At 56.9% G+C, this 57,671-nt stretch carries 51 protein-coding genes and 1 pseudogene (2 of these 52 running past the window's edge); 27 read left to right on the top strand and 25 right to left on the bottom strand.

What is annotated here, in order from left to right; translation table 11 throughout:
* Together FHS21_RS15505 and FHS21_RS15500 are read left to right on the top strand one after the other, a co-directional pair.
* Positions 1-1,049 carry the 3' portion of a sensor histidine kinase gene (locus FHS21_RS15505; RefSeq protein WP_183662638.1) on the top strand. The gene continues 292 nt to the left of window position 1, outside the view, so the window shows 1,049 of its 1,341 coding nt (coding positions 293-1,341); the start codon falls outside the window, past its left edge; the stop codon is at positions 1,047-1,049.
* Between the two features lie 123 nt (positions 1,050-1,172).
* Complete coding sequence (locus FHS21_RS15500) at positions 1,173-1,889, top strand: CBS domain-containing protein (RefSeq protein ID WP_183662637.1); 717 nt, start codon at positions 1,173-1,175, stop codon at positions 1,887-1,889.
* 516 nt (positions 1,890-2,405) lie between these two features.
* Here the strand turns inward: FHS21_RS15500 and FHS21_RS15495 are convergent.
* Positions 2,406-3,047 (bottom strand): phosphoribosyltransferase, encoded by a 642-nt coding sequence (locus FHS21_RS15495; RefSeq protein ID WP_183662635.1) that lies wholly within the window; start codon positions 3,045-3,047, stop codon positions 2,406-2,408.
* A 149-nt stretch (positions 3,048-3,196) separates the two neighbouring features.
* On the opposite strand from FHS21_RS15495, the gene FHS21_RS15490 reads away from it, so the two are divergent.
* Positions 3,197-4,585: a Do family serine endopeptidase gene (locus FHS21_RS15490; RefSeq protein WP_183662633.1), complete on the top strand. Its 1,389-nt coding sequence runs from the start codon at positions 3,197-3,199 to the stop codon at positions 4,583-4,585.
* Between the two features lie 47 nt (positions 4,586-4,632).
* The gene (locus tag FHS21_RS15485; RefSeq protein ID WP_210283528.1) at positions 4,633-5,658 is read left to right on the top strand and encodes a hypothetical protein; all 1,026 of its coding nucleotides are present in this window, start codon (positions 4,633-4,635) and stop codon (positions 5,656-5,658) included.
* Between the two features lie 15 nt (positions 5,659-5,673).
* Here FHS21_RS15485 and FHS21_RS15480 read toward each other — a convergent pair whose 3' ends face one another.
* The 5 genes from FHS21_RS15480 to FHS21_RS15460 form a co-directional block, all read right to left on the bottom strand.
* Positions 5,674-6,117, bottom strand: coding sequence for a DUF2267 domain-containing protein (locus tag FHS21_RS15480; protein WP_183662629.1), 444 nt, complete (start codon positions 6,115-6,117; stop codon positions 5,674-5,676).
* Between the two features lie 138 nt (positions 6,118-6,255).
* Entirely contained in the window at positions 6,256-7,233 is a 978-nt protein-coding gene (locus FHS21_RS15475) for a ribose-phosphate diphosphokinase (RefSeq protein WP_183662627.1), read from the bottom strand.
* A 615-nt stretch (positions 7,234-7,848) separates the two neighbouring features.
* Positions 7,849-8,148, bottom strand: coding sequence for a c-type cytochrome (locus FHS21_RS15470; RefSeq protein WP_183662759.1), 300 nt, complete (start codon positions 8,146-8,148; stop codon positions 7,849-7,851).
* Between the two features lie 383 nt (positions 8,149-8,531).
* Positions 8,532-9,350, bottom strand: coding sequence for an ABC transporter ATP-binding protein (locus tag FHS21_RS15465; protein ID WP_183662625.1), 819 nt, complete (start codon positions 9,348-9,350; stop codon positions 8,532-8,534).
* Positions 9,351-10,019: 669 nt separating this feature from the next.
* A complete protein-coding gene (locus tag FHS21_RS15460; RefSeq protein ID WP_183662756.1) occupies positions 10,020-10,520 on the bottom strand; it encodes an NUDIX hydrolase in 501 nt (166 codons plus the stop codon).
* Positions 10,521-10,590: 70 nt separating this feature from the next.
* On the opposite strand from FHS21_RS15460, the gene FHS21_RS31365 reads away from it, so the two are divergent.
* The 4 genes from FHS21_RS31365 (at position 10,591) to FHS21_RS15440 (ending at position 13,705) form a co-directional block, all read left to right on the top strand.
* Complete coding sequence (locus tag FHS21_RS31365; protein ID WP_183662624.1) at positions 10,591-10,818, top strand: hypothetical protein; 228 nt, start codon at positions 10,591-10,593, stop codon at positions 10,816-10,818.
* Between the two features lie 168 nt (positions 10,819-10,986).
* On the top strand, positions 10,987-12,609 hold the full coding sequence (gene groL, locus FHS21_RS15450) for a chaperonin GroEL (protein WP_183662622.1): 1,623 nt from the start codon (positions 10,987-10,989) through the stop codon (positions 12,607-12,609).
* 203 nt (positions 12,610-12,812) lie between these two features.
* Entirely contained in the window at positions 12,813-13,202 is a 390-nt protein-coding gene (locus FHS21_RS15445) for a cold-shock protein (RefSeq protein WP_246411050.1), read from the top strand.
* A 56-nt stretch (positions 13,203-13,258) separates the two neighbouring features.
* Positions 13,259-13,705 (top strand): baeRF12 domain-containing protein, encoded by a 447-nt coding sequence (locus FHS21_RS15440; RefSeq protein WP_183662620.1) that lies wholly within the window; start codon positions 13,259-13,261, stop codon positions 13,703-13,705.
* A gap of 231 nt (positions 13,706-13,936) precedes the next feature.
* Here the strand turns inward: FHS21_RS15440 and FHS21_RS15435 are convergent, their stop codons facing one another.
* Positions 13,937-14,374, bottom strand: coding sequence for a universal stress protein (locus FHS21_RS15435; RefSeq protein WP_183662618.1), 438 nt, complete (start codon positions 14,372-14,374; stop codon positions 13,937-13,939).
* A 317-nt stretch (positions 14,375-14,691) separates the two neighbouring features.
* Here FHS21_RS15435 and FHS21_RS15430 point away from each other — a divergent pair.
* Positions 14,692-15,012, top strand: a pseudogene (locus tag FHS21_RS15430) (inositol monophosphatase family protein); the annotation flags it as partial.
* Between the two features lie 77 nt (positions 15,013-15,089).
* Here FHS21_RS15430 and FHS21_RS15425 read toward each other — a convergent pair.
* The 7 genes from FHS21_RS15425 to FHS21_RS15395 form a co-directional block, all read right to left on the bottom strand.
* A complete protein-coding gene (locus FHS21_RS15425; RefSeq protein WP_183662616.1) occupies positions 15,090-15,494 on the bottom strand; it encodes an EF-hand domain-containing protein in 405 nt (134 codons plus the stop codon).
* A 417-nt stretch (positions 15,495-15,911) separates the two neighbouring features.
* Complete coding sequence (locus tag FHS21_RS15420; RefSeq protein WP_183662614.1) at positions 15,912-16,196, bottom strand: hypothetical protein; 285 nt, start codon at positions 16,194-16,196, stop codon at positions 15,912-15,914.
* Positions 16,197-16,631: 435 nt separating this feature from the next.
* The gene (locus FHS21_RS15415; protein WP_183662612.1) at positions 16,632-17,795 is read right to left on the bottom strand and encodes an IS110 family RNA-guided transposase; all 1,164 of its coding nucleotides are present in this window, start codon (positions 17,793-17,795) and stop codon (positions 16,632-16,634) included.
* Positions 17,796-19,041: 1,246 nt separating this feature from the next.
* Complete coding sequence (gene tdh / locus FHS21_RS15410; protein WP_112531964.1) at positions 19,042-20,076, bottom strand: L-threonine 3-dehydrogenase; 1,035 nt, start codon at positions 20,074-20,076, stop codon at positions 19,042-19,044.
* Between the two features lie 9 nt (positions 20,077-20,085).
* Positions 20,086-21,276 carry a glycine C-acetyltransferase gene (locus FHS21_RS15405; RefSeq protein ID WP_183662610.1) on the bottom strand — a complete coding sequence of 397 codons (1,191 nt, stop codon included), beginning with the start codon at positions 21,274-21,276 and terminating at the stop codon, positions 20,086-20,088.
* Between the two features lie 83 nt (positions 21,277-21,359).
* Positions 21,360-23,174 (bottom strand): ABC transporter ATP-binding protein, encoded by a 1,815-nt coding sequence (locus tag FHS21_RS15400; protein WP_183662608.1) that lies wholly within the window; start codon positions 23,172-23,174, stop codon positions 21,360-21,362.
* 14 nt (positions 23,175-23,188) lie between these two features.
* A complete protein-coding gene (locus tag FHS21_RS15395) occupies positions 23,189-24,385 on the bottom strand; it encodes an aminotransferase class V-fold PLP-dependent enzyme (protein ID WP_376772122.1) in 1,197 nt (398 codons plus the stop codon).
* 135 nt (positions 24,386-24,520) lie between these two features.
* On the opposite strand from FHS21_RS15395, the gene FHS21_RS15390 reads away from it, so the two are divergent.
* On the top strand, positions 24,521-25,324 hold the full coding sequence (locus FHS21_RS15390) for an IclR family transcriptional regulator (protein ID WP_183662751.1): 804 nt from the start codon (positions 24,521-24,523) through the stop codon (positions 25,322-25,324).
* A gap of 1 nt (position 25,325) precedes the next feature.
* Here the strand turns inward: FHS21_RS15390 and FHS21_RS15385 are convergent, their stop codons facing one another.
* The 7 genes from FHS21_RS15385 to FHS21_RS15355 form a co-directional block, all read right to left on the bottom strand.
* A complete protein-coding gene (locus FHS21_RS15385; RefSeq protein ID WP_376772116.1) occupies positions 25,326-25,823 on the bottom strand; it encodes a RidA family protein in 498 nt (165 codons plus the stop codon).
* A 10-nt stretch (positions 25,824-25,833) separates the two neighbouring features.
* Positions 25,834-27,060, bottom strand: a complete 1,227-nt coding sequence (locus tag FHS21_RS15380; RefSeq protein WP_183662602.1) for an amidohydrolase/deacetylase family metallohydrolase — start codon at positions 27,058-27,060, stop codon at positions 25,834-25,836.
* A 2-nt stretch (positions 27,061-27,062) separates the two neighbouring features.
* On the bottom strand, positions 27,063-27,932 hold the full coding sequence (locus FHS21_RS15375; RefSeq protein ID WP_183662600.1) for an ABC transporter permease: 870 nt from the start codon (positions 27,930-27,932) through the stop codon (positions 27,063-27,065).
* On the bottom strand, positions 27,932-28,873 hold the full coding sequence (locus FHS21_RS15370) for an ABC transporter permease (RefSeq protein WP_183662598.1): 942 nt from the start codon (positions 28,871-28,873) through the stop codon (positions 27,932-27,934). The genes FHS21_RS15375 and FHS21_RS15370 overlap by 1 nt, the downstream gene beginning before the upstream one ends.
* A gap of 85 nt (positions 28,874-28,958) precedes the next feature.
* Complete coding sequence (locus FHS21_RS15365) at positions 28,959-30,488, bottom strand: ABC transporter substrate-binding protein (protein WP_183662596.1); 1,530 nt, start codon at positions 30,486-30,488, stop codon at positions 28,959-28,961.
* Positions 30,489-30,633: 145 nt separating this feature from the next.
* Positions 30,634-31,926 (bottom strand): L-rhamnose catabolism isomerase, encoded by a 1,293-nt coding sequence (gene rhaI / locus FHS21_RS15360; protein WP_112531956.1) that lies wholly within the window; start codon positions 31,924-31,926, stop codon positions 30,634-30,636.
* 16 nt (positions 31,927-31,942) lie between these two features.
* Entirely contained in the window at positions 31,943-34,039 is a 2,097-nt protein-coding gene (locus FHS21_RS15355) for a bifunctional rhamnulose-1-phosphate aldolase/short-chain dehydrogenase (protein WP_183662594.1), read from the bottom strand.
* A 221-nt stretch (positions 34,040-34,260) separates the two neighbouring features.
* Between FHS21_RS15355 and FHS21_RS15350 the strand changes: the two genes are divergently transcribed.
* From FHS21_RS15350 to FHS21_RS15320, 7 genes are all read left to right on the top strand, one after another.
* Entirely contained in the window at positions 34,261-35,070 is an 810-nt protein-coding gene (locus FHS21_RS15350; protein ID WP_112531954.1) for a DeoR/GlpR family DNA-binding transcription regulator, read from the top strand.
* A 50-nt stretch (positions 35,071-35,120) separates the two neighbouring features.
* Entirely contained in the window at positions 35,121-36,119 is a 999-nt protein-coding gene (gene rhaS / locus FHS21_RS15345) for a rhamnose ABC transporter substrate-binding protein (RefSeq protein WP_112531953.1), read from the top strand.
* A 66-nt stretch (positions 36,120-36,185) separates the two neighbouring features.
* A complete protein-coding gene (locus tag FHS21_RS15340; protein ID WP_183662592.1) occupies positions 36,186-37,706 on the top strand; it encodes a sugar ABC transporter ATP-binding protein in 1,521 nt (506 codons plus the stop codon).
* 9 nt (positions 37,707-37,715) lie between these two features.
* Complete coding sequence (locus FHS21_RS15335) at positions 37,716-38,717, top strand: ABC transporter permease (protein ID WP_210283527.1); 1,002 nt, start codon at positions 37,716-37,718, stop codon at positions 38,715-38,717.
* Positions 38,714-39,715: an ABC transporter permease gene (locus tag FHS21_RS15330; RefSeq protein ID WP_183662589.1), complete on the top strand. Its 1,002-nt coding sequence runs from the start codon at positions 38,714-38,716 to the stop codon at positions 39,713-39,715. Before FHS21_RS15335 ends, FHS21_RS15330 begins: the two co-directional genes overlap by 4 nt.
* A 5-nt stretch (positions 39,716-39,720) precedes the next feature.
* Positions 39,721-40,035 (top strand): L-rhamnose mutarotase, encoded by a 315-nt coding sequence (rhaM, locus tag FHS21_RS15325; RefSeq protein WP_376772121.1) that lies wholly within the window; start codon positions 39,721-39,723, stop codon positions 40,033-40,035.
* On the top strand, positions 40,032-41,399 hold the full coding sequence (locus tag FHS21_RS15320; protein WP_183662585.1) for an FGGY-family carbohydrate kinase: 1,368 nt from the start codon (positions 40,032-40,034) through the stop codon (positions 41,397-41,399). Before rhaM ends, FHS21_RS15320 begins: the two co-directional genes overlap by 4 nt.
* Positions 41,400-41,448: 49 nt before the next feature.
* Here the strand turns inward: FHS21_RS15320 and FHS21_RS15315 are convergent, their stop codons facing one another.
* Positions 41,449-42,774, bottom strand: a complete 1,326-nt coding sequence (locus FHS21_RS15315; RefSeq protein ID WP_183662583.1) for a dicarboxylate/amino acid:cation symporter — start codon at positions 42,772-42,774, stop codon at positions 41,449-41,451.
* Positions 42,775-43,021: 247 nt separating this feature from the next.
* On the opposite strand from FHS21_RS15315, the gene FHS21_RS15310 reads away from it, so the two are divergent.
* Positions 43,022-44,878 carry a sensor histidine kinase gene (locus FHS21_RS15310; RefSeq protein WP_183662581.1) on the top strand — a complete coding sequence of 619 codons (1,857 nt, stop codon included), beginning with the start codon at positions 43,022-43,024 and terminating at the stop codon, positions 44,876-44,878.
* Between the two features lie 270 nt (positions 44,879-45,148).
* Complete coding sequence (locus FHS21_RS15305; protein ID WP_183662579.1) at positions 45,149-46,504, top strand: sigma-54-dependent transcriptional regulator; 1,356 nt, start codon at positions 45,149-45,151, stop codon at positions 46,502-46,504.
* Here FHS21_RS15305 and FHS21_RS15300 read toward each other — a convergent pair.
* A complete protein-coding gene (locus FHS21_RS15300; protein WP_183662747.1) occupies positions 46,501-47,541 on the bottom strand; it encodes a LacI family DNA-binding transcriptional regulator in 1,041 nt (346 codons plus the stop codon). The two genes, FHS21_RS15305 and FHS21_RS15300, sit on opposite strands and share 4 nt — an antisense overlap.
* Positions 47,542-47,805: 264 nt before the next feature.
* Between FHS21_RS15300 and FHS21_RS15295 the strand changes: the two genes are divergently transcribed.
* The 7 genes from FHS21_RS15295 (at position 47,806) to FHS21_RS15265 (ending at position 55,373) form a co-directional block, all read left to right on the top strand.
* Positions 47,806-48,786: an ABC transporter substrate-binding protein gene (locus FHS21_RS15295; protein WP_112531946.1), complete on the top strand. Its 981-nt coding sequence runs from the start codon at positions 47,806-47,808 to the stop codon at positions 48,784-48,786.
* Between the two features lie 75 nt (positions 48,787-48,861).
* A complete protein-coding gene (locus FHS21_RS15290; protein ID WP_246411049.1) occupies positions 48,862-50,424 on the top strand; it encodes a sugar ABC transporter ATP-binding protein in 1,563 nt (520 codons plus the stop codon).
* Positions 50,421-51,416, top strand: coding sequence for an ABC transporter permease (locus FHS21_RS15285; protein ID WP_112531945.1), 996 nt, complete (start codon positions 50,421-50,423; stop codon positions 51,414-51,416). The genes FHS21_RS15290 and FHS21_RS15285 overlap by 4 nt, the downstream gene beginning before the upstream one ends.
* A complete protein-coding gene (locus tag FHS21_RS15280) occupies positions 51,413-52,390 on the top strand; it encodes an ABC transporter permease (protein ID WP_112531944.1) in 978 nt (325 codons plus the stop codon). Before FHS21_RS15285 ends, FHS21_RS15280 begins: the two co-directional genes overlap by 4 nt.
* Positions 52,390-53,406, top strand: coding sequence for an aldose epimerase family protein (locus FHS21_RS15275; RefSeq protein ID WP_183662577.1), 1,017 nt, complete (start codon positions 52,390-52,392; stop codon positions 53,404-53,406). The genes FHS21_RS15280 and FHS21_RS15275 overlap by 1 nt, the downstream gene beginning before the upstream one ends.
* Positions 53,407-53,461: 55 nt before the next feature.
* The gene (locus FHS21_RS15270; RefSeq protein ID WP_183662575.1) at positions 53,462-54,802 is read left to right on the top strand and encodes an NAD(P)H-dependent oxidoreductase; all 1,341 of its coding nucleotides are present in this window, start codon (positions 53,462-53,464) and stop codon (positions 54,800-54,802) included.
* A gap of 211 nt (positions 54,803-55,013) precedes the next feature.
* On the top strand, positions 55,014-55,373 hold the full coding sequence (locus tag FHS21_RS15265) for a hypothetical protein (RefSeq protein WP_183662573.1): 360 nt from the start codon (positions 55,014-55,016) through the stop codon (positions 55,371-55,373).
* Here FHS21_RS15265 and kynA read toward each other — a convergent pair.
* Positions 55,370-56,209 carry a tryptophan 2,3-dioxygenase gene (gene kynA / locus FHS21_RS15260; RefSeq protein WP_183662571.1) on the bottom strand — a complete coding sequence of 280 codons (840 nt, stop codon included), beginning with the start codon at positions 56,207-56,209 and terminating at the stop codon, positions 55,370-55,372. The two genes, FHS21_RS15265 and kynA, sit on opposite strands and share 4 nt — an antisense overlap.
* Positions 56,206-57,453, bottom strand: a complete 1,248-nt coding sequence (gene kynU, locus FHS21_RS15255) for a kynureninase (RefSeq protein ID WP_183662569.1) — start codon at positions 57,451-57,453, stop codon at positions 56,206-56,208. Before kynU ends, kynA begins: the two co-directional genes overlap by 4 nt.
* Positions 57,454-57,597: 144 nt before the next feature.
* On the opposite strand from kynU, the gene FHS21_RS15250 reads away from it, so the two are divergent.
* Positions 57,598-57,671, top strand: the 5' portion of a protein-coding gene (locus FHS21_RS15250; RefSeq protein ID WP_183662567.1) for an ABC transporter substrate-binding protein. It continues 901 nt past the right edge of the window; only the first 74 of its 975 coding nucleotides appear in the window; its start codon is at positions 57,598-57,600; its stop codon lies beyond the right edge, outside the window.

The raw sequence follows: 57,671 nt of genomic DNA, 5'->3' as shown, positions 1-57,671 counted from the left end.
ACTGCACGGATCAATGTACTCAACATTTTCTTCCAGTCGATTTGAAGACCCCAGATTTTTGGCTTCGAATTATCGAACCCGGCAAACCACTCACGCTTGCCGGCGGCGAAACAGTGGAAATCGCGCACCAACCTTTCATTTTGGAAATCGCAACCCTCGGCGATCCCGACAAACGGGTAAATGCGGTCCTGTGGAACGAAGTGACAGATCATATGATTGTGCCAATGGGTATCCTCGTCGTCTTTGTCCTTGGCGCGTCACTGTTGTCGATAACCACGGCGCTGCGTCCAGTGCGGCGGGCTGCAAAAGAAGCGGCAGCCATCGACGCCGCCGACCCTCAATCACGACTTGACACCGTGGGGATGCCCCTTGAGGTGGCGCAACTTGCCGGGGCGATTAACGAAGCATTTGCCCGCGTCCGCCATCTCATGCAAGGCCAAAAGCTGCTCACATCCGCCATAGCACATGAAGTTCGAACCCCCTTGGCGATCATCAAGCTGGAACTTGAGCGAATAGTTCATCCGCGCGCCCGAAAGGCCGAAAAAGACCTCGACGACCTGGTGCAGTTTGTGCAGCAGTTGTCGGCATTGGGAAATCTGGACGGAGTAGACCGAAAGCAATTTCAGTCGACAAACATCAACGAGCTTGCAGAGGAGCTAATCGAAAGTCTTGCGCCTTGGGTATATCAGACGCGTCATTCAATTGCTTTCGAGCAAAGCGGTCAATTGGTCGTACCTGCCATCGGAAGCTTGATACGGGACGCACTGCGGAATTTGATTGAGAATGCCGTCAAACATACCGAGGCGGGCACTTTGATTACAGTCCGAGTCGGCGAAAACGGCACCGTCGGCGTTCATGACAATGCTGGTCCCCCACGGTGGCCTGAGACACCCGTCAAGCGCGATGATGCAAACATGCGTGGCATTGGACTGGAAATCATCGATCGAATTGCAACGATACATGGATCCGCATTCCGGTTCGAAAAGACGCGCAACGGCAGCAACGCAGTCATCTCCTTTCCAATACCCGGCCGAAGTTCAGCCAACTGAGTATCGCAGCGATCATCAGTCGATCCGCCAATCAGTTTTTATCGACGCTTTGACTCCGATCAAACCCGGTCGCTTCGCAGGCTGCTATGTCTTCCTTCCTGCATAGAAATCGAGGAGATGATGATGCTCGTTCAAGATGTGATGTCCGCGCCCGTAGTAAGTGTCGGTCCATCGACATCGATCCGCGATGCGGCCCGGTTGATGCTGGTGCGTCGAATAAGCGGGCTACCTGTCGTGAAAACCGACGGATCGATTGTCGGAATTTTGAGCGAGGGTGATTTTCTGCGCCGAAAGGAACTCGGAACCGAACTCAAACGGCCCCGTTGGCTAGAATTCCTCGTCGGCCCTGGAAAGGCTGCAGACGAATACGTTCACACACATGGACGCAAGGTCGAAGAAATCATGTCAGAGAGCGTCGTTACAGCAGAGCCAACGACACCTCTCGAAAGCGTCATTGAAACGATGACCAAACGCAATATCAAGCGGCTCCCTGTTGTCGTTGAAGGCAAGGTGGTGGGTATCGTGACCCGGTCAGACATTCTGCAGGCGCTGGCAAATTTACTTCCCTCGCCGAACCACAAGCCGGTAACGGACGCCGCAATCGAGCAAGCCGTGGCGGCGGAGCTTGCAGCCCAAACGTGGAGCCGGAATGGTTTTATAAAAGTCCGCGTTACGGGTGGCGTCGCCGAGTTGAGCGGCTGTATTTTTGATGAACGCGAAAGACTTGCATCTCGCGTTGCAGCTGAGAATGTGCCGGGGGTGAAATCCGTGTCCGATCAAATGACGTGGGTCGAGCCAATTTCCGGAATGATGATGTCACCACCTGAAAATCGACACTAGAGGCGAATTTCCGGATAATACCCCATGGTAGTGAACAGCGGACAGCGTTCTAGGCAGCGTGAGGCTGCTGCTTTAACCAAACTCACTTCATAGCCGCCGTCATCGAAGCTGCACCTTCCCAAGCGCAAACACCAGCCTGACCAGGTAGTCGGGAGACCTCATACGGAGCTAGTCGAGCACCCGGATGAGATCTAGCTGGATGATTCGTCGAACCACCTGATCCCCTGCCTCCTTGGTGATGTATATGCCTAGTGATGTCAGCGGATCATTACACCCGATGTCAGCAACGCTTTCAAATTAAAGGATGCTGGCGCGGCGGATGACCCAGGTCAAAACACTCCCCGGCATTGTCCTTTAATCAGAGGTGTGAAGGGTGTGCACATATTTCGCTGGGCAGTATGGTTTTCTTGGAGCTTCACTATTCGAAAGATACACAACGGTAACTCGCCCGCCCGCAGACGTTTGCCCACTTGGGCGAAATTCCTCGCTAATCTGCGAGGAACAGAATAGCGGCAGTTAACGCGAGCGCACCGACGCAAGCGAGTGCATAACCTCCTCATCGGTCAGTTGCGAAAAATCATGGTAATGGAAGCCAATTGCATCCAGCGCTGCAGGCTCTTCGAGACAAACCACTTCATCAACCTCGTGTCTCAGCGCTTCCATCGTTTCAGTTGCCCCGACCGGAACGGCGAGAATAACCTTTCGAGGCTTCCGCTGCTGCAACCCCCGAATTGCAACGCGAGCGGATGCTCCAGTTGCAATGCCATCATCAACGAGGACCACTGTGCGGCCGGTGACGTTGATCGGGACCGCGCCTCCACAATAAAGAGCACGGCGGCGGTCGATTTCCTTGAGTTCTTCAGCGCATTCGCTTTGAAAAAGCTCTTCTGAAACTCCGCTGCGTTGGAATACGTCGTCATTGCGCACTATTATCGGATGAGATCCGTCCATGACCGCACCCATGGCAAGTTCTGGCTGATACGGAACGCCGACCTTGCGTACAATAATCAGATCAAGTGGTGCGCCAAGTTCGTTTGCGATCTCGGCTGCGACCGCTACACCGCCTCGCGGCAGGGCAAGCACCACGACATCCTGATTGCGATACTGCTTTAGGGCGTTGGCCAACTGCCTGCCGGCATCGGCTCGGTCGTCAAACATGGCATGTACTCCAAATGATCGGCTGCAGATGAGTTGTAGAAGAACACTACATCTGGATGCAGTCTTTGATTCAGCGCAATGCCAGGCTCCTCGAGAATGAATAGTTTCGGTTTTGGTGGCTGCCTGCCAGCTGCAGCGAGGAGGTCAAAATGAACAGGTTTCGCTGGCAGGAGGGTCTGATCAAGATGGTCGGCCTCTGGCCGTTCATCTCACTGATGGTTATCTTTATCGGCTTGCCAACTGATGGCCGAACCGTCGCATTGGCGGACGCATCTCCTCCATCGCTTGCGCCCATGTTGGAGCGCGCGGTGAAGAGTGTGGTGAACATCTCGGCAACGGGAAAAGCCGCCGAAGAGATCGATCCGCTTCTTCAGGACCCGTTCTATCGCCGGTTTTACGGCTTGTCGGAAGTAATGCCGCCACAGGCTTTTTCCTTTCAGTCGGTAGGTTCCGGCGTTATCATCGATGCACAGCATGGAATGGTTCTTACAACTTACCATGTGGTCGAGCATGCCGACGCAATAACCGTCACTCTCAACGATGGAAAAACAGTCGAAGCAAGATTGGTCGGTTCGGATTCGGAAACGGACCTTGCCCTGATCGAAATCGAGACTGAGGGCCTCTCCGCGATGCCGGTCGGCAATTCCGACGGCCTGAAGGTTGGAGATTACGTGGTTGCTATTGGCAATCCCTTTGGACTTGGGCAAACCGCGACGATGGGCATCATCAGCGCTCTCGGCAGACCAGGTTTGGGCAACGATAATCTCGAGGAATTCATCCAGACAGACGCATCCATCAATCCTGGCAATTCCGGCGGTGCATTGGTCAATCTTCACGGGGAACTCATCGGCATCAACAACGCTACGGCAGGGAGCGCTCTCGGCATCAGTTTTGCCACACCAAGCGCCTTGGCCAAACGTGTTGCCGATGAGCTGGCAGCGCATGGCAAGGTTAACCGGGGAGAGCTTGGCGTTGTCGTTCAGGACATGACCCCGAAGCTGCGTCTCGCACTCAAGATCAGCCGTGACCCTGGTGTTCTTGTAAGCCAGGTCAAAGCCGGCTCTGCAGCGCAGCGCAGCGGCATGCTTGCTGGCGATGTCATTACAGCCATTGACGGGCACCCGGTGAAGGATGCGTCTGAATTTCGACGGAAGATCAGCAGCCTGGCACCGGGCTCGGCAATCCGGCTTTCAATAGCAAGATCTGACAAATCGCTCGAAATCACCGCACGGCTTACCGACAAGGAATCTGATCATGCCTCGGAAGCCACAACAGCCTTTCTCGACTCCATCGTTCTGCTCGACATCAAGACAGAGGCAAAGCCGATTGGCCAGGCGAATGGAGCGCTTGTCCTTGCGATTGACAAGGACAGCAGGGCTGCCGCCGCTGGTCTTGTCGAAGGTGACATTATCGTCAGCATAAACCGGCAAGCCGTTCACTCATCCGAAGAAACACTCGATTTGGCCCGGCGAAGCGCACACCCGCTGCTGCTTGGCATCTATCGCGACAATGTCATTCAGTTTTTGGCCGTTGAATAAAGTAACCCCGACAACAAGGGCAAGTGCCAGATTGGACAGAGCCTCCAATGTCAGATTTGATTGAAAAAGTGCGATTTTTAGGCGAACCGAGGTCCTATGGCGGTACGGCCAAGCATGTGGAGGCGCACGAAACTCACATGTCCTGGGTCTTCTTGACCGACAATTGGGTCTACAAGCTCAAAAAGCCGGTCAAATATCCATTTCTGGATTTCAGCACGTTAGAGAAGCGGCAGTTCTATTGCCAGGAAGAGTTCCGGCTCAACCGTCGGCTCGCAAGTGAAACGTACACTGCCGTTGTCGCACTACGCCGCAAGCCCTCAGGACGCTTGACGCTTTCAAACGAGGGTCAAATCATCGATTGGCTGATGAAGATGCGACGCCTGCCAGCAGATCATATGTTGGATGCTCGTATTCGCCAAGGCTGTGTAAAGCGAGATGATATCTGCAGAATTGGCGAATTGCTTGCCGCTTTTTATAAACGCTGCTCTCAAGCGCCGGTAAATGGCAATGCTTACCTGCACCATTTCAAACACGAGCAGGCGATCAATCGTTCGATCCTGCAGCGATCCGAGTTTGGATTATCCGATCTCGTGGGCAATGCACTCGATACGGTGGACGAGGCGCTCATATTGCTCAGACCTCTTGTTAAGTCACGCATTTCACGTGGTATAATTGTCGAAGGACATGGTGACCTTCGTCCCGAGCATATTTGCCTGACGGATCCGCCGCAGATCATTGATTGCCTCGAATTTAATCGAGCGATGCGCATTATTGATCCCTACGATGAAGTGAACTATCTGGGGTTGGAATGCGATATGCTTGGCGCCACTTGGATAAGGCTGCTCCTTTACAAAGTCCTGGAACGAAAACTCGGGGACCCGCCGACCGCACAATTGATGGCCCTGTATGGCGGGTTTCGGGCCTTGCTCAGGGCGCGGCTGTGTATCGCCCACTTGCTCGATAGTCCACTGCGACATCCCGAAAAATGGCGACCGCTTGCTCTTCTCTATATCGCGGCGGCTGAAAGGGAATGCCTTAGGCTACGGCCTGTACGGAATGTGCGCATGATCTAAGTTGAGAAGCGTCTATCATCTCGTACCATGAGTAGCGGGCCATAAATTTCGAAGCGATTTCTGCATTGAATTTCGAACCTGGGTAATTTCTCCCTGTGAGATATGCCGGTCCATGAGTTTGAAGACAGCGGCAACGGCGACGTTTGAGTTGTCGAGTGGGTCATTCTTAAAATCACTTGCAACCTGTTCGATAAAATCCTGCTTCTTCCTCTTCCATACAGGGGCTGTCGAGGGATCCCACTCTTCGAAGAAGACGCCTCTGATAACGATAGGCAACTGTGCCGATAGATCCGCGACTTCTTCAATCGACAGAAAATCCCGCAGTGTGTGGAGCACTGATCGCAAGAGTCGGTAGGCGCGACCTTTGTCGTCCCAATTCAAGTCATCATCCAACTCGTTGACCCACTGTTGAGCTTGCTGGGCTCCATGGGTGAAAGCGGCGATGGTAGTGTTGCTCATTGACGGACCTCCCGAAAGTCTGTCCGTTACATACAGGGCATGTCGGGTTTGATTGCATTGAGCCAGATCAAAAATCGGCAATCAGAGTACACGTCGGGCAACGTTTGCTCGTCCCCTACTCCGCGCTGGACGGGACCTTCAATCTTCGTCACCCAGCAGGTCGGTTATGGATTTGTTGCTATGGAGCCGCCGGATCGCTTCGCCAATCAATGCAGCCACAGGTACAATCTCGATCTTTGCATGTGGTTCCGAGCCAGTTTGATGGGATAGCGGGACGCTGTCAGTCACAACAACGCGATTTACAGCGGGACTGTTGAACAGTGCCTCGCAACCCGGGTTGAAAAGCCCATGTGTGGCGAAAACATAGACAGCCTTCGCGCCACGTTCGCGGCAGGCATGCGCTGTACGAAGCATTGTACCGCCGGTGCTGATCATGTCATCGACGATAAAGACCGCTGATCCCTTCACGTCGCCGGCAAAAAGTTCACCCGAAACAACGTTGCGGCTACGTCGCTTTTCCATGAAGCCGAATCCGACTTCTTTGCCTTGAACTGCTTCCAAAGTTTCTTTTAGCAGCTGGGCGCGCTTCATGCCGCCGCTGTCGGGCGAGAACACGATAAGCGGCAGCTCTTTGGCCAACCGCCGTATTACCGGGACAAAGAGTTTGCGGACGTCGAGATGCACTGTTTGACATCGAAAGGCATTCTGGAAAACTGCAATGTTATGGACTTCAAGGGTTATCACTCGGTCGGTCCCGACCGCCTCAAAAAGCCGGGCAACATAGCGCGTGGTTACGGGATCACGTGATTTCGTCTGTCGATCTTTACGTGAGTAGGCCAGATAGGGAACAATCGCCGTGATGCTGCTGGCACCATTGTCGCGACAGGTCGCAATGAAGAAGAGGAGCTTGCACAGTTTGTCGTTTACGGAGGCCACGCTTCCTCCAGCGAGGCTTTGAAGAACATAAACGTCCTTGCCTCTGACGCTGACCAGGGGCCGTGCCTTGTGTTCGCCATCCTTGAAGTCGCGTTCCTCATGCGGCGCAACAGGGATTGAAAGCATCTCTGCTACAGCGACGCCAAGATCGTTCGTGTCGTTTAGAACAAACATGCGCATGCGAGCTATATACCACGTCATGTCTAACAGCGTTTGACGTGCATCAAAAGACTTTCCAATGATGGCCAGTAAGCCTTTGGGGGTCACTGTTCCGATCCTAAAAGGCAGGCAATGATGTCGGTGGATGCCAGCGCCAGGGAACAGTTCCGGAACCATAGCTGCGGCTTCGCCAATGAAGCTGTATGATAAATACATTGCCATAGCGGGTCGCGACGAGGCGGGCCTCTTGAATGCGCAGGGTGACAACGGCTTTTTGCGTTCGGGCCTATCGGCGTGGCGCGCCCTTATTGGCGAGTGCTGAAAATGGAGACGCAGAGGGAACGAACATAAAAGCCGAAAAACCTGCCCTACCAGGGAAAATGTTGGCCGCGGGTAATCTTGTACATATGAGCATTCTATTCGAGATTGTCCCCATTGTAAGGAACGACAAGGTAGCTTTCGTCCATACTTGCACTCGCGAACCGCAGCAGGTGAGGGTTGCACTTTAGCTCTCCAGAATGATCTCGGCGTGATCGATGACCTGGATCTCAACCAATGACGGCGCAAGAGCACGCGCGTCGAATACATTCTTCTAGGGCCGCTGGCTGCGATGGCTGAGTGTATTCGATGGACATTTCACCGGCCGTCTTTCAAACTCAACAAATAGGCGACAACATTACTAATATCGTCCTTCGTCAGTATGAGGTTTGGCATTGTGTGATGGGATGTTCTGAGAAATGCATACAAGGCCATTTCAGTGGTTCCTGGGGTTTTGGCAATTGCGTCAAAGGTCGGCGCTTGCGGATTTGGAGAGGAAGGCTGCCCGCGCTCGACTGCGTGGCAGCCAGCGCAGACTTGCTGTGCGAACACTGAACCCCGCTGCGGATCACCCACCACTTGTGCATTGAGGCTCGCCGGTACTGCTGTGAGAACCATCCCGACTGCAAAGCCACACAGGTGTCTCATGACCACCCCTCCGTGTTCTTTCTACCCTATCGGACAGGACGGCGAATAGCCAGCGGCCAAAGATGGCAAGGCCGTTCTCACTTGCGGATTGTAAGGCTAATAACGCCCACAATTTTCCAGCAGAAGCCGATTTCGCAGGACCAACTGTCCGATTTGAGCACAATGCGAGGATTGAGAATAAGCTTTGCTTGCCACACTTTGCCAATGGAAACCTATAGCGTGCGCCAGGGCGGTAAATTCTAGATCGAAGATGCGCGATTAAATAGAGGGGCTCCACCCGCACTATCGTATGCAGGTCAATGCAGGCTGGCCAGACTGCCAGAAAATCCATCGATCTATGGTCGTTTTTTCCGTCAATCGTGCTTGGCCTTCGCAAGATCAAGCCCGAAGGCGGCTCGCGCACGCGGGCCTTGGAAATAGGCACGCAGCCAAGGATCGGGTGAAGTCAATATCGTTTCAATTGTGCCGGCCGCGATGATCGTTCCTGCGGCCAAGGCGGCAATTCTATCGCAAACCGTATGCAAACTATCGAGGTCGTGTGTGACCATGAAGACCGTGAACTTCAGCGTCTCGTGAAGGGCAATGAGAAGTTCGTCGAACTCCCCCGCTCCGATCGGATCAAGTCCAGATGTGGGCTCGTCAAGAAAGACTATTTCGGGATCGAGGGAAAGCGCTCGCGCGAGCGCCGCGCGCTTGGTCATGCCACCCGACAGCTCTGATGGATATTTTTCAGCAGCATCCGGGCTCAGCCCCACCATCTCGATTTTGAGCATGGCCAGTTCGTCAAGAAGCTCGTCTGATAGATCGAGAAATTCGCGCATCGGCACTTGGATATTTTGCTTTACAGTCAGAGACGAAAACAACGCTCCATGCTGGAACATGATACCCCATCGTTGTTCCAATGCCCGTCTGGCAACTGGCGGTAGTTCATCGAAATTCTCACCGAACACTTCAATGGTTCCCAGACGTTTCGGTAACAGGCCAATGATAGCGCGAGTGAGCACCGACTTGCCCGACCCTGAGGCGCCGACGAGCCCAAGAATTTCGCCGCGATAAACCTCCATATTGAGATGATCGAGAATAATCTTGTTACCGAGCTCGACGACGAGATCACGCACCCGGATCACAACCTCGGGGTCTCCGTTCGGTGAGCGATTCGGTTGAGGGGGCATCGCAATAGCACTCCAGTTTGCAGGTATAAGAGCCGAACGGGCATCATTAGCTGCCAACCATATTGCTTTTAAGCGCCCACTCAGCAGGTCCCTTTTTCCAGTGTTTCACGCAACTTCATGTTTGCATTGTTTTAGGTCAATTTCGGCAACGCGCCGACAATGACGGTGCTCTGGGGATCCCAGTTATTCGGACATCACTTGATGTCAATGGCCGCCGTGACAGCTGGCACATTTGAATCGAACGCAATCTCTGGCAGAATTTGAGATGGGGAAGCGGCCAGGCGAGGCTCGACACGGTCTCGAGTGCAAATCATTGGCATAAGCATTCGCACATTTCGACTTCGCGGCGCGATGACGTATCCCGGGAGAGGCTATCGCTGAGCGCAGTCAGGGCCGTAACGATCCCATACCCCGGCATCCCCGGTGAGCATGCCTGCCGTGTGCACCCCGAGGGATGCTCCCAGGCCAACAATTGAGGTTCACTTATCGCCGCGGATCGCGATGCGCTTGGCATTCGTCGTATCAAACTTTCCTCGACAACAGGCATGGATAGCCGGGCAGTTCATCGACGCGGCTCGATCGTCATTTACCGCAGCAACAACGCCATTATTTTAAGAACGATGCCAAGGGGAATGCGATAGCTCATGGCAGACACGCGCAATCCGTAAGTCACAGCTGACCTTCTTGCCCATGCAAATTACGCGGATCCAGGCTGATGATCCGCGATTCAAGCAAACCCAAGAAGGGACGCAATCCTGGGAGGATCTTGTGACGTGCGATTGGTAATGTGAACCATTGCGCTCGATCAACCTCGGCAAAGGACTGCAGACGGCCGCTGTGGCGTGGCCATTCCATCTCGAACGTTTCACTGCGGAAGGAAGATGCATCCAGGTCCCCCTCCGCTGCATAAGCGATAACGATCTTGCCGCTGCGTTGTCGTATCTGCCCGAGCAGATGCAGCGGCTCATCCACTGTAGTTCCAACTTCCTCGGAAAATTCACGCCTTGCTGCAGATTCCGATCCCTCTTCGTCCAGATACTCGCCCTTAGGCATCGACCAGGCGCCGAGGTCGCGCCGGCTCCAGAACGGCCCGCCGGGATGGACCAGAAGGACCTTAATTCCTTCATCGGTTCGCTTATACATCAAAATACCAGCGCTTTTCTTACCCAAAATAACCTCGAACAAGTTATCACTGCAGCTCCGTTTACTAGTGCCGCAGGAGTAGGGGACGGACTGCGGGATGATTGAATTCAGGGGCTATGTTCAGCGGCCATTCGCGCCAATGGGTGGGATGGACATCAAGATGGGCTTGCGTCTGAGCGGCGATCCATCCGTTACGCGTCCGTCGGCAGGGAAAGACGAGCGCATGTGTACCCTCTTGGTCAATGACGGCCAATTCGAGATCGCGATCGAACGGAGCGGTGCAAACAGTCTGCCACATGGACCCATTCAAAGACGACCTGCTTGAATACGCCTTGATCTGGATCATTCCCCGTCAAAAATATGAGTGTGTAGCAGTGTTTATTCATGGATAGCAGAAAGGTGTTTTTCCGAGTGGTATTTTGATCCAGCGCAATGCGGCAGAACGTTCCCGGCCTATTTTGAGTGGGATTGATCTTTACCGGGAGGGAAGTGAATGCCCCATAAACGTCTTTTGTTCCACTCGGCTGCACGCGAGAAAATCCTCAGCGGCGCGACACAACTCGCCGACGCCATTCGGGTAACATTGGGTCCGAAATCAAAATCGGTGCTGATCCAGAAGAAATGGGGACAGCCCATTGTCTGCAATGATGGCGTTACCATTGCCAAGGAAGTGGAGCTAAAGGATCCCGAGGAAAATCTAGGCGCTCAGGTGCTGCGGCAGGCGGCAGTGCGCACAGGAGAAGCTGTCGGGGATGGCACGAGCACGTCCACAATTCTCGCTTACGCCATTTTCGCGGACGGTGTGCGCAACGTTACGGCGGGGGCAAGCGCAATCGATTTGAAACGCGGGCTCGAACGCGGGACAAGGGCTGCAGTCGAGGCGCTCAAGGATATGTCGCGCCCAGTGCGGACACGCAAGGAAAAGGCGCAGGTGGCCGCTATCTCCGCTCATAATGATGTCAACGTGGGAGAGCTCATCGCAGATGCTCTGGAAAAGATCGGCGATGAAGGCGTAATTTCGGTGGAGGAATCAAAGACCACGGATACAGTCCTCGAAGTGGTGGATGGCATGCAGTTCGACCGAGGCTTTATCTCCCCCTATTTCGTAACCGATCCGGAAAAAATGGAGGCGGTACTGGAGGACTGCTGTATTTTGATCAGTGACAGAAAGATCGGATCCCTGAACGACATGGTTCCCTTGCTGGAACAGGTCGCCAAAAGTGGACGTACACTCCTGATTGTCGCCGAGGATGTGGAGGGAGAGGCGCTTGCCACATTAATCGTCAATCAGATTCGCGGCGTACTAAAAGCGTGCGCTGTGAAATCGCCCGGCTTTGGAGACCGGCGCACGGCCATGCTTGAGGATATCGCCGTGGTTACGGGAGGGCAGGTGATTTCGGAGAATCTTGGTTTCAAGCTGGACACCGCAACCATCGAGCAGCTGGGGCGGGCTGCCCGGATCGTTGTCGACAAGGATACGACGACAATCATAGGCGGCATGGGGCAGCACGAAAAGATCAAGGCGAAAATCCAGCAGATTCGGCATGAGATCGACAAGTCCACAAGCGATTATGATCGCGAAAAACTGCAGGAACGTCTTGCCAAACTGGCCGGAGGCGTCGCCGTTGTTCGTGTTGGCGCCCCGACAGAGGGGGAGATGAAGACTCGCAAGGACGCTTTTGATGACGCCATCAGTGCTACGAAAGCTGCCGTTGCCGAGGGCATCGTGCCGGGCGGTGGCCTCGCTTTGCTTCGTGCCATTGATGCAGTAGCGCATGAAGAGGCCAATTGCGGCGGTGACGAGCGAACGGGCGTGCAAATCCTCAAGCGGGCTCTGGAAACGCCGGCGCGACAGATTGCCGAAAATTCGGCAGTCGATGGTGGCGTCGTTGTTGCGCGAATGCTCGAGAAAGCAGGTACCATAGGGTTCGATGCCTCACGCAATCAATACGTTGACCTCATCGAGACCGGCATCATCGATCCCACCAAAGTCGTTCGCATTGCCTTGGAGAACGCTGTTTCGACGGCCAGCGTGATGCTGCTCACAGAAGCAACCATGACAGAAATGGCAGAAGAGACGAAAGACCCTCGACCGGAGGTGGGTATGTCGCTTTGAACCTCCAACTTCATGGAGATTGATAATATGGAAACGCCCGTCAAGATCGAGTTTCAAGGTATGGAGCCAATCGAAACCATTCGCTCCAGGGTTATGAACTGCCTAAGCCGGCTCGAGCAGCGCGTGGCCGCATTACTGCGTGCCGCGTGGTCGTTAAAGGCTCGAGTGGACGTCACCAAACTGGGGGCATTTATGAGGTCAACATGTGGCTTTCTCTGCCGGAAGGTCGCCAGGTTGCGGTCGAGCACACAACGCAGGACGATGAACGCTATGCTGATCTTGCCTACTCGATCAACGATACGTTCAAGCGTGCGCGCCGACAGTTGCAGAATCAGGTTCGCCTTATGCAACGGCAAACGAACAGGCACGTGGTTAGCCCGGTCGCCAGCGTGAAGCGCCTTGAGAGTAAAGGTTTTGGCTTTCTGGAGACCAGCGACGGACGTGAAATCTATTTCCATCGCAACAGTGTTCTTGACGACCAGTTCGAAAAGTTGAGCGCCGGCATCCGTGTCACTTTCACGGAGGAGATGGGAGAAAAAGGGCCGCAAGCAAGCACGATCAAATGTTTGAAACGGCACAAATTGCGCGTCTGAACATGGGCATGACTCTTGCACGCTAACCTCTAATTATCCAGATGCGGAAAAAGAAGATGGAACACGTTAAAATCCCACGAAACACATGGCTGGTCGTCTGTGACGGCGCCAAGGCCCTTGTTCTGCGCAACGATGGCGATGCCGAACTGCTCAACCTCATACCGGTCAACGTAAGGTTCGAAGTGCATCCTCCCACTCGAGAACAAGGCAGCGACCGGCCGGGGCGTGTTTATCAATCGCAGGGAACGGCACGTAGCGCGATGGAGGAAACAGACCGGCATTCTGAAGCGGAGCGAACCTTTATTGCCAAGGTTGCAGAGTGGCTCAATTCGCATGTTCAGGACAACACGATAAAGCAGCTTATCCTGATCGCACCGCCCAAAGCGCTCGGCACCTTGCGCGAACACCTCTTGCCCTTGGCACGCGCAACGGTTAGCGCGGAAATTGCCAAGGACCTCGTCAAATTGCCGATCCCGGAAATCGAAAAGCATCTTGCCGCTTGAACATGGCGGCCAGGTGTTTTGCGGCTGCATTCATTACGGCTGCGACAAGCTCATTCGATGTTGGGCGACAGCAAGTCGAGATACTTTTCCGGCGGCGGTACGAGTGGACTTTGGTCGAGAGGATTGGCGTTTGCCCGTTCAATGGGGTGCAGCTGAAATCGTGAGCTCCCACGATGTGTGTCACGTTGCCCACACGCGTTCGATGCAGAAGTCACAGAAAAGGAAGGCAGCTCAGCGATAAACAAGAACAGGAATCTTCGAGTAGGTGAGCACTTTCAAGGTAACGCTTCCCAGCAACAGCGCGCCGATGCCCCGCCGCCCGTGGGAAGCCATTATTATCAGATCGCAGCTGTTCTTTTCGCCCGCGTCGATGATGGCCTGAAAAGGTTCATCGCTTTCAACCTGAACCGATCGGCATGTAACGCCAAGCTGCTTGGCTTTTAATTCGGCATCAGTGAGAGCCCTTGCTCCTTCCATGCGCACAAATTTTTCGTACTCAGCGCGTGTGCCGCGAATTTGGTCGGGGTCCGCCGTTACAATCTGGAATGGTTCCAAGACCGTGATTACTGTTACGCCTGCATTTGCGTCCCGAGCGAACTCGATACCTTTATCAACTGCCAGCGTGGCAAGTGCGGAGCCATCGGTCGGAATGAGTATGTGACTGAACATGATAATTTCCTCTTTTCAATATCATGCATTGGAAAGGAGAGCCGGTCTTTGATCCGCATCAATCTGCTGATTTGAAAGGGGGCTAACATCGGGCGGGTGTTGATCGAGTGGATATAGCTATCACTCGAGCTGGACAGCTTTGTTAATGGCATGAGGCAGGTGAGACGGCACCAAGGCACCGGAGGCAAACAAACAATGGACTCTAGCGTGCAGATTGAGATGGCAAAACAGCTGATTCCGGTTGTGGTGACGGCAGGCAGTGCAGTCATTCAGATCGGAAAAGATGGCCTGCGAACCCGCCTCAAAGCGATGCCTCCCCACTGACGAAGACCGACGTAGCCCGTGAGAAAATCATCAAAAAGGCTCTCTTCAATCCATATCCTGCAATTCCGATGATCGGCGAAGAGAGCTTCTCTTCGATTCAAGTTCAAGCATCCGGGTCTAATTATTGCTTTGTCGTCGATCCTATCGATGGCACCCGCGAATTCATCGAAGGGCGTGGTGACTTCACGGTTAACATCGCGCTGGTGGCCGACAGCTTTCCCATCATCGGGATCATCTATGCCCCCTGCCAGCGAACGACTATTCTTCGCCGTAGACGGGCAGGCCTACGAGTGCGAAGTTCGCTGACAGGTTGATGGAGGTGCTCCATAGCGTCGGCGCGCCGTGGGCGAGATCGGACCTTCAATTGTCAATCCGCCGAACCACCCAAGGCCTATGGCCGCATGAACGCCTGGACTTCCTCGGGCGTCACCTTGCCATCCTTATCGGCGTCCACTTTGTCGAAGATTCGCTTATGGATGGTCGTCACTTCTTCAAAGGAAAGCGCACCATCGCCATCAACGTCAGCGACAGCGAACATGACCTTCATCATATGGCCGCGCATACCCATCATCGGCATGCCGGACTGCATCATATTTCGACCCATCATTCCGGGCTGAGCTGGCTGTCCCTTCTGGCCTTGATTGCCCATCTCGTCGGAGTCGGGCGATTGGGTCGCCTGTGAAGTTGTCGTATCGGCATGGTGTGGATCGGCCGTTTGCGCAAGAGCAGCACTCGACACGCCGACGGCAACGATGGCGGCTAGTATGGCCGCACGTGGCAATGTATTGAACGTCATATGGCCTCTCCTTGGTCCATGTTCCTGAGATCCGTTCGATGTCACTGGCATTCCTTGCCCTTGTATGTCGTGGTCTCACGGCAGCGGCGCCACCATAGGTTTCATACGACCATAGGCTAAAAAACATGTGTCGGATTTGCGCTAGATCAATGGCCGCAGATTGATTGAAGAAGCGAGCAGTCGCGGAGGCAAGGCTGTGCCATCTAAGCTAACTCAACAAGCCATATCTTAGGATCGATGATCATTGTTCTGGCGCAAACCGATGCGGCTGAGCTTGGGAGACGCCAGAGGACGACAGCCCGCCAGAGTCTTTGCTTCCACACCAAAATTGCTTCGCGAACCGTGCGATCACCCGGCAACTCAGGAACATACAAGAGATGCTGCGTCAGATACGACGTTGGGGTCGTAGGTAAGCTTTTAGCTTGGCATTTCTTTGGGAGCTTTTTGCATTTCGATCTGAGTATGAAGAAAGTTTTTCAAGGCAATTGCCGTATCCAGGTCAATACGCAGACGAGCTGAAACGACAGGATCAGCCTCAAGTCTTCCGTCCAAAGTGGGAGTGTGCCGCGTGGTGCAGAGCGTAAAATTGATTACTCCACTAATCGTACCACCACTGGCGAAATAATTCGCAAAGACAACCTGCACGTTATTCGGATCTGGCACCAAGACGCTTTCGTGTGACTTAACCAACTTGTTTCCCATTGAATATCTCCAACCTGACGCTCCCGATTCTTGGCAGCGTTTGTTCGCCCATAGTAGACTATTGCCTCCGGACAGCCGAGGCACTTCTTGCCCGCGATTATAAGCGTCACATTAGCGTGCTGTGCTTATATGAGGAGTGCCAATTCGGAATGGTCATCAGGATGACATTTATACGCTCCCTCGGCGATTTGCGGCATCCACGGTCTGAACCCTATTGCATGACGCGGCTTCGTTACCGATGCCAGATCCAGCTTATATACGGTCGCTGTTCGAAACAGCCGCACCAACATCCCGCTTGCGGCGGACAGGGCTCAGGAGGACGGGACCATTCTGGGTTGGCGGCATTGTGGCCATACACAGCGTCGGTTCGTCCACCTGGATCCGCCAGGACTGATCGGGTCCTGGAAGATTGCAGAATTTAGTTTGGGTAACGCATCAGGCTGTCTTCATGACCGCGCCCTCGATGACGACGCCGGCACGGACATATTTCCAGAGCGCGACGAGCAGCTTGCGGGCGAGTGCCACAATTGTCGTCTTCTTGAGACGTCCGCCATTTTGCTTTACTCGCTCCCTGAACCACAGGGTAAGCGCTGATCGCGACTGATGACGCAACCATAGCCAGGCGAGTTGGATCAGCATCGATCGAAGCCTTGGATTGCCAGATTTTGAAACCCCTTGATCGCGGTCAACCCAGCCGCTCTGCCAAGGTGTTGGTGCGAGCCCCGCATAAGCCGCGATCTGCCGTCGATTGTCAAAATGGCGGTAGAGCCCCTCCGACCAGAGGACGGCGGCAAACTCCGGCCCTATGCCCTTCAGGTTGAGCAGAAGTGCTGGCGCTGGCGAGACGATCTGCGCGGCCGCGAACATGGCATCGCGCTCAGCCTCGACGGCTTTGATCTGTTCCAGCAGCAGTTCAAGACGGTCGAGTTCGCGACTGATCTGCGCCTTCAAATGTGCGGGGAGCGGACGGCCATCACCGGTCTGGAGCTCCTCCAATCGCTTCCGTCGATCGCGGCGCAGTGGCTCGCAACCTGAGACGCCCTGGCTAAACAAAAGCCCCTTGATGCGATTGACGTGTCGCACGCGCTCGTTCGTCAATGCCTTGCGTTCACGCGAGACACGGCGGCGATCCTCTTCTTCTGGCGTCGGCACCCGGATCATCGCGCATACCCGCGGCTCACCCCGCTTGTAGGCCAGCAATGCCCCCACCAGCGCCTCACCATCGATCCTGTCGGTCTTTGCCCGGCGACGACGGCGTGAGATGGCAATCGAGGCGGGATCGACGACATAACTTTCGATCCCTTCGGCCTGCAACACGCGGTGGATCCAGAAGCCATCGAGCCCGGCCTCTTGGATCACGATGATCGGAAAGCATTTCCCGGTCCGCGCCTGTGCCTTCCTGTTGAGTTCAGTAAACTGATCCAGCAGTTCGGCGACAGCGCTAGCCGCCACCGCATGTTTGGACATCTTCCCGCCGCCCTCTGGCGACAGCGAGGTAATCAGCCATTTAGATTGTGAGAGTTCCAATGAGACAAAAATTGCGCCAAGATCGGAACGGATAGCGGTCGGCGCTTCAGATCGTTCGTTAGCAACGGACATGCGTGGGCCTCCAAGGTAGAGTGTTTAAGTTTAAGCAACCTCACTCTGCGCGAGCACCGGCCGCTGTCTACCCCTCATAGGATCTGGTGCCATAACAAGAGCTGGGTTGATCGTATGCCGCATCATAGGCTCAAATCAGCAAAACGAGGCCGTCATAGGTGGGCCAAAAATCCCAATAGGCAGTTTCCTTCGCCTCCGCTGTATCGAACCATTCCTCATCCGGAACTTCCGGTACCAAGGAACCGTTACGGCAAACGCTTTATGGCTGGCTGGCACGGCTTAGCGGTGCCGCGGGGGACGTTGGTCCTTCTGCTCGATAAGTCTTCGAACTTCTCGTCACCTTGGACCCGACTTTAGACACCTAGTCCTGATCAAAGGCGGAGTCCGAATATTTCGGTCATACCTGAATTTTCCGAATGCCATAGCTCCGACGAACCTGTCGTAGATTGGATTTACGCCAACCGCAGTGATTACAATGGACTGTCATGAGCCAAGCGAAATTGCCATATTTTGGGAGAAGGGAAGCGCGCATGGCCGTGCTGGTCGGGTTTTGTTATGTGAATGAGCGCAAACAGACTGCGGCTACTCTATATCTCGACTGCGATAGTTGCGCCGGTCAATATTCATGGCTGATGCCATCACCCGAATGAATAGGGCTACAAAAAGGGCGCTCGACCCGTTCGAGGGGAGCGCCCTTTTTCCCGGAGAAAGCAAGCGTCATTGCTGGCAACTCGGTTTCTCATCTACGGGTGGATGAGGTAGTTGGGTATCCAATGAGTAGATTTCAATAGCCGTGTCCGTCACTGAGTAAGTGTCCTGCATTTCCGACTTGGCTCGGTTCGCTGAAAAATGCACATCCCTTTACACATTAACCCGCGGTCAGTTTCCTGTCGGGACCAGGAAGCCCCGCGGCGCGAAGCGCGCGCACAAATTCCCGTCTATGACGTAAATTTTCGACGTTATCTTTCAGTTGCTGAAGATGCGCGTGGGTCGGATCATTGTCCGGCCAGTGTATTTGACGAGGGACGGCGCTGTCCGGGGGCTGCCATGACCAAAACAACCTGCCCCTCGCCTCGCGCGTGCATGCGGATCAACGCGGAGAGATTTCCTGTCCACGCGCGGTGCACGAGGACAGCGAAGATGGTCTCGATCGCAATCGGGAGTTCTTCAACATGGGTACCGCGTTGTAGGCAAAGAGGGGTGGCTGCTTCACCGAAACATTGTCCTGTCGGAACGACGCGCTTACTTACCAGCTCAAAACCACCTTGCCTGAACTGCCGGACCGCATCGCATCGAAGCCAGACTGGAAATCATCGATCGGCAGCCGGTGCGTGATGATGGGCGACAGATCGAGACCCCCTTGCACGAAGGCGATCATCTTGTACCAGGTCTCGAACATCTCGCGGCCATAGATGCCTTTGAGATTGAGCATCTTGAAGATCACCTTGTTCCAGTCGATCTCGAAACCCGTCGGCGCAATGCCGAGAATGGCGATCTTGCCACCATTGTTCATCTTGTCGATCATGTCGCGAAAAGCTGGTGCCGCACCGGACATTTCCAGACCGACGTCGAACCCCTCGGTCATGCCGATGTCCTTCATGACGTCGGCGAGGTTTTGCGTCGATGCATCCACCACATGATCTATCCCGAGTTTACGGGCGAGCGCCAGGCGCGCCGGATTGATATCGGTGATGACGACCTTGCGGGCTCCTGAGCGCTTTGCAACCAGGGCGCCCATGATGCCGATGGGGCCTGCGCCGGTAACCAGCACATCTTCGCCAACCAGATCGAAGCTCAGAGCCGTATGCACGGCGTTGCCAAAGGGATCGAAGATCGCAGCGATTTCATCGGAAATATCGTCGGGGATCGGTACGACATTGTCTTCCGGAATGCAGACATATTCGCCAAAGGAACCGGGCCTATGGACACCGACACCAAGCGTGTTACGGCAGAGATGGCCCCTGCCTGCGCGGCAATTGCGGCAAATGCCGCAGACAATATGCCCTTCGCCGGAGACACGTTGCCCGACCTTGTATTTGGTCACGGCCGAGCCAATGTCGGCGATCTCGCCGCTGAACTCATGACCCACGACCATTGGCACCGGGATCGTGGCCTCAGCCCACTTGTCCCAGTTGTAGATATGCACATCAGTGCCGCAAATGGCTGACTTTTTGACCCGGATCAGCACGTCGTTTGGACCAGGTTCCGGAACCGGAACGCGCTCCATCCAGATACCAGGTTCCGCCTTCGCCTTGACCAGTGCCTTCATCATGTTCGACATGGTTGCATCCTATCTTATGATGCCGAGATCACGCCCGACTTCAGCAAAAACCTCGATGACGCGAGCGACGTCTTCCGTGGTGTGGGCGGCGGACATCTGCGTGCGAATACGTGCCTGCCCTTTCGGGACGACAGGGAACGCAAAACCAATGACGTACACGCCCTTTTCGAGCATGCGCGACGCCATCTCCTGTGCCAGTGTCGCTTCGCCAAGCATCACCGGAATGATCGGATGATCGGCGCCGGCCAGATTAAAGCCAAGCTTTGTCATATCGCGGCGAAAATGCGCGGCGTTGGCGTTGAGGCGCGCGCGCAGGTCCGCGCCCTGGTCAATCAGATCGAACACTTTCAGCGATGCTGCTGCAATGACAGGCGCCAGCGTGTTCGAAAAAAGGTAGGGCCGAGAGCGCTGACGCAGCCAGTCGACCACCTCGCGCTTGGCGGATGTGTAGCCGCCCGACGCGCCGCCCAGCGCCTTACCCAGCGTGCCAGTAATGATATCGACGCGGCCTTCGACGCCGCAATGCTCGGCGGAGCCGCGACCGTTTCTTCCGACAAAGCCCACGGCATGGCTGTCGTCCACCATGACCATGGCACCATATTTTTCGGCAAGGTCGCAAACACCCTGCAGATTGGCGATGATGCCGTCCATCGAAAATACGCCGTCGGTGGCAATCATCTTGAAGCGACTGCCTTCGGCTTTCTTCAATTCTTCTTCCAGCGCCGCCATGTCATTATTGGCGTAGCGGAAACGTTTGGCCTTGGAGAGACGCACGCCGTCGATGATCGAGGCATGGTTGAGAGCGTCGGAGATAATTGCGTCTTCTTCGCCGAGCAGTGTTTCGAACAGGCCGCCATTGGCATCGAAACAGCTTGAATAAAGGATTGTGTCCTCCAAACCGAGGAAGCTGGAGATGCGGGCTTCAAGCTGCTTGTGTTCCTCTTGCGTGCCGCAGATGAAGCGCACCGAAGCCATGCCGTAGCCGTAGCGGTCGAGCGCTGCCTTGCCCGCTGCCGCAAGTTCTTCGTTGTCGGCAAGTCCGAGATAATTGTTGGCACAGAAGTTAAGCACCTTTGCACCCGAATCGACAGTGATCTGTCCGGCTTGTTTGGAGGTGATGACGCGTTCGGTCTTATAAAGCCCGGACTGTCTCAGCCCCTCGAGTTCGGACGACAGGTGATCGATAAAAGGCTTGGTCATGGCTTTTCCTGCTCTGCGCCTGATGACGGGGCAACTTTTCGCAGTGTCATCTCACGATTAGGCCAATGTCTCAAGCCCCGACTCTAGAGCTGAACCAGATGCCCCGACGAAACCTCGGCATATTGACGGATCGGAACTGCGAAATCCGGCGCCCTAACGGGGCTTTTGATCTCGTCATTGGACACAGGCCGCTTTAAACCTCGCCGCGAAGGATCCGGAACAGGCACCGCTGAAATCAGCTTTTTCGTATAAGGATGCTGAGGATTTTCGAAGATCGCCGCGCGCGGCCCGATTTCGACGATTTCGCCAAGATACATGACCGCGATGCGGTGGCTGACCCGTTCGACCACGGCGATATCGTGCGAGATGAACAGATAGGCGAGGTTCAGGCTGGCTTGCAGGTCAAGCAGAAGGTTGATGACCTGCGCCTTTATCGAGACATCAAGTGCCGAGACGGATTCGTCAGCAACGATGATCTTCGGGTCGAGCGTCAATGCGCGGGCAATGCAGATGCGCTGACGCTGGCCGCCGGAGAATTCGTGCGGATAACGATTTGCCATTGCCGGTGTGAGGCCCACACGCTCCAGTAGATCGGCCACTCGCTCACGTGCTTCGGCACGTGTTCCAAGCTTGTGTTCCAGATACGGCTCGGCAATGGCCGCCCCCACCGTCATGCGCGGATTTAAACTGGCGAACGGGTCCTGGAATATCATTTGCATGGTCCGGCGCATGTCGCGCAACTGCTTCGGATCCATGGTCAGCACATCCCGGCCATTGAGCAGGACTTCGCCAGCCTGCGCTGGAACGAGGCGCATGATCGAGCGTCCCGTCGTTGATTTTCCGCAGCCGGATTCGCCGACGAGCGAAAGGGTTTCGCCGGGCTGTAATGTGAAGGAAAGATTTTCGACGGCATGGACCCGTCCCTCAAGCTGGCCGAACATGCCAGAATGGATGTTGAAACGTGTCGTAAGATTGCGCACATCCAGAAGCGGCTGGACCCCCGCTTGCACTGTATCGGCCGCTTCGACCGGCGTATCGGATGTGCCCGTAGCGCGATCGACTACCGGAAATCGCAAAGGTCGCTCATGCCCTTTCATCGAACCCAGAACCGGAACTGCCGACAACAGCGAACGTGTGTACGGATGCTGCGGCCGTGCGAAGATATCCTCGGTCTTGCCGGTTTCGACCGCCTCGCCGTTATACATGACCACGGTCCGGTCGGCGATCTCCGCCACGACGCCCATATCGTGGGTGATAAAGAGAACAGAGGCACCCTCCTCGTCCTGTAAAAGTTTGATTAGATCGAGTATCTGGCCCTGAATGGTCACGTCCAGAGCTGTCGTTGGTTCATCGGCGATAAGCAGTTTTGGTTTGCTCGCCAGCGCCATCGCAATCATCACGCGCTGTCGCATCCCGCCCGAGAAGCGATGCGGATATTCATTGAATCGCGATTTCGCAGCAGGTATCCGCACCTTTTCAAGAAGCCGGATGGTTTCCGCCTTTGCCTCGGCACGCGACATGTGGTGATGGCAAAGCAGCGCCTCGCTGATCTGCTGGCCCACCGTAAACAGCGGATTGAGGCTGGTCATTGGCTCCTGGAAGATCATCGCAACATCGTTGCCACGGATCCCCCGCATCTGGTTTTCCGGCAGGGCGAGAATGTCCTTTCCGCCCAGCATGATTTTCCCCTCGATACGGCTCTTGTCCTTTTGCAGAAGTCGCATGACGGAAAGCGACGTGACGCTCTTGCCGGACCCGGACTCGCCCACAATCGCCACGGTCTCGCCGGGCGCGACGTCGAAGGAGACATTGCGCACGACCGGTCGCCACTGGCCATCGACCAGGAAAGATGTGGTCAGGTTCGAAACCGACAGAACGGGGGCGATGGGCTTTTCCATGAGCTGTCCTCCGGTCAGTCTGGCCAGCGCATCAGACCGGCGATACGACGGGCATAACGTTCTTCGAACGGGCTTGCGATGATCTCGTTCGAGGCTCGTGCCTTGCTCAGCTCCTCGTCGAGGCGGCTCGCCACGATTTTCTCCTCGCCCGGATGCAGGTTGCATGGATCCATGTAGAAAAAGCCATGCTCGGCTTCATGATCGCGGACGATGATCGGGTGCGCACCTCGCGCCAGCGCATCGGCAAGATCCCACGCTGTGATATGCGCTTCCTGCGGGTTGACGGTCACCCGCAAACGGTCGAGCGGATTGTGGGTTGGATCGGGTTCGATCTCGGCGGTGACTCCGGGCTTGCCCGCCAGCGTCTGCTTCCACAGATTAAGATAACCGGTTTCCTTTTCGCGGATACCGGCATGGTCGCGCTTCTCCCAGGCTTCGAGTGCTGCGATAGTGCCAAGGATGCTTTCCTTGCCAAGCTTCATGCCGCGGCCAATGCCCATATTCTGCAGGAACGCATTTCGAACCAGATCCTTGCGCCCGGCAACAATACCGCCCGTTGGTCCGCCGAGGAACTTGTGCGAGGAATAGAGCGCGATGTCGGCACCCTCCGCGAGGAAGATTTTCAGATCGTATTCGGATGCGGCGTCGACGATGACCGGAACGCCGCGCGCATGGCAAACTTCGGCAAACTTCTTCAGGGCAATCAGTCCATACTGGACAGTGTGGTGCGACACCACGAAGACAGCCGCAGCCGTGCGCTCATTGATGGCACCGTCGAGATGGTATGGATAGCAGGATGTGGCCTGGCCGATGAGTACAGCCTTCGCGCCGGCAAGCCTGATGCCTTGGTCAACCGGCGCGCCATAGCTGACGACATGGCCAGTCTGTATGATCACTTCGTCCTTCAGGCCGGTCGTATCCGGCAGCCGCTCGATTGCAGCGAGATCGCTTCCGGTCATCGTCGCCGCCACGGCGAGACTGATTCCGGCCGAACAGGAAGCAGTGACAAAGCCCGCATCGCCGCCCGTCAGACGTGCGATCACCGGGCTCGCCATCTTGTGCAGATCGTTGATTTCCACAAATTGCGGGAGTATGGCACTCATTGCGGCCACCGCCTCAGGCACTACAATCGACGCGCCCAGCGATGTCATCGTCCCGGAAACGTTGATCACGGGTCTCAGTCCAAGCGACTGGCGTATATCGGGCAGTATGTGAGAGTCGGTCATGGTATTCTCCTCGAAGAGTATTCCGTTTGCTTGGCATATATGCCGTTATAATGTAATAAAGGGTCGAAAGACTTTAGCGATCGTGCCAGGAGCTTAAGAGTGGACGCGAAGACATCAGACATGGACGCACCCGGGAATATTGCCAGCGAGGAAACGACCGCTCGTCGTTCGCGTGTCAGCGGTATCGATCGTGCCCTGCAGGTTCTTGACTATCTGTACGAAACGGGAAGTCCGGCCGGCGTTTACGCAATAGCCAAGGCGATTGGCGCCCCCCTTTCGACCGTCTATGTGATCATCGACGACCTCGTCGAGAAGAACCTTCTGTCGCGCAATGGCGACAACACCGTCTGGCTGGGTGCGCGGCTCTATCACTACGGTCTTGCCTATGCGCGCTCGCTGGATTTTCTCAATGTCGCCAATCACGAGATGCACAATCTCAGCCGCGTTTCGGGCGAAACGGTGCAGGTCTGCGGCCGCGACGGCGATCATATGATGGTGCTGGCGATGGCTGACGGCCCGGGGCATTTTCAGGTGACGTCGCGCGTCGGCACCCGCGTCCCGCTCAACTGGACTGCATCCGGCCGCCTGCTTGTTGGTCATCTCCCGGAACAGGAACGGCTGGACTTGTTCGAGCATTGTGCGAAATCTTCGCCGACCGGGCGTGCCGTGATCGATCCATCCGTTTTGTCCCAGTCGGCCAAACAAGCCTTGCAGGCACGAATTTCCATACAGGCGGGCGAATCCGACTATGCGGTTGCCTGCGTCGCCTCGCCCATCTGCGATGACAATGGCGCCTGTATTGCCACCATTTCCATCGTTCTGCCCGAACAGAAGATCACCGACAATCCCGATCGCTACACGGCCGAGGTCAAGGCTTCGGCGGAGCGGATCGAAACGGTAATGGGCTGGCGCAGTCATTCCTGACCTAGTCCTTCAACGAGATGATTGCCTCGATCTCCACGGTGATGTTGCCGGGCAGCGAGCTGAAGCCCACGGCTGAACGCGCATGGTTGCCAGCTTCACCAAAAACATTGATCAGCAAGTCCGAGCATCCGTTGATGACCGAGGGATGATCGGCAAAATCCGGCACGGCATTGACCATGCCCAGAAGCTTCACCACACGCTTTACCCGCCGCAAATCTCCGAGCGCCGAATGCATGACCGCAAGCAGGTTGATGCCGGTCAGACGCGCGTGCTTGTAAGCTTCGTCAACACTCACATAACCTCCGACCTTGCCGGTATGCATGTAACCGTCATCTTCCCGCGGCCCCTGCCCCGACAGGTACAGCATGTTGCCTTCCTGAATGTGGGTGACGAAATTCGCGATCGGGCTCGGCGCCGGGGGAAGAACTATGCCCAGCGCCTTGAGACGATCATAGGGGGAAACGTCGGCATCAATTGCCGGACTTGACAGGTCACTCAAGGCGAATTCCTCAACGGTATGAATAGGGCGCAATGGCGCCGGATGTTTCAGGCTTGACGGGCTGGTAGCGGCTGGCGGCGATTGGTTCATTGCCGAGCACCGCCCAGTGTGGTTCGAACAGCTTGTCGAGCCTTGCTTCGTAACCCATCGAGTCGATGACTGTGAGATCTGAATCGGCGAGTTCAAAGATGGTGAAATCCGCACGCGTTCCGACCGACAGCAGGTTCTCTGTCGGCAGATTGATCGCCGACGCCGGAGAGATTGTCACCGCTTCCACCACCTTGTCGAACGGCATGCCGACGCTCAGGAGTTTGGACATCGTGGTGCCGAGGTCCCACACGGCGAAGTTCAGGCTGCGCAGATGAATATCGGTGGAGATCGAAAACGGCAGAAGCCCGCGCTGGATTGCGACTTCCGCCACACGGAACGAGAACGATGCGCCGCCGTGACCGATGTCGAGACGGATGCCCTCACCTGCACAACGCGCCGCCAGTTCGAACAGATCATCGTCCTCGATGATGCTGCTGCCGACCTTGCCGTTGAAGCAGTGCGTGATGATGTCTCCCGGGCCGAGGATCTCCAGCACTTCGTCGTAAAGCGCCGGCGGCTCGCCAACATGCACCATCATCGGGATTTTCAGTATCTTGGCGAGCTTCTTGCCGACTTTGACCGGGGTGACACCCCAGGAGCCGGTGATCACATGGCTGGCACGCACCTTCAGCCCGACGATGTGGTCGCGGTTTTCATTAACGCAGGCAACGGTACGATCGATATCGATCGACTTGATGTCGCTGAGTTCGCTGACCCGGTTGCAGGCTACGAGCCCGATGGAGCCGAGGTTCAGAAACGCCTTGATGCGTTCACGTGCGGGATCAATGATGTATTCACGAAATCCGTGGAAATTGGCTTCACCCGCCGAACCTGCATCAACAATGGTGGTGACGCCCCGCTCGGCGCCGCACAGTTGCGGGCGCACCGAAATATCCGTGCCGCCATGCCAGATATGCGTGTGCAGATCGACCCAGCCCGGGGAAATCCATGCGCCCTTGCCGTCGACACGGCGCACATCGCCCTGAACATTCAGCGAAGGGCCGAACTCGGCAATCTTGCCGTCAGCATCGATCAGGATGTCGATGCTGGACGAAGGCGCGTTCGGTCCGAACGAAACCGGTTTGACATTGGTCAGCAGCAAGCGCCCTTCCATTGGAGAACCGGCGGTTGCAGAAGAGGCAGGCATGATCAAAGATCCTTTCTGAGGCGGGGGTCGAGAAGGTCGCGGAAACCGTCGCCGACCATCTGCAGGGAAAGAACGGCGAGCACGATGGCGATGCCGGGGAACAGCGTCATCCAGTCCGCCTTGCCGATATATTGACGGCCGGACGCGATCATCGTGCCCCAGGTTGGCACTTCCGGACTGACGCCAAGCCCGAGGAACGAGAGACCCGCCTCCGCCAGCATGGCATTGGCGAAGAGGAATGTACCTTGCACGAGAATCGGCGATAGCAGATTGCGCAGGATATGCCGCGTCATGATATGCGGTGTGGAGATTCCAAGCGATGTCGCCGCCTCCACATAGGGCAGTTCACGAATGACCAATGTGGAGGCGCGAACGATACGAGCGAGGCGCGGTGCATAGACGATACTCAGCGCGACGATGACCGTGGTCAGCGATGGCCCAAGTGCTGCAACGAGCGCAATCGCCAATAGAATATCCGGAAAGGCCATCATCGCGTCGATAAGGCGGGTAATCGGCGCATCGAGCTTCTTGAAAAATCCAGCCAGGATGCCGAGGGTTACACCGATCAGTGATGCAAGCACCACCACGGCGAAACCGACCAGTAGCGATAGCCGTGCCGAAAAGATCGTCCGCGAGAACACGTCGCGGCCGAATTCATCCGTGCCGAAGAACCACTTCATGCTTGGCGGCTTCAGACGGTTGACGATGGACAATTTGCTCGGCGAATAGGGTGTGATCAGGGGTGCGAAGACCGCAAGGAGCACGAAGATAGCGAGAACGATCAGCCCGAACAGCACGGTCTTGCGCCGGATCAAGATCCGGAAAAACTTTGAGCGCTCGCTTGCCACGGCGTTGGTTGCGATATCGGCCATCAGTAGCGCACCCTTGGATCGACCACGAGGTAGAGCATATCGATGGCAAAGTTGATGAGGACGTAGAGTGCAGCGATGATCAGCAGTGCGCCCTGGATGACAGGGTAATCCCGCCGCAGCACCGCGGACACAACAAGACTGCCGACGCCGGGAAGACCAAACACCGTCTCTGTGACGACAGCACCCGAGATCAGCACTGCTGCTGTCAGACCGAGGACGGTGAGGATCGGAATCAGCGCGTTCTTGAAGGCATGTTTTAGGACGACCCTGCGCTCGTCCACACCCTTGGCACGTGCCGTGCGGATATAATCGTCGCCGAGCACATCGAGCATGGAGGCGCGGGTGAAACGCATAATGAGCGCGGAAGAGACGATGCCGAGCGCGAACGCCGGCAGCACCAGATATCCCAGCCGTTCCATCAACGATGTTCCTGGCCCCCCATAGCCGGATACTGGAAACAGGCCGAACCGTACGGCGAATATCTGCATCAAGATGAGTCCCAACCAGAAGCTCGGGATGCTTGCGGCCAGCATCGCTACTGCTGTTGCTGCCTGATCGAAGAACGACCCGCGCCGGTATGCAGCGTAGATGCCGATCGGAATGGCGATGACGCTGGCGATCAACAGCGAAAAAATTGTGAGAAAGAAGGTTGGTTCGGCACGCTGGGCCAGCGCCTGCAGTACGGGCTGGTTGAGAAAGATGGACTGGCCGAGATCACCCTTGAACAGATTGCCGATGAAATAGACATATTGCATCAGAATGGATTGATCGAGCCCGAGTTGCTGACGCAGCGCTGCGATATCCGCCGCAGTTGCCTCCGGCCCGAGCATCACGGCGGCGGGATCACCCGGCGTGACGCGCACGATGATGAAAACTATCGTCACCACCAGGAACATCACGATGATCATGCCGATAAAGCGTTGGAGTATGTAGCGAAGCATATGGTCGGATCGTTCTTTCTTGCGGCGGTTACTGAATTATGGTCGCAGGCCGGCACATCCCCGGCCCGCGACCGTTGCGCCTGCGCTATTGCTTCAGCGATACGTTCCAGAAATAGGGCCATGGCGCTGGCGTGAACCCTTCCAGCTTTGGCGACTTGGCCGAGAGCGCGTTGAAATCGCCGATCTTGATGATCGGTACTTCGGCATAGATCACCTTCTGTACTTCGGCCCAAAGTGCGACGCGCTTGTTTGGATCGACTTCAGAGTTAAACGCATCGACAGCCGCCTTGCGGGCGGGGGTATCCCAATTGCCGGGCGCGCTGGTCGACATGGCACCAATCAGAGCCGGTTCCGGCAGGAAGGGGCTGTGGCTGATATAAATATCCCAGAGTTTCGGGTCGGCGCGACGCTGGGTCAGTGTTGCCCAGTCCACGACCTGCATATCTACCTTGAAGCCCGCAGCTTTCAGGTACTCGGCCGCAACCTGCGCCATCTTGTAGTGGAATTCATATTGGCGGCTGGTCAGGATGCGGATCGGTTCGCCGTTGTAGCCGGCCTTCTTCATCAGTTCGGCAGCCTTTTCAGGGTCGGCGACGTTGTAGGCGCCCTCGGTGCCCGCATCGGTCTTCCAGCTATAGCCGTCGGGATACATCGACGGATTGAGCGAATAGAAATCCGTACTGCCGAAGGCCGCTGCCATCATGTCTTCCATGCTGAGCGAATCGCGAATGGCCAGTCTGATGTCCTGGTTCTTGGTGATGCCCATGCTGGTGTTCATGACGAAGACCGGCCAGCCGAATGGCTTGAGCAATACGGCTTCAGTCGTTTTCTGGTCCTTCAGCCGGTCATAGGCTTCGACCGGCAGGCTGTCGACGTAGTCGAACTGACCCGAAACTGCGCCTTCGACACGTGTATTGGCGTCCGGTACAGGAACAAAGCGGATTTCATCGAGATATTGATGACGGGCACCGCCATAGCCGTTTTCGTCGCCTTCGGGTGATTTGTAGCCGTCGAAACGTGCCAGCTGGATATACTGGTCAGCCTTGCGCTCCTTCAGCATGTACGGCCCCGTACCAACCGGATCGGTCATCGGGTTTTGCTGCTTCTCACTGGGGAGAATGATCGCGGCGGCATTGTTGAAAGCCAGCAGCGAAACGAGCGGGGCATAAGGTGCGGTGAGCGTGATTTTGACAGTGGCGGGATCGACAGCTTCGATCGAAGCGATCATCGAGGCGGTCTGCTTGCCGCGCGAGGCAACTTCGGTCCAGCGTTTTAACGAAGCAACGACGTCGGTCGAATCCATATCCGTGCCGTCATGGAACTTGACGCCGGTGCGAAGCTTTATGGTGTAGACTTTGCCGTCGGCTGAAACTTCGGGAAGACTGGCAGCGAGAAGTGGTGTGACGTTCCAGTTTTTGTCGAACGTGTAGAGGGTTTCGAATATATGCTGCGAGACTATGCCGACGAGATCCGCTGTCGATGCCATGGCATCGAGTGTGGGCGGTTCGCCGATCGTGGCGACATTGACGACCCCGCCTTTTGTCTGAGCGAAAGCGGATGCGCCAAGAGCAATCAGCGCTGAACCAAGAAGGAGTGCGAGCTTCAATGATTTCATGACGGGTTCCCTTTGTTATTCTATAATAATGGATTATAGTGTTTTATAGTAGAATAAGAACAAATGCTGATGGGCCTGTCAATTCAAAAAACAAAAGGGCCGCGCGATGAAGCGCAGCCCTTGCTTTATGATTGAAGTAGTTGGCTTAAATTATTCCGCCGCCGCCAGCGGCGCTTAGCGGTCGTTCTTTACCAACCAATTCGCGGTAACCACTCTTGCGATAGGTGGCAATAGGATCGATCGCTCCAGCCGACTGTCGACGAGCCTCGGCGAGGATTGGTTCGACATCGGTGCGGTAGGCTCGCTTCAATATGTCGGAAGCCATCAGCGCATCGTTTTCATCCTGATAAGCGCTCAATGCCTTTCGATCCACGAGCAGCGCCTGGGCGTAGGCCCGGCGAATTTCATTGGCGCTTGAGATCAGGCTTTCAATCGGATCGGTGACATTGTGCGACTGGTCGATCATGTGGGCGGGGTGGAAGTTTTCTACGCCGCGATCTTCCGCATCGACAAGTTCATTGAAGACGAGAAACAGGCGATAGGGATCTATTGACCCGGCATCGAGATCGTCATCGCCATATTTGGAATCGTTGAAATGGAAGCCGCCAAGTTTCTTGAACTGGATCAGCCGCGAAACGATCATCTCGATATTGGTATTCGGGGCATGATGGCCAAGATCGACAAGACAGTAGGCTTTCGGCCCCAACGTCTGCGCGATGAGATAGTTTGTCCCCCAATCCTGCACCACCGTCGAATAGAAAGCCGGCTCATACATCTTGTGCTCGGAGAAGATACGCCAATCATCCGGCAGTGCTTTATATATCTCCAACATTGATGCGAGATAACGCTCGAAGGCTTTGGCAAAGTTGCTCTGTCCCGGAAAATTGGAACCATCGCCTATCCACACGGTCAGGGCTTTCGAGCCAATCGCTGCACCGATCTCGATACATTCGATGTTGTGCTCGATCGCCTGTGTCCGCGTCGCCGCATTCACATGGCTGAGCGATCCATATTTATAGGAATGTGCCTGATCGGGCGCATCGGAGAACGTGTTGGAATTCATTGCATCGAAACCAAGACCGTGCGCGTCGGCATGGGCCTTCAGATGTTTGGGATCGGCTTTGTCCCATGGGATATGCAACGACACATTGGGTGTTGTCCGCGTCAGTTGCTGGATCACCGCGCAATCGTCGAGCTTGTCGAAGATGCCGCGCGGCTCGCCTATGCCAGGAAAGCGTGCAAAGCGTGTTCCGCCCGTGCCAACACCCCACGAGGGTACAGCGACGAAAAATTCCGCGACCTTGCTGGTGATCGCGTCGATGTCGATGTTGCGCCGCGTAAGATGCGTGCCCAGCGCCTCGTAGTCGCTCTTGTGTGCCGCGAGCAGCCGGTCGTTTTCGGCCGCAATCAGTTCACCGGAAATATGTAGCTCAGCCATGATGTCCTCCCGAGACCTAACGCGTAAAGCTCTGCGCGTTGCCCGCATCGACATTGATGATATTACCAGTCGATTTGGCGGATGCATCCGAGGCAAGAAAATATATTGCTTCAGCGATGTCTTCCGGCAGCACATTGAGCTTCAGCAGTGAACGCTTGCGATAGTGTTCCTCGAGCTCGTCAACCTGCAGATTGGACGAGGCGGCGCGCTGCTCACGCCATTCGCCGTTCCAGATTTTCGAGCCCCGCAGTACCGCGTCGGGGTTGACCGTATTGACGCGAATGCCACCTTCAGCGCCTTCCAGTGCCAGACAGCGGGCCAGATGGATTTCCGCGGCCTTGGCAGCACAATAGGCGCTCGCATTGGGCGACGCGGCCAGGCCGTTCTTCGAGGCGACGAAGACGACGTTGCCACCAATCTTCTGCCTGCGGAACAGCCGGAACGCCTCGCGCGAGACGAGGAAATAGCCCGTTGCAAGAATATCGATATTGCGGGTCCACATCGAAAGCTCGGTCGTCTCGATTGACGCCGAGGATGCAATGCCCGCATTGGAAACGAGAATGTCGACGCCACCAAATTCCACGGAAGCGTCGGCGTAGCTGGCGATCACCCCTGCCTCATCCGTCACGTTCAACTGAACGCTGCGTACGCCATCCGCTGTATAGCGTTTGGCGAAGTCGTCATGCGCGCTCTTCAGTGCTTCAGCATCAATGTCGGCAAGCACCACGCAGGCGCCCTCGCCCAAAAGCCGTTCCACCGTCGCCCGGCCGATACCGCCGGCGCCACCGGTGACGAAAGCCACCCGGCCAGCCAGTGACTTGGGTTCCGGCATGCGCTGAAGCTTGGCTTCCTCGAGCAGCCAGTACTCGATGTCGAAGGCTTCCTGTTCGGGCAGGCCTTGATACTCGGAGACCGATGAAGCGCCGCGCATGACGTTGATCGCGTTGACGTAAAACTCGCCCGCGATGCGCGCGGTCGCCTTGTCTTTGGCAAAGGACAGCATGCCGACGCCGGGAATGAGGAAAATCACCGGGTTGGGGTCGCGCATAGCCGGCGAATTGTCGTGCTTGCAATCATTGTAATAACGGGCGTAGTCGGCGCGATATGCTTCCAGCGCGTTGTCGAGCGATGCGGCTACCGCATCCACGTCCGGGTTTGCCGGATCGAAGTCGAGGACGAGCGGCCGAATTTTCGTGCGCAGGAAATGGTCCGGACAGCTCGTGCCGAGGGCCGCGAGAGGGCGCAGGTTGCTCGAGTTGACGAATTCGAGCACTGCCGGTTGATCATCGAAATGACCAAGCTTGCGCTCCGACACGCCGATTTTCCCGCGAATTTCCGGCATCAATTTTGCCGCAATAGCACGTCGTTCGGAGGGACCCAGACTTTTGGTAACCTCCCCGCCAAAGGCCGCTTTCCCGGCCGTTTTCTGATCGAACCAGACGATCGCCTTGTTGATGATGTCCAGCGTCAGTTCATAACATTCCTTGGCGTCATTGGCCCAGGTGAAGAGACCATGGCTTTCGAGCACGACACCTTTGGAATTTGGATGCGCAGCCACATAGGCGCCAAGATCGAGACCGAGCTGGAAACCGGGACGACGCCATGGCAGCCAGCCGATATCGTCGCCGAAGATTTCCTGCGTCAGTTCGCGGGAGTTCTTCGACGCGGCAATGGCGATGATCGCATCGGGGTGCATATGATCGACATGTTTGAACGGCACAAATCCGTGCAGCGGCGTATCGATGGATGCTGCGCGGCTATTGAGATTGAAGGTGCAGTGCGGCAGGAAGCCGACCATGCGATCCTCGTCCTCGACGCCGTTGTAGATGGACTTCAGCGATTCCAGCTTTTCCATATAGAGCGTGGCAAAACCATCGAGCTTGATCGTGCCGACATCGCCGCCCGACCCCTTGACCCAGAGTACCCTTGCTGGCTTTCCGGTCAGCGGGTCGGTTTCGATCACTTTCGCGGAAGTATTGCCACCACCGTAATTGGTGATGCGTTTGTCAGCACCCAGCAGATTGGAACGATAAAGCAGCTTGCCCGGCTCATCCAGACCAGAGGCCTTTTGATCATCCCAACGATTATCCAGAAGTTGGACCTTGTCTGCCATATTCGCCTCCCGAAAAGTCAATTGCCAGCGCAGGACAGATCGTCCGGCAGCTGCTTATTTGCGTCTAGCTATGGAGCAGATCGCATTTTGTTGTCAATCATAAACGGTCAATTTCAATCACAAACTTACTATTGTGCAGTGCAGTATGAAACTATTTGACTGAAGTTGATTGACACTCGCGATGTTTTTGCGCCATAGATTGTCACAAGAGGAGAACAAGCATGCACGAGCGTGAGCGCCACCGCATCATTCTGAGCGCTGTTCAGGAAAAGCCGGTCATCACCATTCAGGACATTGCCGAACTGACGGAAGCGTCGGAAGCAACGATCCGCCGTGACATTGCCTCGCTGCATGTCAAAGGCAAGCTGCGCCGGGTGCGTGGGGGCGCCGAAGCCGTGCATCCACCGCAATTGACACCCCTCGCCGGCCGGCATTTCCACGTTTCCGAATCGGAAAACGCCGACAAAAAGCGCGCCATCGCCCGCGAGGCCGTTGCGCTGTGTGAAGAAGGCGACGCCATCATCATCAATGGTGGCACGACAACATTCCAGATGGTGCATTTCCTAGCGTCGCGGCGATTGCAGGTGATGACCAATTCATTCGCCATTGCCGAGCATCTGGTGAAGAATTCCAAGAGTTCGGTCACTGTGCCCGGCGGGGCGATCTACCGCGAGCAAAGCATCATCCTTTCGCCCTTCGACAATGATGTGACGCGCAATTTCTACGGAAAGCGCATGTTCATGGGCTCGCAGGGCGTCGGGCCGTTCGGGGTCATGGAGTCCGATGCATTGATCATCCAGGGCGAGCAGAAACTGATCAATCAGGCCGATGAGCTCGTCCTGCTCGTCGATTCGACCAAGTTTGCTCGCCGCTCGAGCCTCATCCTCTGTCCGTTGCAACGCGTTGCCACCATCATCACCGATGACGGCATTTCGGATGCGGACCGGAAAATGGTGGAGGACGCGGGCGTTAAACTCATCATCGCAAACGTCAATCAGGAAAAATCTAGGAATTCCGTTTCCGTCGCGTGACCGAAACGGTGTCGACCAACAATACGGTTCAATCTCTGGGAGGACAGACAATGAAACTTTTGAAGAAACTCGCATTGGGATCGGCATTCGCCTTTGCCATGCTCGCATCGCAGGCGTACGCCGCCGATACGGTCAAAATCGGCCTTGTCGTCAAATCGCTCGGCAACGGCTTCTTCGAAGCGGCCAACAAGGGCGCGCAGGAAGCTGCCAAAGAGCTCGGCGGCGTTGAGGTCATCTACACCGGTCCGACATCGACGACGGCGGAAGGCCAGATCGAGGTCATCAACGCGCTGATCGCGCAGAACGTCAATGCAATCGCGATTTCCGCCAATGATCCTGACGCTGTCATCCCGGCGCTGAAGAAGGCCATGGCGCGCGGCATCAAGGTCATTTCCTGGGATTCCGCTGTCGCCAAGGATGGCCGCATCATGCATCTCAATCCATCGTCGAACGAGCTGATCGGCAAGATGTGCCTGCAGCTCGCCGCCGATCATCTCAAGGACGGCAAGGGGGATTTCGCCATTCTTTCCGCAACGACAACCTCGACCAACCAGAATACCTGGATCGAGGAGATGAAGAAGCAACTGCCGAATTTCCCGGGCCTCAATCTCGTGACGACCGTCTATGGTGACGACCTATCCGACAAGAGCTACCGCGAAGCACAGGGCCTTCTGACCTCGCAGCCGAATGTGAAAGTCATCGTCGCCCCGACGACGGTCGGCGTCCTTGCCGCATCGCAGGCCGTGGCCGATGCCAAGAAGATCGGCGACGTCTATGTAACAGGTCTTGGCCTTCCTTCCGAAATGGCCGGCGCGATCAAGTCTGGTGCGACCAAGGAATTCGCCATCTGGAACCCGATCGACCTCGGCTATTCGGCAACCCAGATCGCCTACCGCCTCGTCAAGGGTGAGACGGATGGTGCTCCCGGCAGCGAAATTGCAGCCGGACGCATGGGCAAAATCAAGGTCGGCGATAATGGCGAAGCAGCCATGGCCGATCCATTCGTTTATGACGCCAAGAACATCGATCAGTTCTCCAAGATATTCTGATCCGTACGTCTCGTGACCAGCCCGGCAGATTTTCTGCCGGGCATTTTTTCCCTTCCGGTATATTTGATGAACCAGATTACCCTGCCCGAGCCAATGTCAGAAACGCCTCTCCTCGAGATGCGTGGCATCTCCAAGTCGTTTCCCGGCGTGAAGGCATTGAACGATGTCAACATCGCGTTGTTCCCGGGCCGGGTGACGGCGCTGATCGGCGAAAATGGTGCGGGCAAGTCGACGCTCGTCAAGATTCTCACCGGCATTTACGAGTCCGACGAGGGTGAAGTCCAGGTCGATGGCAAGCCGGTAGTCTTTGCCAATGCGCAGGATGCTATCGATTTCGGTGTCACCGCAATCCATCAGGAGACGGTGCTTTTCGATGAACTGTCGGTCGCCGAAAATATCTTTCTCGGCCATGCGCCGAAAACCAGGCTCGGCATGGTCGACTGGAAAGCAGTCAACGCGCGCGCGCTGGCCCTGCTCCATTCCCTGGAAAGCAATATCGATCCGCGTGTGCGCCTGAAGGATCTCTCGATCGCCCAGCGCCATCTCGTGGCCATTGCCCGGGCGCTCTCCGTCGATGCGCGCATTGTCATCATGGACGAGCCAACCGCCGCGCTATCGCGCAAGGAGGTCGATGACCTGTTCCAGATCGTCAAGCGCCTGAAAGCCCAGGGCAAGGCCATCCTGTTCATCAGCCACAAATTCGATGAAGTCTATGAGATCGCCGATCATTATGCGGTCTTCCGCGATGGCAAGGCGGTTGGCAGCGGCGCGCTTGCCGGTGTCGGACAGGATGAGATTGTCAAGCTCATGGTCGGCCGTTCGATCGAACATGCCTTCCCGAAAGTCGACATTCCGCTCGGCGAGACGGTGCTTTCGGTCGAGAACTACACGCATCCGACCGAGTTTCGCGACATCAGCTTTGCCCTCAGGAAGGGCGAGATTTTCGGGATTTACGGTCTTGTCGGCGCAGGCCGCTCGGAAATCTGCCAGTCGCTCTTTGGCGTCACAAAACCATCCGGCGGCACTCTTCAGCTGGACGGCAACGAGATCGTAATCGGCTCGCCGAGCGATGCCATCAAAGCCGGCATCGTCTACGTGCCTGAGGAACGCGGCCGCCATGGCGCGGTATTGCAGCTCCCGATCTATCAGAACATTTCGTTGCCCTCACTGACGCGAACTTCCCGTTCAGGTTTCTTGCGCGCGGCGGAGGAGTTCGCTCTTGCACGGAAATATGCCGAGCGTTTCGACTTGCGCGCTGCCGCTCTTTCCGTGCCGGTAGGTACCTTGTCCGGGGGCAATCAACAAAAGGTCGTCATCGGCAAATGGCTGGCGACGCAGCCGAAGATCCTTATCCTTGATGAACCGACCAAGGGCATCGACATTGGATCCAAGGCTGCGGTCCACGCCTTCATCAGCGAACTCGCCGGCGAAGGCCTCAGCATCATCATGGTCTCGTCGGAATTGCCGGAAGTCCTCGGCATGTCGGATCGCGTGCTTGTGATGCGTGAAGGATTGTCGGCCGGTATCTTTGAGCGCTCGCACCTGAATGCCGAAATTCTTGTCCGCGCCGCGACAGGCAACGCGTAAAGGTTGAATATGATCAGGCAATTGTTCAAATTCCGCGAAATGCTGCTGGTGATCATCATCGCCATTCTGCTTGCCGTGTTTTCCACCCGCTCGCCAGGTTTTGCCACGCCGGGCAATCTTGCGAATATCTTCAATGACACGTCGATCCTGATTATTCTTGCGCTAGGCCAGATGACGGTGATCCTGACGAAATCCATCGATCTTTCCGTCGCAGCCAATGTGGCCTTTACCGGCATGGCGGTCGGCATGTTGAATGCCGCGCACCCGGAACTGCCCCTCGTGCTGATCCTCATTGTCGCTCTTTGTATCGGTGCCGTTCTCGGCGCAATCAATGGAATTTTCGTCTGGAAGCTCAACATTCCTTCCATTGTCGTCACGCTCGGAACGCTGACGATCTATCGTGGCATGGCGTTCGTTCTGTCCGGCGGAGCCTGGGTGAACGCGCACCAGATGACAGCGCCCTTCCTGCAGACGCCGCGCCAGCTCTTCCTCGGCTTGCCCATCCTTGGCTGGACGGCCATCGTGATTGTAGCCGTCATGTATCTGGTCATGTCACGCACGTTTCTTGGCCGGGCGATCTATGCCTCCGGCGGCAATCCGACAGCGGCTGTCTATGCCGGCATCGATGTCGGGCGCACCCGCTTTTTCGCGTTCGTCATCTCCGGAACGCTCGCTGGCCTCTGCGGCTATCTCTGGGTGTCGCGCTATGCGGTTGCCTATGTCGACATTGCGGCAGGCTTCGAGCTCGACACCGTCGCCGCCTGTGTCATTGGCGGTATCTCGACACTTGGTGGGATTGGTTCGGTTGCTGGCGCCGTCCTCGGAGCGCTGTTTCTCGGCGTCACCAAGAATGCGCTGCCGGTCATCAACATTTCGCCCTTTGCGCAAATGGCGATTTCCGGCTCGGTTATCATTGCCGCCGTGATCTTCAATGCCCGTCAGGAACGGCGGCGTGGCCGTATCATCTTGCGTGATCGCGGCGCGTCGGAACAGATCGAGGTGGCAGCATGAGCGCGATACCTGAAAAGCGGCTTATCCCGGACCGGCTTGGCACATCGGCAACGCGTCTGTTTGGGAGCTGGGAAGCACTCCTTTTTGCTGTCGCCGTGCTGATCTTCATCGCCAATTCCCTCGCCTCACCCTATTTCCTGAATGCGTGGAATCTGTCGGACGCCACGTTCAATTTTACTGAAAAGGCCATGGTGGCGTTTGCCATGGCGCTGTTGATCATCTCCGGGGAGATCGACCTTTCGGTTGCCGCGATCATCGCGCTTGCTTCGACTGCCATGGGCGCTGCAGCGCAGGCGGGGATCGGTACGCCTGGTCTCGTTGCCATCGGGATCGGCGTTGGTGTCGGTTGCGGCGTGGTCAACGGCATTCTCGTTGCAGGACTTCGTTTGCCTTCCATCGTCGTCACGATCGGCACGATGAGCCTGTTCCGCGGCATCGCCTATATCGTCCTTGGCGACAAGGCCTATGGCGGCTATCCGGCTTCGTTCGCCTATTTCGGCCAAGGCTATGTCTTCTGGGTATTTTCCTTCGAGTTCGTGCTTTTCGCCGTGCTGGCGATCGTCTTCGCGGTCCTGTTGCATGCGACGAATTTTGGCCGCCGGGTCTATGCCATCGGCAATAATGAGTTTGCCGCACGCTTCTCCGGTATTCGTGTCGAGCGCATCAAGTTCACCCTGTTCCTCCTGACCGGCCTGATGTCCGGCATCGCAGCCGTCTGCCTCACCTCACGCCTTGGCTCGACCCGGCCGTCGATCGCCCAGGGCTGGGAGCTCGAGATCGTCACCATGGTCGTCCTTGGCGGTGTCTCGATCCTTGGCGGCGCCGGAACGATCGGCGGCGTGGTCATCGCTGCCTTCGTCATGGGACTGGTTACCTTCGGCCTTGGACTGCTCAACGTTCCCGGCATCGTCATGTCGATCTTCATCGGTCTGCTTTTGATCGTCACCATTACGTTGCCGGTCATTATCCGTCAGTTCCGGCACAGGAAGCCCGCATGAGCGCCATGGAAAAATATGCGTTCACGATGACACTCAATCCCGGTATGGAGGCCGAGTACAGGCGCCGTCACGATGAAATCTGGCCGGAACTCGTGGATCTCCTGCATGAGGCGGGTGTTGCCGATTATTCGATCCACCTCGACCATGCCACGAATACGCTCTTTGGCGTGTTGACCCGCCCCATTGGTCACACCATGCAAAGCCTGCCCGATCATCCAGTGATGAAGAAATGGTGGACTCATATGGCCGATATCATGGTCACCAATCCGGACAGCTCACCGGTCCAGACGGACCTCGTTTGCCTTTTCCATCTGCCATGAGCGACAGCCGCCGCATAGCCGTCATGGATGTTGGCAAGACCAACGCCAAGGTTGTTGTCGTTGACGCTGCGACGGGACAAGAAATCGCCTCGCGCAGCACGCAGAACCGCGTCGCCAAGGATGGACCCTATCCGCACTATGACGTCGAGGCGCTGTGGGCATTTTTTGTCGATACACTGACAATGTTTGCCCAATCACCAGGCTTCGATGCGATTTCCGTCACAGCGCATGGCGCGGCAGCCGCAGTGCTGGGCGACAATGATCTGGCGATGCCGGTCATCGACTACGAGCATGTCTATCCAGACGAGGTGCGCGCAGCCTATGCGGCCTTGCGGCCGGATTTCGCCGAGACCCGCTCGCCGCTTCTCTCCGGCGGCCTCAATGTCGGGGCGCAAATCCACTACCAGAAGACGCAGTTTCCGGCTGAATTCTCCGCAGCCAAGACCATCGTCACCTACGCACAATACTGGGTCTGGCGCCTGACTGGCATTGCCGTGAACGAAGTCACATCGCTTGGCTGCCATACGGATCTGTGGAACCCGCAAGCGGGCGAATATTCCAGCCTTGTCGACACGCTGGAGTTTCGTTCTTTGTTGGCGCCAATCCGCTCTGCGTTCGACCGGATTGGCGATCTGCGCGAGCCGCTCGCCAGGCAGATCGGCGTCGTGAAGCCCATCCCGGTTCATTGCGGCATCCACGATTCCAATGCTTCGCTGCTGCCGCATCTGATCAGCCGCACGTCGCCCTTCTCCGTCGTGTCGACCGGAACCTGGGTGGTGTCTTTTGCGGTCGGCGGAAGGTTGGATCAGCTCGACCCGGCACGGGATACGCTCGCCAATGTCGATGCCTACGGGAAGGCGGTGCCGTCGGCGCGGTTCATGGGCGGACGCGAATTCGATCTTTTGACCGGCGGCAGTACCTTCGAACCGGATGCGGATACGCTGGACCAGGTGATCCGCGAGCAATTCATGATCCTGCCGAGCATCGTGCAGGGATCCGGCCCCTACCCTGCGCAGGATCCGATCCGGCTGAATGCCGCGTCGCGATCGTCGCTCGAACAGAACACCGCTGCCTCGCTGTATGCGGCACTTATGACCAATACGTGTCTTGAGCTGATTGGTGCTGCTGGCCCGACGATTGTCGAAGGACCGTTTTCCCGCAACCTCACCTATCTGTCCGCATTGCGCTCGCTGACCGGACGCGAAATCATCGCTTCTCCCGGCTCCACCGGGACCAGTCTCGGTGCCGCGCTCCTTGCCGGCGCCAGCTGTCCGCTCAAACCGGTCTCGGACGATGTCGCGCCGCTGAACGAAGCTTTCGATCTTTATGCTCGGAACTGGCGGGATAATCTTCGGCGCAAATAGAAAAGGCGGACCTGGGCGGCCCGCCTTTTACTTGAACCAGTCTTGTTCTTTAGCTTGCGAGCGCCAGAGCGTCCTCGTCGGCGAAATCGCCGCTGAGCGCTTGTGCGAGCTTGTTGGTATCAAGCTCGCCTTCCCAGCGGGCAACAACGATTGTCGCTACCGCATTGCCGACGAGATTGGTAAGCGCGCGGCATTCAGACATGAAACGATCGATGCCGAGGATCAGCGCCATGCCCGCGACCGGAACTGCGGGAACAACCGACAGGGTTGCAGCGAGCGTGATGAAGCCTGCACCGGTGATGCCTGCAGCGCCCTTGGAACTCAGCATGGCGACAAGCAGCAGCAAGACCTGGTCCGTGAGTGTCAGATGCGTGTTCGTCGCCTGCGCGATGAACAGTGCTGCCAGGGTCATGTAGATGTTTGTACCGTCAAGATTGAACGAATAGCCGGTTGGAATGACGAGGCCGACCACGGACTTCTTGCAGCCTGCCTTTTCCATCTTGGCCATCAGTGTTGGCAGGGCGGCTTCGGATGAACTCGTTCCAAGGACCAGCAGCAATTCTTCCTTGATGTAGCGGATCAGTGCCAGGATGGAAAAGCCATTGTACCAGGCGACGGCGCCAAGAACGACGAGTACGAAAAGCAGCGACGTCAGATAGAATGTACCGATCAGGAAGATCAGATTGGCAACCGACCCGATGCCGTATTTGCCGATGGTGAAGGCCATAGCGCCGAAGGCGCCGATCGGTGCGGCTTTCATAAGGATCGCGACGAGCTTGAAAACCGGCGCTGAAAGCACCTGCAGGAAATTCGTAACCGGTTCCGCCCTCTCGCCGACCATGGCGAGTGAAAGGCCGAACAGTACCGAGAAGAAGAGTACCTGCAGGATATCGCCTGAAGCAAAGGCGCCAACGATTGTTGTCGGTATGATGTTCGTCAGGAAGCCGACGACGCTCTGCTCATGCGCCTGTTGTGTATAGGTCGCGACGGCGGCAGGATCGAGCGATGCGGGATCGATATTCATGCCGGCGCCCGGCTGAACGACATTGGCGACGATGAGACCGACGATCAAGGCAAGTGTCGAGAACGTCAGGAAATAAAGCATCGCCTTGCCGGCAACGCGGCCGACTTTTTTCAAATCACTCATGCCGGCAATGCCGGTGGTGACCGTCAGGAAAATGACCGGGGCAATGATCATCTTCACGAGTTTGATGAAGGCATCGCCGAGCGGCTTCATGCTGGTGCCAATATCGGGGTAGTAGTGGCCGAGCAGAATGCCGATGGTGATGGCAACAATCACCTGAAAATAAAGATGGGCGTAAATCGGTGTTCTGCCGCGCGGCTGCGGTGCTGCGGTTATCGTCACAGGACTCATAACTTCCTCCATGGTGCGAGCCGCGTCTGGCGCAATAAGCCTGCCAGCCTCCTGGGCTCTCGTTACAGGGCGGATAGACCGTCCCCTCGCGAGAAGCATTGCAAGCACCGTGCCAATTTGCGGGAGCAGTCTAAGTAGTTGGAAATAAACGATATAAATTTTAGAGCCGGATTCTTAACCACTAAAGTTGTGCGGGTATTCGCACGTGCCTCTTGAGATTTGTGCGAATATCTGCACAGATGCTTTCATGGAAAATCGGCTGGCGGTGCGCTCGGAAAGCATTCTGCACGCGGGGATGACAAGCCCGCTCGTGAAGATTGTTTATGGGCTCCTCGCTGCACTTCTTGTCGCAGGCGCACTTTTCATCGCCAATGATTACGGACGCAAGCGCGCTTACGAATCGCTGCACATCCGGGCGCAGAGCGCGGCCGAACTCAATGCCGTCCTGCTGCGGACGGTGCTTGAGAAACAGCGGTCGTTGCCCTTCGTCCTGTCGCAGGACCGCGATGTGATCAGCGCGTTGACGACGCGCAGCGACAGCCTGTTGCAACTGGTCAACCGCAAGCTTGAAAGCCTGATCAGCGGTACCCGCTCTTCGGTGATTTATCTTCTCAACGCTGATGGATTGGCACTGGCTTCCAGCAATTGGCGCGAACCGACGAGCTTCGTCGGTACCAATTACAGCTTTCGACCCTACTATACCCGCGCTGTCGCCACCGGCAGCGCCGAGCACTATGCGTTCGGTACCGTCAGTAAACGTCCGGGTCTCTATATTTCAAGACGCATCGATGGACCTTCGGGAACGCTCGGCGTTATCGTCGTCAAGGTCGAGTTCGATGACCTTGAGGCTGATTGGCGCCGCAACAGCGATCCTTCCCTGGTTGTTGATCAGCGCGGTATTGTGCTGATCACAAGCCTGCCCGGATGGCGATTTATGACCGAGGGCCCAATTGTACCTGACCAGATGGGGCCGATCCGCGAGAGTCTGCAATTCGGTGATGCGCCCCTCGCACCGCTCGACATTACACCTGCCTTGCCGCAAGGCCAGCCTGATATTGTCCGGGCGCGCTTGCCCGGCGCGGCGAAGGCGGAAGAATTCGTGCGCGTACAGACGCCGGTTCCCACCACCACCTGGAACCTGCAACTCCTGACCCCGGCGGCGTCCGCCGTATCAGAGGCAACGCGGACCGCGCAGTTGCTGGCGCTGATCGTTCTTGCCCCTTTACTGGGGTTGACCGCTTTTTTCCTGCGCCGCCGCGGATTGGCACTGCGGCGTGCCCGCGAGCAGGAGGCGGCGCGGCTTGAGCTTGAGCGGCGTGTTGCCGAGCGCACGGCAGATCTCAGCGCTGCTCATTCGGAACTCGTAATGCAGGTCGAGGAGCGCCAAAAGACGGAAGCCAAGCTGCAGACGGTGCAGCAGGACTTGGTGCAAGCGAACCGTCTTGCCATTCTTGGACAAGTCACGGCCGGCGTCGCCCATGAGATCAACCAGCCTGTCGCTGCCATTCGCTCCTATGCGGATAATGCCAAGACTTTTCTTGGCCGCAACCAGATCGATTCGGCCAGGGACAATCTGAAAGCGATTGCAGGGCTGACGGAGCGCATTGGTGGCATCACCGATGAGCTGCGCACCTTCGCGCGCAAGGGAACGGGCGACGCGGGTCCGATCAGCGTCAGTGATGTGATCGAGGGTGCGTTGCTTTTGCTGGGCACCCGCTTCCGGCAGAGAGCCGGTCAGATCACTACGCAGACACTATCGCCGGATATCAAGGTACACGGTAATCGAATGCGTCTCGAGCAGGTGCTGATCAATCTCATGCAGAATGCAGTGGAGGCAACGGAAGGCGGTCCGGCCAGCAAGATCAGCGTGGAGACCCGGGTGACAGAAGGCGAGGTCCAGCTGATTGTTTCCGACAATGGGCCAGGTATTCCTGAAGCAATCAAGCAAGCGCTGTTCACACCTTTCAATACGTCCAAGGATCGCGGCCTCGGGCTCGGTCTGGTCATCTGCCACGACATCGTCGCGGATTATGGCGGGCGCATCGACGTCAAAAGCAGCAGCGCCGGAACAAAATTTACGGTTCATCTTCCAAGGGTCTCTTGATCATGAATGTTCAGCTTAGAGCGGTTTGCAGTCATATTGGATCAGTTCTGTTTCACGGATGGCGAGACGATCCACTAGGAAGGTGGCGAGGCCGATGTGATTCCATCGGACGAAGCTGCCTGACAAAGTGGGTGTCCGCCAGCCGGAAACCCGAAGGGCCGGGTGAATTTGGTCCAAATCCTTCGGGCTTCGGCTTCATCCGCACCACCAGCGCGGCCTCGCCAAACCCCTCGACCTTGAACCAAATTCCCTCCGGCAGAACGATTCAATATGACTGCAAACCGCTCTAGTGTCGCTTTCGTCGACGATGATGATGATCTGCGCAATGCCAATCGCCAGACCCTGGAGCTTGCAGGTTTTAACGTGATGCCTTTTGCGGATGCGATGAGCGCCTTGCGTTTTCTGACACCGGATTTTGCCGGCGTCGTCGTCACTGACGTGCGTATGCCGAACATCGACGGTCTGGAATTGTTTCGCCGCCTGCACGCCTTGGATGCCGATCTGCCCGTCATCCTCATCACCGGCCACGGCGACATCGACATGGCAGTCGAGGCGATACAGGAAGGCGCCTATGATTTCATTGCCAAGCCCTATCCGGCTGATCGTCTCGTCCAGAGCATCCTGCGAGCGGCTGAAAAGCGGCGGCTGGTCATGGAAAACCGCCAGCTGCGCCTCGCGCTTGAGACTTCCGACGACAATCTGCCGCTCATTGGCCAGACCCCTGTCATGCAGAACCTGCGCAAGACATTGCGCCACGTGGCCAATGCAGATGTCGACGTTTTGATTGCCGGTGAGACCGGCACCGGCAAGGAAGTGGCGGCAAGCCTGTTGCATGAATGGAGCCGTCGCAAGCAAGGCAATTTCGTCGCGCTCAATTGCGGTGCGCTGCCGGAGCCCGTGATCGAAAGCGAGCTGTTCGGTCATGAGGCTGGTGCATTTACCGGAGCGCAGAAAAAACGCATCGGCCGCATTGAACATGCCAGTGGCGGCACACTGTTTCTCGATGAGATCGAAAGCATGCCGCTGTCGACGCAGGTCAAATTGCTGCGCGTGCTTGAAACCCGCGAGATCACGCCGCTCGGCACCAATGAACATCGCCCGGTCGATTTGCGTGTCGTTGCAGCGGCAAAGGTAGATCTCGGCAGTCCGGAACAGCGCGCGAATTTCCGCGAAGACCTTTTTTATCGCTTGAACGTCGTTACGATTTCAATCCCGCCTCTGCGCGAGCGTCGGGAGGATATTCCGCTCCTGTTCACGCATTTCCTGCAGCGCGCCTCAGCACGCTTCAAAAGCGAGCCGCCGGAGATGACCGGAGCGTTGCGATCGCGTCTGATGGAACATGCCTGGCCAGGCAATGTGCGCGAGCTTTCGCATTTTGCCGAACGGGTTGCGCTCGGACTGGAGCTGGAGAGCGAGCGACTTAGTCAGACGACCAACATTGTCAACCTGCCCGAGGCGATGGAGCAGCACGAGGCAAAACTGATCCGTGATGCGCTGAGCGCAAACCATGGCGATGTGCGTTCGACCCTTGAAACCCTTGGGATCCCGCGCAAGACCTTCTACGACAAATTGCAGCGTCACGGTATCGAGCGTGCCGACTATGCAAAACAAAAGCCCGGGGACTAGGCGAAGAACGCCAGCTTTGCGGTGCACTTCGCCACGGACAGCCGCTCGACCAGCGGGCATTCGAGCTTGGTGATCGGATGGCGCGTGCCCGATGACTGCGCAACGCCGTCCAGTTGCTCGATTGCCCAGCGTCCCATGGCCCGGTGTGGCAAGACTGAAGTCGTCAATTGCGGATGGAGATGGCGCGAAATTTCTTCGTCGTCATACCCGATGACGGAGATATCTTCGGGAATGCGCATTCCGGCCTCCTTCAACGCCTCATAGCAGCCAATCGCGGTGCGGTCGTTCTGGCAGAAAATGGCAGTGGGTGGGTCGTCCAGCGTCAGCAATTCCTTCGTCGCCGCATAGCCCGCGCTTGCCGACCAGTCGCCCTCGACCACCAGCTCCGGATCGAAAGGGATATCGGCTGTCGCCAAGGCACGCCGATACCCCTTGAGCCGGTCCTTCGCGGCTTCCATCCATGGTTCGCCGGTGATAGTGCCTATGCGCCGATGGCCGTGCTGGATCAGATGACGGGTCGAATGCTGACCGCCCGCGATCTCGCTTGGTACGACAGCAGGAAAGGCATGATCCGTCGTGTAGCAGTTGACGAGAACGACCGGAATGTCGAGTTCGTAAACCGCCGCCGGCAAGACCACCTCGCGTGTGAAGATCGCCATATAGATCAGCGCCGAAACCCCCTGCTCGCGCAGGGCGCGGATCGTGCGGGGCTCCATCTCGGGGTCGTTGAGCGTCTGGGCAACGAGGATGATGTTGCCGGCATTCCACGAGGCCTGGCGTGCGCCTTCGATAGCGACGACTGCTTCCGGACTGGTCGCAAGCTGGTCGACGACAAAGCCGATCTTGCCGTCGATCGCAGGCATCAGGATATCTGCGGTGTCGAGATGAGCGAAGCTCGGTGCGGCATAGCCGAGCGAACGCGCCGCCTCTATCACCCGTTCGCGTGTTTCCGCGGCAAGCTTGATGCCCGGTGTCTTGTTGAGCACGAAGGAGACGGTGGCCTGCGAGCACCCTGCAACCCGGGCGATGTCGGTCATTGTCACACGCTTGCTGACGCGTTTGCGCCGCACTGCCAAGCGCGTGGTCCTAACTTTGCCAGTGGTCGAATTATCCACCGTATCACCTATTCGGAACGACGTTTCCAGCGGCCCGAAGACTGGCCGGAATCGATGAAGTTATGGCGAATATTACGAACAGTTTGCTCGACTAATCAACATAAATAATTATTGACTAATTTTTATAAGTAGCGATGATCGCCGCAGTGGGATCGCCACGAGCTAATTTCTGGGAGGAAATTTTCAATGAATATCACCCGTCGCACTGTGCTGTTTACTTCAGCCATCGGGCTGGCTGCCTCCATGGTCGCGGGCGGCGCATTGGCTGATGCGCCGCCGCTCAAGAAAAAAGATACCTACAAGGTCGGCTTTGCCCAGACCGAAAGCAACAATCCATGGCGCCTGGCCCAGACTGCCAGCATGCAGGAAGAAGCCAAGAAACGCGGATGGCAACTGGTCTATACGGATGCCGCCAGCTCCGCCGCCAAGCAGGTCGCCGATGTCAATTCGATGATCGCCCAGGGTGTTGACCTGATTTTTCTCGCGCCACGTGAGGAAAAGCCACTGATTCCTGCAATCAAGGCCGCCAAGAATGCCGGCATCCCGGTTATCCTGCTTGATCGCAACGTCGACGCTTCGCTGGCCAAGCCCGGTGAGGATTATGTAACGTTCATTGGTTCCAATTTCATCGAGGAAGGCCAGCGTGTTGCCGATTGGCTCGTGAAGAACGCCAATGGCAAGACCACGATCATCGAGCTTGAGGGGACGACCGGTTCTTCTCCGGCCAATGACCGCAAGAAGGGCTTCGACGATGTGATCGCCAAGAACCCGGACTTCAAGATTGTTGCCTCGCAGACCGGCGATTTCGCTCGCGACAAGGGGCGCCAGGTTGCCGAAACTCTGCTCCAGGCGCATCCCGATGCCAACGTTGTCTATGCCCATAATGACGAGATGGCCATGGGTGCAATTTCCGCAATCGAGGCTGCCGGCAAGGTGCCGGGCAAGGATATTCTCGTCCTGTCGATCGACGGGGGTAAAGAAGCCGTACAGGCGGTGGTGGACGGCAAGATCGCAGCGGTCGTCGAATGCAATCCACGCTTTGGACCGAAGGCGTTCGACACGGCTATCGCCTACGCGGCAGGCGAGAAGATTCCGGACAAAATCATCAATCCGGATCAGTTCTACGATGCCAGCAACGCCAAGGAGCTGCTGAGCACCGCCTATTGATTTTGTGGCTCTGCCAGCGCTCTTATAGGGCGCTGGCTTTTTTCGGCATTTGTATTGCTATGCCGGAGCCTTCCGATGCGTTCAGAATTGGCTTTTGAAATGAACACCAATAGCCTTTTATCGATGACAGGAATCGACAAGCGCTTTGCCGGGATCCCTGCCCTGGCCGGCGCTTCTTTCGCTGTTGGACGCGGCGAAGTTCATGCGCTGATTGGCCAGAACGGTGCGGGCAAATCGACGCTTATCAAGGTGCTGACCGGTTATTACAAGCGCGATGCCGGTGAAGTCGTGTTCGATGGCAAGCCATTCGAGGTCTCCTCGCCGCAACAGGCGCAGGCAAGCGGCATCAGCACCATCTACCAGGAAATCAACCTCGTCCCCTATCGCTCCATCACCGAGAATATATGCCTTGGCCGCGAGGCTCGCCGTTACGGCCTGCTCGATTGGAAGCGCATGCACCAGGAGGCTGAAGCGCTGCTGCAACGCTTCAATGTGCGCGCCGATGTGCGCCGGCCGTTGATGGAATTCAATACCGCCACGCAGCAGATGGTGGCGATTGCGCGTGCCATCGGTTTTTCGGCAAAGCTCGTTATCATGGATGAGCCCACCTCCTCGCTCGACGAGCGTGAAGTCGCTGTGTTGTTCAATGTCATCCGGCAGTTGAAGCAGGAGGGCGTTTCAGTTGTTTTCGTCAGCCACAAGCTGGATGAGCTTTACGAGGTTTGCGACCGCGTCACCATCATGCGCGATGGCCGGACCGTAAAGACTGCGGCCATGAACGAGATTGACAAGATCGGTCTTGTCTCCGCAATGCTTGGGCGCGCCATTGAACGCGCCGAGGGCCACGCCACGGCATTCAGCGATCGCGACGAAAAGAAAATCGGCAAGGTGCTTTTGTCGGCCGAAAATCTCGCCATCAACCAGATCGTGCAGGATGTCTCTTTCAATGTACGCAGCGGAGAGATCGCCGGGTTTGCCGGACTTCTCGGCGCAGGGCGGACGGAAACGGCCCGGCTGGTCTTCGGCATCGATCGTCCGCGCGCGGGTACAATGATATTCAACGGGCAGACGTTCGATCCGCATAAGCCGTCCGATGCCATCGCTGCTGGCATGGGATTCTGTACAGAGGACCGCAAGAGCGAGGGCATCGTCCCCGACATGAGTGTTGCAGAAAACATGATGCTGGCGCTGATGCCGAAGCTCAGCAAATCCGGTGTCATCGATGACAAGGCGCAGCGTGACATCGTCGAGCGTTTCATCAGGCAACTCGGCATCAAATGCTCCGGGCCGGACCAGAAGGTGCGCGAGCTTTCGGGTGGCAATCAGCAGAAGGTTCTCCTCGGCCGCTGGCTGGCCATGAACCCGCGCCTGCTCATTCTCGACGAGCCGACGCGGGGCATCGACGTTGGAGCCAAGGGCGAGATTCAGGCGCTTATCAAGACGCTGGCTGACCAAGGGCTTGCGGTTCTGATGATCTCCTCGGAACTCGAAGAGGTGATCGAGGGCGCCGATCGTGTGTTCGTCCTGCGCGAAGGCATCAGCGTGGCCGAATTCGATCGCGATGAGGCAACCGAAGACGCCGTCATGTCCGCCATGGCTCACGGCAGCGCGCCGACTATCGCGGAGGCTGCACCATGACCGATACTGCGCGGCAACAACTTATATCGCGGCCGTTCGACCCATTCGATTTCATGGCGCGCTACGGCACCTTGATTGCACTGGCTCTGCTTATCCTGTTCAATTTTGCTTTTACCCGCAACTTCGCCACCATGCAGACGCTTAACGTCAATCTCACACAGGTCTGCACGATTGTCATCGTTGCCATTGGCATGACGCTGGTCATCGCGACCGGCGGCATCGATCTTTCCGTTGGATCACTCATGGCGATTTCCGGCGCGCTTGCGCCGATGATCTTCCTCGGCAAGATTGTTCCCATCGACAATGTTGCTCTCGCCGTTGCCGCGGCCATGATCATCGCGGTTGGTGTGGCAGGCTTGTTTGGCTTGTTCAATGGCTGGCTCATCGCCAGGTTTCGCATCCAGCCGATCGTCGCGACGCTGGTTCTGTTCATTGCCGGGCGCGGCATTGCCCAGGTCCTGACCAACGGCAATCTCCAGACATTCCGCGTTCCGCAATTCCAGTGGATCGGTCTCGGCCGCCTCTTCGGCATTCCGGTGCAGGTCGTGCTTATGGTGCTCCTCGTGATCGCTGCGGCATGGATGCTGAAGCGCACGGTTTTCGGCCGTCAGATCATCGCCATTGGCGGCAACGAACGTGCGGCGGAGCTTTCCGGTATTGCGGTCTCCCGGGTGAAGCTCGTCGTTTATACGATCAGCGGCCTTTGTGCCGGGATAGCCGGTCTCGTGGTGATCGCCATCAATTCCTCCAGCGACGCCAATCTGGTCGGTATGGGCATGGAGCTTGATGCCATCGCCGCGGTTGCTGTTGGCGGCACGCTTTTGAGCGGCGGCAAGGCGACCATTATCGGCACCCTGCTCGGTGCCATGACGATCCAGCTCGTGCGCTACACCCTCCTTGCCAATGGTGTGCCTGATGCCGCCGCCCTTGTGGTCAAGGCTGGCATCATCGTGCTCGCCGTCTGGATCCAGCAACAGGGCAGGCGCGCATGACGAGACCTCGTTTGATCTCTTTGCTTGGCAGCTATGGTGTCGTTCTGGCACTGCTGCTACTCGTCCTCTTCGGATGGGCACGCTATGATTATTTCCTCGGCTTTTTCAACATCACCAGCGTTCTGCGCTACAATTCGATGTTCGCGCTCGTGGCTCTCGGCATGTGCTTCGTCATCATGACCGGCGGTATCGATCTGTCCGTCGGTTCGACCGCTGCGCTCGGCAGCGTCGTCGCGGCGCTCGCCAGTCCGCAGGGCGCCTGGATCGGCCTTGGAGCCGGGGTCGGCGCCGGGCTTTGCGTCGGCCTGATCAATGCGATTCTCGTCACACGGTTGAAGATCATGCCATTCGTCGCGACCCTTGCAATGATGCTGGCGGCAAGCGGTACCGCGCTTCTCCTCGCCGACAACCAGTCCGTGTCGGTATCGTATGAAAGCGGGTTCACGTCGATCGGCCAGGACAATTTCCTCGGCTTTCCCATTCCCGCCTGGATTGCGATCATGGCCTATGTGGTCGGCTGGATTGTTGTGAATTTCACCAGCACCGGCCGCGGTGTGCTCGCCGTCGGCGGCAACGAAGATGCAACGCGGCTGATGGGCCTCCCCGCTGACCGTATCAAGTTTCTGGTCTATCTTGCGAGTGGCGGCCTTGCCGGGCTGGCAGGCGTCATCCTCGCGTCGCAATTCGGCGCAGGGCAGCCGATCGAGGGTGTCGGCTGGGAACTCTTTGCGATCGCCGCGGTGGTCGTCGGCGGAACCCTTTTGACCGGCGGTGTCGGTTCTGTAGGAGCCACGCTCGCGGGCGTGCTGCTGCTTGGCATCCTCTTCAATGTACTGAACTTTGAAAACGGCAAGGGCTGGATCTCGCTCTCCGCCTACTGGCAATCGGTCATACGCGGCCTGTTCCTGCTGGTCGTCGTGATCTTACAGGCAAAACTTTCCTCGCGCGGCAGCGTCGCTGTCAGGGATTATTGATGCGGAACAGTGCGCAACCAGAGCTATTCGGCACGTTTCAAGGCGAACCGGTATTCCAGTTAACGATCCGCTCACCTGCCGGGGCTGTCACCAGAATTTTGAACTGGGGCGCCGTCATCAGGGATCTGCAAATTCCCTTGAGTGATGGAATTCTCCAGCGCGTCGTTTTGGGTTTCGATGGTTTTGACGACTACCCGGCCCTTTCACCTTATTTCGGCGCACTTGTCGGCCGTTACGCCAATCGTATAGCAGATGGGCGTTTCCTGCTCGATGGAAAGACTGTCCAGCTCGACCTCAATGAACATGGCATTCAGACCTTGCATGGAGGCAGCGGCGGGGTTTCTCAGCGCCTGTGGACCATTGCGGGCTGGAGCCAGTCTTCTGTCACCCTTTCAATAAATCTGCCCGATGGCGATCAGGGTTTCCCCGGCAACATGGATGTGCACTGCACCTACAGCCTCGATGACCTCACGCTTTGTGTTGAAGTCGAGGCGGTCACTGACGCGCCAACCGTCGCCAATTTTGCCCAGCATTCCTATTTCAATCTCGATGGGTCCAGCGATATTCGCGACCATCGCTTGCGGATCCTCGCCGATGCTTTCACGCCCGTTGATGGGAACCTTATTCCCACCAGCGAAATCGCCGGAATCGATGAAACGGCCTATGACTTTCGCTTGCCGCGCCGGATCGGCACGAGCGGCTCGACCCTCTACGATCATAATTTCGTCCTGAGTGAGCCAATAAGCGAAGGTCTGCGTTTTGCCGCCTCGCTCGTGGCGGGCAATGGCCTTGCCATGCAGGTCCACACGAGCGAGCCCGGCCTGCAATTCTATGATGGGGCGAAAATACCTGCCGTTACCGGGATTGGCGGCATGCATTATGGTCCGCATGCCGGGCTCTGCCTGGAAGCGCAGCATTTCCCGGACAGTCCGAACCAGCCGCAGTTTCCGGGCACGATCCTTCGCCCGGGCGAGACTTATCGCCAGCGCACGGAATTCCGCTTCCATAACGTCTAACTTGCCAATCACAATTTGGCGTCCTATGCCGGTCTGCAGCAAAGTGGAGGCATTGATGGCTACGAATGTTGCATTGACGGGACTGGCGCGGGACATGCAGGCGCGGGCGGATACGGGCCGCCCGATCCGCATCGGCCTGATCGGTTCGGGCGAGATGGGCACCGATATCGTCACGCGTGTGGCGCATATGCCCGGCATCGAGATCGGGGCGATTTCCGAACTCAATTTGCCCAACGCGATCAAGGCCGTCGACATCGCCTATCAGGAAGACGGTCATTCGCGCGAGGTGTCGAATGCGTCGGCGCTCACGGAAGCGATGGAAGCCGGCAAGATCGCCGTCACCAATGATGCCGGTCTCATCCTTGAGAACGAGTTGATCGATGTGGTCATCGATGCGACCGGGGTGCCGGCGGTCGGGGCCGAGATCGGCTTGAAAGCAATGGAACACGGCAAGCATCTCGTCATGATGAATGTCGAGGCGGACGTGACCATCGGCGCGTACCTCAAGAGCGAGGCCGACCGGCTCGGCGTCACCTATTCGCTCGGCGCCGGCGATGAGCCGTCCTCCTGTATGGAACTGATCGAATTCGTCTCGGCCATGGGCCATCCGATCGTTGCCGCGGGCAAGGGCAAGAACAACCCGCTCAACATCGATGCGATACCCGACGATTACGAGGAAGAAGCCAGGCGCCGCCACATGAATGTGCGCATGCTGGTCGAATTCGTCGATGGCTCGAAGACCATGGTGGAGATGGCGGCGATCGCCAATGCCACCGGGCTCGTGCCCGACAAGCCGGGCATGCATGGCCCGGCGGCAACGCTCGACCAGCTGTCGAAGGTGCTCGTGCCGGAAAAGGACGGCGGCGTGCTCTCAAGGGTTGGTGTCGTCGATTATTCGATCGGCAAGGGTGTGGCCCCGGGCGTCTTCGTCGTTGCCGACATGTCGCATCCGCGCATATCGGAGCGCATGGAAGATCTGAAGATGGGCAAGGGTCCGTATTTCACCTTCCACCGGCCCTATCACCTGACTTCGCTCGAAGTGCCGCTGACTTGCGCCCGCGTCGTGCTTTACGGCAAGGCCGACATGGTGCCGCTGGCCAAGCCGGTGGCCGAGGTGTGCGCCGTGGCCAAGAAGGATTTGAAACCCGGCGACAGGCTCGATGCGATTGGCGAATATTGCTACCGCGCGTGGATCATGACGGCGGGCGAAGCGCGCGTCGCCGGTGCCATCCCCTGCGGCCTGTTGCAGGGCGGCAGCGTCACGAAAGCCATCAGGAAGGGCGAGCTCATCACCAGCGCCAATGCCGCCCCCGCGCAAGGCTCCAGGATCGTTGAACTGCGCGCCCGCCAGGACAGACTGGTTTATGGCCGAGCATCAGCGTCCAGGAATTACTGAACCGTTTGGGGCTTAAGCTCCAAACGGCTTTTTATTTCGCCTTCGTAACGAGTTGTCTATTTTGTTGTTGAAACAAGTGCTTAGATAAATCAAAATTTTTTAAAACAATGCAAATTTATCTGTGCAAAACTTCCTTCTCCTTGAAAAAGACCGGTTGGCCAACAATATTAATAAATGGTTAACGCTTTTGAGTCTTTGCTAGGAGCATGTAGTGCCGGCATATCAGGTCAAATTCGCTTATCTGACGAAGTATAAACAGACACGTCATCTGTTTCACCAGCTTGTCATCGCCGATGACGAGACAAGTGCACTGGCACGCGGCCGCCTGATGATGAACAAGCGCTCTCCCAATGCGCGCATCGTGCACGGGTCATGCGTGCTGCGTCCGGACAGTTCCGAGGTTGAAAGCGCCACGGCGCAAGGCTGGACGCTCAACGACAATTGGTGGTCGCGTCCCATCAAGCCCGATGACGACCTTGCCGCAATCGCCAAGCATGGTTTCGCGCATAGCAATCATATCCATGCCAAATCGGCCATGGACTGTGTCGCTATCGACAAGCGAGCGGCCTAAAGGTCCGTTCTTACGCTCCACAATTCCGGGAACAGCACCACTTCCAGCATCTTGCGCAAGTAGTTGACGCCGGACGTCCCGCCGGTGCCGGTCTTGAAGCCGATGATGCGCTCGACTGTCGTCACGTGATTGAAGCGCCAGCGCCGGAAATAGTCCTCGAAGTCCACCAGCTTTTCCGCCAGTTCATAGAGCGGCCAGTGGCCTTCCGGGTCGCGGTAGATCATCAGCCACGCGTCGCGCACGCTGTTGTTCGGCTGGTAGGGCAGCGAGCAGTCGCGCTCCAGTACTGATTGGTCGATAGCAAAGCCCTTGCGCGCCAAAAGCCGGATAGACTGGTCGTAGATGCTCGGTGCATGCAGGAATTGCGCAAGCCAGGCATGGATATCCGGCTTATGCTCGTGCGGCCGCATCATCGCGGCATTCTTGTTGCCGGCGAGGAACTCGATCGCCCTGTACTGGAATGACTGAAACCCCGAAGACATGCCGAGCGCTTCGCGGAAGCTCGTATATTCGCTGGGCGTCATTGTCCTCAAGACGTCCCATGCCGAGTTCAACTGGTCGAGAATGCGTGAGACCCGCGCCAGCATCTTGAAGGAGGGCGCGAGATCATCCCTTGCGATATGCTGGCAAACCGAAGTCAGCTCGTGGATAACGAGCCGCATCCAGATTTCGGACGCCTGATGCTGTACGATGAACAACATCTCGTCATGGGCAGCGGAAAGCGGCGTCTGCGCCGTTAGTATTTTGTCGAGCCGCAGATAATCGCCATAGAACATGCGTCCTTCGAAGCCCATCTGCGCGCCGTCAGTTTCCGGATCGTAGGGTGTACGTGTCACGTGACGGCTCCCCTCACCTTATATTCAGGTTGGTCCCAGGCACGCGTCACGAGAATGTCCTTGAGAATCGCCGCGGCCTGCGCCACCTCCGCGAAGCTGAGGTAAAGCGGCGTCATGCCGAAACGAATGATATCCGGCGCACGGAAATCGCCGATCACGCCGCGCGCAATCAACGCCTGCATGATGGCATAGCCATTGTCGCAGGAGTAGGACACCTGACTGCCGCGTAGGCCGGGGTCTCGCGGCGTCACCAGCGTCAGCCCAAGTTCCTCGGCAAATTCGCCTACTTCCTGAATGAAGAAATCGCAAAGCCCGATGGATTTCGCGCGCACGGCCTCCATGTCGACATCGACCCACAGCGACATTGCCTCGTCCATGGCGACCATCGCCAGCACCGGCGGTGTCCCGCACAGATACTGTTCGATGCTGCTTGATGGCGAATAGGCGGCATCGAAATCGAAGGGCGCGCGATGACCGAACCAGCCGGAAAGCGGCTGGCGGAACCCGCCCTGATGGCGTGGATTGACATAAAGAAATGCCGGAGCGCCGGGCCCGCCATTGAGATATTTGTAGCCGCAACCAATGGCGAAATCGGCCTGAGCCCCAGCCAGGTCAACCGGCATCGCACCTGCCGTGTGCGCGAGGTCCCAGATCACGAGGATACCCTTGTCATGCGCCGCCCTGGTCAGCGCCGCCATGTCGTGACGATAGCCGTTGCGGTAGTTGACATGGGTCAGCATCAGCACAGCCACATCTTCATCCAGCATGTCCGGGAGATCTTTTGGGGTATCGGCAAGAACCAGCCGGTGACCCTTGCCGATCTGCTTGGCCACGCCTTCCGCGATATAAAGATCAGTCGGAAAATTATCGCGCTCCGAAACGATCTTGCGGCGTTGCTGATTGAGGTCGAGGGCTGCCGATAATACCTTGAACAGATTGATCGAGGTGCTGTCGGCCGCGACGACCGTTCGCTCCTCAGCGCCGATCAGCCGTGCGATTTTTTCGCCGACGCGCTGCGGCAGGTGCACCCAGTCAGCGGTATTCCAGCTGCGGATCAGCTGCTCGCCCCATTCCTCCGCGATCGTCTTCGCGACCCGCTGCCTGACTGACTTCGGCAAGGCGCCAAGCGAATTGCCGTCGAGATAGATCACGCCCTCCGGCAGTTCGAATCTGTCGCGGTATGCGCGCAGCGGATCGGAAAGGTCAGCTTGTGTGGCATCGATCTTGATCGTGGTACTGACCATTTCTTCTTTCTTGATAATGAATGTAGTGGCGCCAATTCACGGCTTTGCACAAGTCGCTTAACGGCTACAATTTACTTTGGTATGAACTTGTCAATATAACCAGACCCTGCTCGATAGTGGGGCATAAAAGGGAGAATAACAAAAATGATCGGCGCAAAATATGCAGTGCGGACAGCGCTGGCTGCAGCACTTGGCCTGGGGCTTGGGCTTGGAGCCGC

Origin of the sequence: Phyllobacterium trifolii (assembly GCF_014192095.1) — a bacterium.
GTDB lineage: Bacteria > Pseudomonadota > Alphaproteobacteria > Rhizobiales > Rhizobiaceae > Phyllobacterium > Phyllobacterium trifolii.
The sequence above is the reverse complement of the archived record's forward strand: the minus strand, read 5'-3'. Positions and strand labels throughout refer to the sequence as shown.

Excerpts from the sequence above, each read along its gene's own strand:
- FHS21_RS15500 (WP_183662637.1), top strand. The coding sequence starts at position 1,173 with ATGCTCGTTCAAGATGTGATGTCCGCGCCCGTAGTAAGTGTCGGTCCA.
- FHS21_RS15495 (WP_183662635.1), bottom strand. The coding sequence starts at position 3,047 with ATGTTTGACGACCGAGCCGATGCCGGCAGGCAGTTGGCCAACGCCCTA.
- FHS21_RS15490 (WP_183662633.1), top strand. The coding sequence starts at position 3,197 with ATGAACAGGTTTCGCTGGCAGGAGGGTCTGATCAAGATGGTCGGCCTC.
- FHS21_RS15485 (WP_210283528.1), top strand. The coding sequence starts at position 4,633 with ATGTCAGATTTGATTGAAAAAGTGCGATTTTTAGGCGAACCGAGGTCC.
- FHS21_RS15480 (WP_183662629.1), bottom strand. The coding sequence starts at position 6,117 with ATGAGCAACACTACCATCGCCGCTTTCACCCATGGAGCCCAGCAAGCT.
- FHS21_RS15475 (WP_183662627.1), bottom strand. The coding sequence starts at position 7,233 with ATGCGCATGTTTGTTCTAAACGACACGAACGATCTTGGCGTCGCTGTA.
- FHS21_RS15470 (WP_183662759.1), bottom strand. The coding sequence starts at position 8,148 with ATGGTTCTCACAGCAGTACCGGCGAGCCTCAATGCACAAGTGGTGGGT.
- FHS21_RS15465 (WP_183662625.1), bottom strand. The coding sequence starts at position 9,350 with ATGCCCCCTCAACCGAATCGCTCACCGAACGGAGACCCCGAGGTTGTG.
- FHS21_RS31365 (WP_183662624.1), top strand. The coding sequence starts at position 10,591 with ATGATTGAATTCAGGGGCTATGTTCAGCGGCCATTCGCGCCAATGGGT.
- groL (WP_183662622.1), top strand. The coding sequence starts at position 10,987 with ATGCCCCATAAACGTCTTTTGTTCCACTCGGCTGCACGCGAGAAAATC.
- FHS21_RS15445 (WP_246411050.1), top strand. The coding sequence starts at position 12,813 with ATGTGGCTTTCTCTGCCGGAAGGTCGCCAGGTTGCGGTCGAGCACACA.
- FHS21_RS15440 (WP_183662620.1), top strand. The coding sequence starts at position 13,259 with ATGGAACACGTTAAAATCCCACGAAACACATGGCTGGTCGTCTGTGAC.
- FHS21_RS15435 (WP_183662618.1), bottom strand. The coding sequence starts at position 14,374 with ATGTTCAGTCACATACTCATTCCGACCGATGGCTCCGCACTTGCCACG.
- FHS21_RS15425 (WP_183662616.1), bottom strand. The coding sequence starts at position 15,494 with ATGACGTTCAATACATTGCCACGTGCGGCCATACTAGCCGCCATCGTT.
- FHS21_RS15420 (WP_183662614.1), bottom strand. The coding sequence starts at position 16,196 with ATGGGAAACAAGTTGGTTAAGTCACACGAAAGCGTCTTGGTGCCAGAT.
- FHS21_RS15415 (WP_183662612.1), bottom strand. The coding sequence starts at position 17,795 with ATGTCCGTTGCTAACGAACGATCTGAAGCGCCGACCGCTATCCGTTCC.
- tdh (WP_112531964.1), bottom strand. The coding sequence starts at position 20,076 with ATGTCGAACATGATGAAGGCACTGGTCAAGGCGAAGGCGGAACCTGGT.
- FHS21_RS15405 (WP_183662610.1), bottom strand. The coding sequence starts at position 21,276 with ATGACCAAGCCTTTTATCGATCACCTGTCGTCCGAACTCGAGGGGCTG.
- FHS21_RS15400 (WP_183662608.1), bottom strand. The coding sequence starts at position 23,174 with ATGGAAAAGCCCATCGCCCCCGTTCTGTCGGTTTCGAACCTGACCACA.
- FHS21_RS15390 (WP_183662751.1), top strand. The coding sequence starts at position 24,521 with ATGGACGCACCCGGGAATATTGCCAGCGAGGAAACGACCGCTCGTCGT.
- FHS21_RS15380 (WP_183662602.1), bottom strand. The coding sequence starts at position 27,060 with ATGCCTGCCTCTTCTGCAACCGCCGGTTCTCCAATGGAAGGGCGCTTG.
- FHS21_RS15375 (WP_183662600.1), bottom strand. The coding sequence starts at position 27,932 with ATGGCCGATATCGCAACCAACGCCGTGGCAAGCGAGCGCTCAAAGTTT.
- FHS21_RS15370 (WP_183662598.1), bottom strand. The coding sequence starts at position 28,873 with ATGCTTCGCTACATACTCCAACGCTTTATCGGCATGATCATCGTGATG.
- FHS21_RS15365 (WP_183662596.1), bottom strand. The coding sequence starts at position 30,488 with ATGAAATCATTGAAGCTCGCACTCCTTCTTGGTTCAGCGCTGATTGCT.
- rhaI (WP_112531956.1), bottom strand. The coding sequence starts at position 31,926 with ATGGCTGAGCTACATATTTCCGGTGAACTGATTGCGGCCGAAAACGAC.
- FHS21_RS15355 (WP_183662594.1), bottom strand. The coding sequence starts at position 34,039 with ATGGCAGACAAGGTCCAACTTCTGGATAATCGTTGGGATGATCAAAAG.
- FHS21_RS15350 (WP_112531954.1), top strand. The coding sequence starts at position 34,261 with ATGCACGAGCGTGAGCGCCACCGCATCATTCTGAGCGCTGTTCAGGAA.
- rhaS (WP_112531953.1), top strand. The coding sequence starts at position 35,121 with ATGAAACTTTTGAAGAAACTCGCATTGGGATCGGCATTCGCCTTTGCC.
- FHS21_RS15340 (WP_183662592.1), top strand. The coding sequence starts at position 36,186 with ATGAACCAGATTACCCTGCCCGAGCCAATGTCAGAAACGCCTCTCCTC.
- FHS21_RS15335 (WP_210283527.1), top strand. The coding sequence starts at position 37,716 with ATGATCAGGCAATTGTTCAAATTCCGCGAAATGCTGCTGGTGATCATC.
- FHS21_RS15330 (WP_183662589.1), top strand. The coding sequence starts at position 38,714 with ATGAGCGCGATACCTGAAAAGCGGCTTATCCCGGACCGGCTTGGCACA.
- rhaM (WP_376772121.1), top strand. The coding sequence starts at position 39,721 with ATGGAAAAATATGCGTTCACGATGACACTCAATCCCGGTATGGAGGCC.
- FHS21_RS15320 (WP_183662585.1), top strand. The coding sequence starts at position 40,032 with ATGAGCGACAGCCGCCGCATAGCCGTCATGGATGTTGGCAAGACCAAC.
- FHS21_RS15315 (WP_183662583.1), bottom strand. The coding sequence starts at position 42,774 with ATGAGTCCTGTGACGATAACCGCAGCACCGCAGCCGCGCGGCAGAACA.
- FHS21_RS15310 (WP_183662581.1), top strand. The coding sequence starts at position 43,022 with ATGGAAAATCGGCTGGCGGTGCGCTCGGAAAGCATTCTGCACGCGGGG.
- FHS21_RS15305 (WP_183662579.1), top strand. The coding sequence starts at position 45,149 with ATGACTGCAAACCGCTCTAGTGTCGCTTTCGTCGACGATGATGATGAT.
- FHS21_RS15300 (WP_183662747.1), bottom strand. The coding sequence starts at position 47,541 with ATGACCGACATCGCCCGGGTTGCAGGGTGCTCGCAGGCCACCGTCTCC.
- FHS21_RS15295 (WP_112531946.1), top strand. The coding sequence starts at position 47,806 with ATGAATATCACCCGTCGCACTGTGCTGTTTACTTCAGCCATCGGGCTG.
- FHS21_RS15290 (WP_246411049.1), top strand. The coding sequence starts at position 48,862 with ATGCGTTCAGAATTGGCTTTTGAAATGAACACCAATAGCCTTTTATCG.
- FHS21_RS15285 (WP_112531945.1), top strand. The coding sequence starts at position 50,421 with ATGACCGATACTGCGCGGCAACAACTTATATCGCGGCCGTTCGACCCA.
- FHS21_RS15280 (WP_112531944.1), top strand. The coding sequence starts at position 51,413 with ATGACGAGACCTCGTTTGATCTCTTTGCTTGGCAGCTATGGTGTCGTT.
- FHS21_RS15275 (WP_183662577.1), top strand. The coding sequence starts at position 52,390 with ATGCGGAACAGTGCGCAACCAGAGCTATTCGGCACGTTTCAAGGCGAA.
- FHS21_RS15270 (WP_183662575.1), top strand. The coding sequence starts at position 53,462 with ATGGCTACGAATGTTGCATTGACGGGACTGGCGCGGGACATGCAGGCG.
- kynU (WP_183662569.1), bottom strand. The coding sequence starts at position 57,453 with ATGGTCAGTACCACGATCAAGATCGATGCCACACAAGCTGACCTTTCC.